The organism is Rhizobium sp. BK456 (assembly GCF_014194045.1).
In the GTDB taxonomy this organism is placed as follows: domain Bacteria; phylum Pseudomonadota; class Alphaproteobacteria; order Rhizobiales; family Rhizobiaceae; genus Rhizobium; species Rhizobium redzepovicii.
Genome location: NZ_JACIAO010000005.1, coordinates 459,117 through 516,156 on the forward strand (window position 1 = coordinate 459,117; position 57,040 = coordinate 516,156).

Sequence of the window (57,040 nt, forward strand, 5' to 3'; positions counted from 1 at the left end):
GGAACGAGCCACAACATTGACGCCGTGCCGATCGCGTAGGCGCCGAGCCGGCGGGTCGGCGCCAGCGGCAAGGCGACCAGAGCGGCTCCGATCCTGAACAGGACCAGGATCGCCGCAACGAAGATGAGCTGCCCCGCCTCAACGCCCAGATTGAACGTCAAGAGGCTCAGCGGCACGTCCGATTGCGGCAGGCCGGTTTCCTTCAATGCGCCGGCGAAGCCGAAGCCGTGCAGCAGTCCGAACGCGAAGGCCACGAGCCAGGGATAGCTCTCGGACAGCCGCCTCCCGCCCGGTTCCGTCTTGACCAGTTCGCGCGCCACAAACGCAATGCTGAGCGCGATCGTGGCTTCCACCGGCCTTTGGGGCAGGCTGAAATATCCAAGCGACGCTCCAGCCAGTGTGATGCTGTGGGCGATCGTAAACGCCGTGATGGTCTTGAGCAGCATCCAGCGGTTTCGGATTAGCAGGATGAGCGCAAGCACGAAGAGCAGGTGATCGAGGCCGGAGAGAATGTGGTCGACGCCGAACAGGAAGTAGGTTCGCGCCACTTCGATGCTCGTCTGCGTGCCGGCCGCCACGAAGCGCGGCCGATCGGGCAGGAGGCGCGCAAGCTCGGTATCTCCACTGGCATATTCAATGCGCACCAGCGCTTCGGTCAGCGTCGACTTGAGGCCGTCGATGTTGATCTCGCCGCCTTTCAGGCCACCCGCGCACGCGACGTTCCAGCGCTCGAAATAGGCGCCCTGCTCGATCGACCGAACCGGCTCGGAATTCTCCGCGCAGGCGGCCGGCAGCCGCGCATGAAGCCCGAGGCGCATCTCGCCTTGCGCCGGCACCTTCCAGACGACGGCGAACGTGCCGGTGGCGGTTTCGCGCATGTCGAGATAGGCCGGGCGGACCTCGTGCGCCCGGGCTGCCGCAGCAAGCAGCACAGCAAGCAGGAATGCGAATATTCTGCCGATCGGCTTCACCGGCCGGTCTCTTTGCCGACGAGGCTCTCGATCGTCACCGTATAACCCTTGAGAAGCTTCGCAAATTGCTGGTCTTCGAGTTCGCTGCGCCTGGCGTTCGTCCACTCCCGCGCGACGGCGTCACGCACTTCGCCGAGCGAGGGCGTACGGTCAGGCACACGCTCCGTCACCCGCACGAGGTGCAGTCCGAAACCGGACACGACCGGCCCGATCCATTGATCGACGGGTGCCTGGTCGAGCGCCTTGGCGAAATCGGCCCCAAAGGTCTGCGTGATCGAAGCGCTGTCGGAGAGCGCAGCCTCGGGCGGCAGCAGCGTGGCGTCGCCGAGCAGCGAGCGGTTCGCCTCCGGATCGGACAGCAGAATCTGGAGGATGGAGCCGGCCTCCTCTTTGGCCCGGCCGCCGTGCCGCTGCGGGCTCAGGAACACCTGCTCGAAGGCCAGCATGCCCTTGATCCTGAACGCGTCGGCGTTGCTGGTGAGATAGGCTTCGAGTTCCGCGTCGGTCGGCTCCAGCGCCTCGGCGTCCGCCGTGTTCAGGAACTCCATCTTCTGGCGAAGGCGCCGCCTGACCACCGCATCGTCCCTGTCGAGCCCGAGGGCGAGCGCCTGACGGACGAGGACTTCCTCCTTCACATAATCGTCGATCAGCCCCTTGAGCTCCGCCGCGCTCGGCGGACGCTGCCAGGTCTTGGTGAATAAGGTCGCCATCTGCTCGATCTTCGGCGCGGTAACGGCGATGCGTTCCTGCCTTTCGCCGGCGCCGACCAGCGCGTAGCCGGCGAAGATCGCGAGCGCGAGCGCCAGAAAATGCACGAGGGGTTCTTTGAGAACGCGCTTCAGCACCGGTTTCTCGTCGTGTCAGGGCGTATACCAGATCGGCGAGGTATAGGCGCGTTCGGTCACGGTCATCGATGTGCCCTCCAGCGGCTTGTTGCCAAACCGCTTGGCGTCATAAGCAGTCCATCGCGGCGTCGGGATCTCGATAACGCGCCCGTAATAGAAGGCCTTCAGCGTCGGATCGAAGTCCGGGTCCGTCCAGACGGCGATCAGTTCAGGAGCGCCGATCGTATTGGTCCAGGTGGCGTTCCCGATGTCGACCGTGCTGCCGACCGACGGCAGTTTTCCATCGGCGCCGGGCTTGCGGTCGCCGGCCCAGGCGACATCGTAAATCTGTTCATGGGTGTCGCCTTTGTCGTCCAACCACCCCTTGACGATCTGATAGCGATCGAGATTGGCCCCGATCGGATCCTTCAGCGCCGCGACGAGGAATGTCGGCACCTTGCCGTCAGGCGCCTTGGTCAGGTCGCCGCCCATCGGCACGCCCTTGTCGTAGCCGATCGCGCCGGGATTGCGGGTCTCGGCGTCGGCCGGCGCGAAATCCCAGCCGCCGAAGAAGCGCACCATCATGCGCGATCCCGTTGTGCCATAGGTCTCCTTGCGCTGCATCGCGTCCCAAATGGATTCACGCGTATTCTCCGTCGCCCAGACGGCGGCGTAACCTGACGCGCCGACCTCCCAGTCCATCACCGTGATCCCGGTCTTGTCGTCCTTGACGAAGGTCGCGGTCAGGCGCTCGGGGCTTGGCTCCTGCGGCGTCGTCTTGCCGAAGAAGTTTTCCTCTTCCATGGCCGCGAGGCCGGTATGGGCATCCGAACTGCCGACGAGGCCGAACTTGTAGGGGTTGGTGCCGAGCTGGGCTTCCAGCTTCAGGCCGTTGCGAAGGGCCGAGCGGGTATATTCGAACTCAAGCATGTCAGGCGTCTTTTTCACACTCGCGTCAAGATTGCCGAAATCCCAGATTTCGAAATCGGCGAACTCGTCATTCGGAGACAGCGCCGGATGGGCTTCCCCCGTCCCCTTCGTCTGGGTCGTCTCGTAGAGCCGTTCCCACCTTGCGCGCTCCTCCACATAGTCCTTGTCCACCGGCTTGTTGGTGAAGGATTCGATCAACGGAAACATGCGGCCGTTGGACAGGTTGCCATTATGTGCGATGGCCAGCACGTTGCCGCCGGTCTTGTCCTCATAGGCCTGCATCCACTTCCACAGGTCGCGGGGATTGTCGCTGCCGAGCGGCTTCAGCGTCGTGTAGGGCAGCACCTGCTCGGCCTTGTCGGCATTGTCGCGGAAAATGACATTGCGGTGCAGGTTGTTGCCTGCCGTGTTCGATGTCCACTCATAGCCGATGAAGGCCGTAAAACGGCCCGGATCATTATATTCCTCCGCCGCCTTGATCGTGTCCTGCCAGGCGTTCTTGTAGGGACGCGTTTCCGGCCCGTAGATCATCGACTGCGGCAACGTGCCCTTGCCGAAGGCGAAGATGATCTCCAGCGCAGCCTTGCCGCCTTGCCCGTTCTTGATTTCCTCGTACCAGGTCTTGGCCTGCGGATCGGCGATCACCTCCGGCTTGCCGGCGAAGAGGTCCGTGAACATCCCCATATTGTCCGAGTGGTCGGCGACCACCAGGAAATCGAGCGGACGGGACAGCTTTGCCGGCTGACCGCTCGAGGCCATGACCTCCTCTCCACGTGCGAAGCGGTAGGCGTCGCGCGGCGTCAACCGTGCGCCGAATGCGCCGGCGTCGAACGAAGCACCCGTGTGCAGGTGCGTATCGCCAAACAGCGGCCGAGTGGGGAAGTTGCGCCCGGCATAGGGCGAGTAGACCGGCTTGCCGGCGAACGCCTTGTCGGCCTTCTCAGGCGTCAGCGTGCCGATATCGCCGCCCTCTGCCGAATAGCCTGCCGGAGCAATGAACGACGCCGCAAGCGAAGCCGCTGCAATAGCCATGAAACGGGACTTCATCATATTTTCCTCCCCCGGAATTATGTAAAAGCCAAACATTTCTACGATTACATGGACTGGCGAGCCCTCTCGTGTCCTTGATACAAATCAAAGCTGGAACTCGGGCCTGTTGCCGTCGCAACGGCGCCAACCGTGCCCTTTGGTTGCCGGCCTCACCTGCTTCCTTCCAGCTATATTGTTAAGAAGCCGGGGGATAAGCTAGACGACAATTTTGATTAGAAAATTTTACCTGATGACACCGACTAATCCGCGGGAGGAATGCTATCCCTGCGAACATCGTTCCGATCCGATGTGCGTGTCTGCGATGACGCCGGCCACAGCCGGCGCCAGCGGAATGTGCGATCTGTCCCGCGAACGCTCCCAAGCCTATTTCACCCCTCCCAACCGATTGGCACTGAGCGCCGTTGCCATCTTTCCGGCCTCTGCCTATTGTCCGCAAGCATGTCGCGCGCGGTAGCGCCCATAAGACGGATGTGACGACGATGACGAAATCCCGGCTCATACCCCTGTCGATCGGCCTGCTGCTGGCGCTGCAGATGCCTCAGCTTGGCCATGCCGGCCCGGCCGAGGATGCGCTGGCGGCGCGCAACCCCGCGCTTGCGGCGCTGCGCCAGCATGACGAAAAGGCCTTTGCCGCAGCCACTGCGATCATCGCAGAACACGAAAGCGCCAAGGGGCTGACACCCGGTCAAGGCAAACTCCCGGACGCGACCTCGCCCGGCCGCGACATGGGCTCAGGCCCCGGGAAGGAATTCACGGTCGATAATCCGGATATTCTCTGGCTCTATAATTCCTCGCCCGAAGGGATGAGCGACCTGATCTCGATTTTGAAATCAGCCGGGCAGAAACCCAAGAACTAAACGCAGGTCCAAAGTCGAAAAGACGAGATCCGGCGGCTGATATTGCCGACCCAGAGTCTTTCGCACGTCTTTTCCGGGACGGTTTCTTCGCGGCTTCAAATAATTTGTAACCCTCCCTCAAGCAAGACAGGCAAAGCCATCCCAATTTCGCCGGTCGGTGCTATTCTCATCTTCAACACAGTGTGAGATTGTTCGAAGAGGAGGTTTTCCCATGTCGCACCGCAAAGCCATCCTAGCCGCAGCCACCTTCCTCTCGTTCTTTGCGGTGGTTCCCGCCGTCGAGGCGCAGAACGAACGCACACTGACCGAGGCGCCGGCACAGACCGGCCCTGTCAGCATCACCTTCGATCGCGCCGAGGCCAAATACGCCATCGGCGAAGTCGTCGGCCTGTTCATCCAGTCGACTGAGAACAGCTATGTCACGGTACTGAACGTCTCGCCGAACGGTTCCGTCATCAAGCTTTTCCCGAACAAATATCAGACCGATGCCCTCGTCGGCCCCGGCAAGCGCGTGCAGGTGCCGGATCCGGCCAGTGGCGCCCGGCTGCAGGTCTCCGGCCCCGTGGGTCAGGAGCAGATCAAGGTCTTCTATTCCTCCAAGCCGCTGACCATCTTCGCCGATCTCGGCGGCAGCGGCAGCGGCATGTTCCGCTCGGTCGACGGCGGCATGGATGCCGTGTCCCGCAGCCTGGAAGAGGCCCGCAGCCTCGGCACCAAGATCAGCAGCAAGACGCTGATGCTGACGACGGTCGACAGTCCGGCGGCGCTGCCGCCCGTGGCCGCCCCGCCCGTCGCAGCCGCCCCCGCAGCAAAACCGGTCGAACAGGCAGCCAAGCCGCCGAAACCGGCAGCCGCTCCGAAGCCGAAACCGGTGATCAAACAGGAAGCCGCCAAGAAGCCGGAAACGGTCGACAAACCGAAGGCAGCGCCAAAACCGGTCGCGCCGAAGCCTGTGGAGCAGGCCGCACAACAGCCGCCGAAGAAATACAAGATCGTCACCAATCTGGCGCCCGGCCAGGAGCTTGCCGCCGACGAGCTGCAGTTGATCGGCCCCGCCGACACCACCTCGTCCACCCGGCCAACGCAGTATAAGCAGCCAGCCCAGACGTCCCAGACGAAAATGCCGAAGCTGCCGATGCCGCAGCTGAAGATGCCGCAATTCAAACTTCCCGGCGGCTTCAGCATCAAGATGCCGCAGCTCAACCTCGGCCGCTCGGCCGAACCCAGCCAGGCCGGCGAGGATATCGAAGTGGCGAATGCCGATACACCTGCCTGCACCGCCCTTCTCGACAAGCTGAACACCGCCGTCGCCGCCAAGGATATCAATGCCGCCGCCTCCGAGGCCGATGCGATCGCCGTCAGCGCCGAATGCGGCCAGTTCCAGGTCAATGCCCAGCGCCGCGTTGCAGCCCTCAGGCTCGCCGCCGCCCAGGAGATGATGGCCGCCAACCAGCCGGTCGCCGATTACGAGCCGCTGCTGGTCGCCGCCGACAGTCCGCAGGTGCTCTGGCAGGCCTCCGCCACGCTCGGCGAGATCTATTTCTCCGCCCGCCGCTTTGCCGATGCCGCCGCCGATTACCAGCAGGCAATCGAGATCATCAAAAACGAGACCCGCACCCCCAAGGCGCCGCCGGCCGACACGATCTCCGACCTCATCCAGCGTGCCGCCCAGGCCCGCATCCTGGCCGCCAACCCGACGAGCGACAACCCTGAAGGCAGCTTCGTGCCGGCCGAGAAGGATCACCGCAGCGGCGTGCTCGGCGGCATCTATTCCGAAAATGTCCGCGGCATCGTGCCGGTGTCCATTCCCGTGCCGATCACCTTCGACTTCGACAAGTCGAGCTTCACCTCGATCGGCACCGAGGCCGCCGAGGAATTGCTGGAGGCGCTGAAGGAGCAGAAGCCCGGCCGCATCATCCTGATCGGCCACACCGACCGGCGCGGCGGCGACGACTATAATCAGAAGCTCTCCGAACGCCGCGCCCAGGCGGTGGCCGATTTCCTGAAGAGCCACGGCATCGATGCCTCGATCGACGCCGAAGGCCGGGGCGCCTCCGAGCCGGTGGATGTGACGGCAACGGCAAACCTCACCGAAGACGATGTCGACGCGCTGAACCGCCGCGTCGAATGGCGCCGCGAATAGCTGGGGCGAGGGGAGTTTGGCCATGTCCGCATCCGTTTCCATGGCCGCCGCATTCGCCCTCCTCAGTCTGGCGGCGACAGAGACCCTGGCAAAAACCATCGAGGCGCCGGAGCGCGGCGCCGTCCGGGCAGTCCTGATCGGCATAGACCTTTACCGCAACGTTCCGCCGCTGCACGGCGCAGTCGCCGATGCCGAGGACCTTTCCCTTTCCCTGCGTTCGGTCGGCGTCGAGGACATGACGCTGTTGAAAAACGGCGAGGCCGACCGCCAAGGCATCTTCCATGCGATCGAAGCCGTGACGGAACGGGCAGGGACCGGCGATCTTGTCGTTCTCGGCATCGCCGGTCACGGCTCGAGCGAGCCGGAGCGCGTCAAGGGCTCGAAACCGAGCGGCCGCGACGAGGTCTATGTGCTCGCCGGCTTCGATACCCGCCTGCCCGGATCGCGCGAGCGCATCTTCGGCGACGAGTTCAAGGTGCTGATCCACAAACTGGAGGCCAAGGGCGCCGATGTCGTCTTCATCGCCGATACCTGCCATGCCGGCGGCATGACCCGCGATGTCGATCCGCGCGGCGCCGAGATCACTTGGCGCCAGGCGCCGTCCTATACGATCGAGGAGGACGACCTCGCGCCGATCTCGACGACGGCGGATGCGCTCTCCACCGGCTTCGATTTCAAGCGGCTGACCTTCCTCGCCGCCGTTGACGACAACACCAAATCGCCCGAAATCTCCATTCCCGGCATCCCGCAGAAACGCGGCGCGCTGAGTTATGCCACCGCCCGCGCCTTCGAAGGGGCGGCCGACCGCAACGGCGACGGCGCCGTCAGCCGCCGCGAACTCTTCGAATATGTGCGCCAGGCGGTCTATCAGTTCACCGACCAGCGGCAGAATATCTTCACCCAAAGCCCGCCCGGAACCGATCTCGACCGCGCCGTCGTCTATGATTACCAGGGGGCAGGGGCGCAGGCGGCGGCGGAAAAATCGAACGCTCCGCCGCCCGTCGAGCCCGCGCCGATCAGCATTGCCGCCCTTGGGGCCGAAGCGGTGCTGCAGGGCATCGAGCCGGCCGTCACGCCGTTCAAGCTGACGGATGGCGTCCATGCCGAACTGGTCTTCGATCCCGAAAAGCACGAGGCGATTGCCGGCGGCGATGTCGTCGCCTCCGGCATCGGCGCCGGCGACATGCCTTTCGTCGTCGACCGGATGGCCGCGCTCGACACGCTGAAGCGGCTGTCGGAGGTCAATCCGCAGACCGTGCGCGTCACGCCGTCCGACACCGTCCACCGCGAGGGCGAGCGCGTCGGCGTCACGGTCTCCGATCTAGCCGGCCGCAAGCTGATGCTCTTCGACGTCACCGGCGATGGAACCGTGCAGTTCCTCTATCCCGGCGAGAAAGATGCCGAGGCTGAGATGCCTGCGAATTTCGACCTCGATCTGTCGGTCGTCGCCCCCTTCGGCACCGATCTGCTCGTCGCCGTCACCTCCGAAACCCCGATGCCCGAACTCGTCGAATTCCTGAAGCAGAACGACAGGCGCCGCACCGCCGGCAATATCGCCAGGCGGCTCGGCGATGTCCTGCCCGAGGGCGCCCGCGTCGGATTTTCCGTCCTCTATACCTCCGCCGGAGCCAAGCTATGAGCGCGTCGATCAGCAGCATCCTCAACGTTGCGGCCGTCATGCTTCTGCTGGCCTCACCGGTCCTTGCGCAGCAGGATACCGATTTTGCCGGCGAGGATGGCGGCCGCGTCATCGGCGGCCAGGCGGCAAAGAAGGGCCAATGGCCCTGGCAGGTAAAAATTCTGGCGCCCGATCCCGAACAGCGCGGCCGCTTCGGCGGCCACTGCGGCGGCTCGCTGATTGCGCCGCGCTGGATCCTGACCGCCGCCCACTGCGTCACCAGCGGCCGCTCCGGCAAGCAGGATCTCTTCGCCCGCGATCTGCTGATCGTCGAGGGCAAGTCGAAGATCGACAAGGTCATCTCGGTCGACGGGCCGGATAAACCCGGCCTTGCCGTCGAAGACGTCGTCATTCACGAGGATTTCGATCGCAAGGTCTTTGCCAACGATATCGCCCTGATCAAACTTGCCGAACCCGCCGTCTCCAGGCCGGCGGTCCTCGCCTCGGCCTCCGATGACGAGGTGGAGGCGGCCGGCCATAAGGCTGTCGTCACCGGCTGGGGCTACACCAAGGCCGATCACGGCTGGGACGACAAATACCTGCCGACCGAGTTGCAGGAAGTCGAGCTGCCGATCGTCCCGCGCGAGGATTGCCGTGCCGCCTATCGCGACAGCTCGATGCGGATGAACCCGATCGACGAACGCAATGTCTGCGCCGGTTATGCCGAAGGCGGCAAGGATGCCTGCCAGGGCGACAGCGGCGGGCCGTTGGTGGCCCAGCGCCCGGACAAGAGCTGGATCCAGCTCGGCATCGTCAGCTGGGGTGCCGGCTGCGCCGAGGCCGAGCACTACGGCGTCTATACCCGCGTCGCCGCCTTCCGCGACTGGATCGCCGCTAAGACCGATGGCGACGTGCCGAATGTCGAAACGCCGGCCGCCGATCAGGTCGCCTCGACCACCACCGGTCCCGGGAGCAAGCTCAGACAATCCGGCCAGAAACTGGCGAACCTCGCCATCACCACCCCGCCCGCCGGCGATACCGCTCCTGCCGCCACGAGCGAAACGCCCGCCGACAATACCGCGCCGACCACCAAGCCTGCCACCGAAGAACCCGCTGTCCAGCCACCTGTTGCCGAGGCACCCGCTCTCCAGGCACCCGGCATCCAAGGCTCCCCCGGCGACCGCGTGCTGCTGATCGGCATCGACGATTACGAGATGCGCGAGGCAAAACTCACCGGCTCCGCCAGCGACGTCAAGGCGATGCAGCTCTTCCTGGTGAAGACGCTCGCCTACCGCCCGGAACAGATTCACACGCTGACCAATCGCAAGGCCACCCGCGAGGCGATCCTTGCCGAAATCGACGACTGGCTGGTGCGCCAGTCGACGCCTGGAAGCCGGGTCTTCCTCTATTTCAGCGGCCAGGGCTCGGAGGAAATGGGCGCCGAGGAAACAACCAGCCCGACACTTGTCGCAGCCGACGCCAAGCTGGTGCGCGAGGCCGGCAAGGTGACCGTCACCAACCAGATCCGCGAAACGGAAATCGCCGCACGGCTGAACAGCCTCAAGGACCGCCGCGTCACGCTGTTGATCGACGCCTGCCATGTCGGGCCCGGCAGCCGCAGCGCGGTGGCCGCCCCCTCCGGCTCCGTGCGCTGCCTCGGCCCGGCGCTGGCTGAGCTCGAACCGCCGAACAAATCCGGCAAGGAGGCGAAATTCTCCTTCGGCGGCGAAAACGCCATGGTCTGGTCGGCGGTCAACTCAGGCCAATGGGCGCTCGTCGACCGCGAGGCCAGGCCGCCCGTCGGCGTCTTCACCCGCCGCTTCATCGAAGGTGTGCAGGATGGCGTGGCGCGGGCCGCCGACAAGCCGAATGTCAGCAACGCCGCCCTGCTCGATTATGTAAGGCGCAAATCCGACGAATATTGCCGGACGCATGCGCAGGATTGCCGCTTCACGCCGGTGCCGCAATTTTATGGCCAGCCGGATGCGCTCGGCCGCGATGTCATCACCGGCGAGGAGGCGAAAACCCCGGTCGCCGCCGTCGAGAATACGCTGAAGACGGACAATGAGGCGGGCGTCGCCGTCGACGTGCTGCCCGGCACCTCGGTCGGCATCGGCGACAAGGTGGCGATGCGCGTCTCCACGAAGAAGTCCGGTTACCTGATCCTCGTCGATATCGACGCCTCCGGCAAGCTGACCCAGCTTTACCCGAACAAGCGCTCGATGGGGCTGAAACCGACCGCCAAGAGCGGCGACAACCGGCTCGATCCGGCCCGTCCGGTCGTCGTGCCGGATGCGCGCAATCCCTATACCGGCTTCGAATATGTGGTGGAGGGGCCGGCCGGCGTCGGCATGGTCGTCGCCATTCTCAGCGACAAGCCGATCGAAGTGCTCGACCTGCCGGATGTGCCGACGCCGCTCGTCGGCCAGCGCGCCGCCTTCAACTATGTCTACGATCTCGCCCGAACATTGAGGATCGTCGGCGACGACGAGAGCGGCGCCCAGGGCAAGTGGTCGTTCGATTCCAAATTCTACCGCATCCGCTGAAGAGGAGGGAACCCATGCCGAAATCCACTCTGCTGGCGGGTCTTGCCGCTTCGCTGCTGACGCTTGCCCCAGCCCATGCCGACGACTCCGGCGACGGCAAGGCGATGCTCGCCGCGCAGGCGGGGCTTGCCGCCGAACTGATCGACCGCACGCTGGCAAGGGAGGGGGCCGCCAATATCATGGTGTCGCCGGCAAGCCTTGCCGCAGCCCTCGGCCTTGCCAGCCTCGGCGCCTCCGCCGAAGGCAAGGCCGCAATCGCCAAGGGCCTCGGCTTCGGCAGCGAGGTGAAGGGGCCGGAAACGGTGCTTGCCGCCATGAGCCCGGAGAAGCCGGCAGCCGCGGATGCGCCTCTGGCGACGGCGGTTGCCATCGTCTTCGACGACAAGCTGGCGCTCGCCCCCGACGCGCTTTCCATGCTCGCCACCCACCGGATCAAACCCTCGATCGAAGATCTCGACGGACCGGCCTCGGTCGAGCATATCAATGGCTGGGTCAAGGAGACGACGCGGGGCGCCATTCCCGCCATCCTCGACGCGCCGCCCGGCGGCGGCTTCGTCAGCCTGGGCGCACTCTCCTTCAAGGCGCGCTGGAAGACCTCCTTCGAGAAAGAAAGCCCGGCAAGCCCCTTTCAGCGGCCGGACGGTTCGACGATTTCGGTGCCGATGATGCATCTTACAGGCGATGGGCAGAAATTCCGCTTCGACGAGAAATTCGCCGCCGTCGATCTTGCCTATGCGGGCGAAAGCTACAGCATGGTCGTGGTGGCGGCGCGCTCCGGCAAGGGGGTCGGCGGCGCCGACCTGAAGGCCTTGACCTCCTGGCTGCAGGGGGAAAAATTCGAACCTGCCAAGGGTGAAATCTTCCTTCCCCGCTTTTCCCTGAGCGACGGGCGTGATTTGATGCCGGTGCTCAATCAGATGGGCCTGGCGGCCGGGAAGGCCAAGGATGCGGCTTTCCCGGGTTTCACCAAGGAAAACATTCGCTTGTCGCGCGTTCTTCAGAAGACGATGATCAAGCTCGACGAAAACGGCACGGAGGCGGCGGCAGCCACGGCAGCAATCACCGAACGCAGCATCAATCCGAAACTCGTTCGCGTCGTCGCCGATGCCCGTTTTGCCTTCGCGCTCAGGGATACAAGAACCGGCCTGGTGCTCGCCGCAGGTCTGATCGGCGATCCGCTTCTGGCAGGCGAATAGAATGCGGTTTCATGGAATGCCAATGATTGCAGGGGGACATGTGCATGAGAAGTGATCTGATCGCCCGCTACACGATCGGCGAGCCGGTCTATGAGAACGAGTTCATCGTCTATCCCGCCCAGGACAAGCGGATGGACCATGCGGTCTTCATCGTCGCCCCCGATGTGGCGCTGAAATTGGACAAGGCGCGTTTCGAGCGGGTCTGGACCTCCATCAACGAGGCGAAGTCCCTGACCGCACGGCGCTTCGTCGAAATCGAGGATCTGATCCCGCCGTCGCCGGAAGATGACAATTTTTATATCGTCGAGAAGCGGCCGTCGAAAACGCTGCACCAGTATCTCGACGAAACCGAGATGGTGGCCTATGAGCGCGCCGCCGAAATCGGCCGCCACATCCTCGAGGGCCTGGCGACGCTGCACGGCGCCGGTTACGCTCACAACGCCCTGACGGACCAGTGCATCTATGTTTCCGAGGACTATTCCGGCCTGTCGGTCCGGATCGGCAATCTGCACCTGATCTCGAAGATCGGCGAGCACATCATCCCGCCCTATGTGCCGGAGTTCGGCGCGCCGGAGATCTATGCCAGCGGCACCTTCTCGGCCTCCGCGGCCCTCGACATCTATGCAATGGGCATGATCGCCTACAAGCTCTTCCTGCCGCGCCAGACCTATAACAGCGTCTTCGACAGCGTCATGGTCTGGGAAGACGAGCACCAGCGCGAGCAGAGCTGGAAGAACATCCATCTCGATCCCTCCAACATCTTTCCCCGGCTCGACGTGCTGATCCCCGGCTTTCCCGAGGGTCTTGCAAGCCTGATCGAAAGGATGCTGAGCCGCGACCCGGCCCAGCGCCCGCGCACCGGCGCCGATGCGCTCGGCGAATACACGAGGGTGACGACAGGCATTCAGCCGATGTCCTGGGATCCGCGCGGCGGCATGCCGCAGCAGCCGGAGGTGCCGAAGCCGAAAAAATGGACGCCTGTCAAAATTTCGATGATCGCAGCGCTGCTGTTGATCTGCATCGGTGTCGGCGTCGTCACGATCCCGAAACTGCTCCGCCCGGATCCGAAACTCGTCGCTGATGTCGGCACCTGGAAGAAGGAAGCCGAAAGCCGCAAACAGAAGGCGATCGCCGCCAAGGCGCCGGAACGCCCGGCCAGCGACCAGGCCAAGCTTTCCTACGACACCGGTGCGGCGGCGCTGACCTCCGCCGATGCGCTGCTCAAGGACGAAGACTATGAAAAGGCCCTTCCGGGCTATCAGTCTGCCGCCATCAATCTCGGCAATGCGCTGATCGCCATTTCGAAGGAGAATGCCGAGAAGGCGAAAGCGTCAGCCTCGGCTGCCGGCGGCGACAAGGCGCCGAGCTTCGCCGAGGCCGACGCCAAGCTGAAGGCTGCCGCCGAGAGTGCCGCCGCCAAGCAGATGCACGGCGCCATCGACAATTACGACGCCTCGAAAGCGGCTTTCGACGATCTCGCCAAGGCGCTGACCGCGCTGGCAGCGGTCGAAAAGAACGCGGCGGCAAAGCGCGAAACCGTCAATCGCATCGGCGCCGGCGATAGCCCCGACGTTGCCAAGGCGAGCGGCCTGATGACCGATGCCAAGGCCAAGGCCGAGCAATGGCAGATGCCGGCGGCGACCTCGGGCTATGGCGACGCCGCCAAACTTTTCGACGCCCTCATCGCCGACGTCATGGCGGCAAAGGACGAGGCGACGGCGCTGAAGCTGAAGGTCGCCGATCTCAACGCCTCGATCGCCACCCGCGCCGGCGCGGCCGATCCAACGCTTGCCGCACTCGCGCCGAAAATCGGCGAGGCCGATGGCCGCTATAGCGCGGAGGCCTATAAGCTCGCCGTCGTCGCGTACAAACCGATCCTTGCCGATCTCGAGGCGCTGTCGGCGCGCGGCTTCTGCCCGGTTTCGCCGACCCTTGCCTTCGAGCAAGTGCCGGCGGGAAGTTATTCGCTGGAGAATGTCCGGCTGATGACCGCCTCGATGAAGGAGCTCGGCGGCATGCTCGGCGTCGCCAATGGCGCCGTGAAGGTCGAAAAATCCTTCTGCATGCAGGCAAAGGCCGTCACCCGCGCCGAGATGGCGGCCTATTACACCGCCAACTCCGATCCCGCCTCGGCACAGGCCTATGCCGACAACCCCGAGCAGCCGGCTGACGACGTGCCGCTTGCCGTGGCGCAGAACTATACCGCCTGGCTGTCGAAACAGCTGAACGCCCCCGTTCACCTGCCGTCGGCAACCGAATGGATGGCCAGTGCGACAAAGATGGAAACGGAAAAACTGCCCGACAATGGCGACATCCTCCTGCAATGGAGCGCCACCCCCTGCGAAGCCGGCGGCAACGTCGCCTTCATGGCGCAGGAAGGGTCGACCTTTGTCGTCTGCTCCGACGCATCGGCCGGCGGCATCTTCCGGGTCACCGCCGAATTGCGGTGACTGAACCGACGGGTGGAGATCGAAAGGGAAGAAATCCCGCATGCCTCAATCGGTGCAACACGTGTCGACGCAGCGTTTGAAAATGAGGTTGCAGGGCGCCCTTTTTCCTCATTCGGCAGCCTCGCGCTCAAGCGGTACGCTTCACGAAATTTCAATTCCAACTTTCATAAAATGCGCGTATATAAAAAGTGGGGATTGCAGTATTCCCGCCTTGAGGGGTCGAGGATAATGTGCTGGAACACATCAGCAGCATTCACGCCGGTCGGTTTTGCTTTGCGAGGTCGGGCATCTCGCAAGATCGTATGGACGCTTGGAGACGCGGCGCGTCTCCTGATGAACGACTGGCCTTTCGATGACGGCGAAGAATATGTGGCTGCCGTGAAAGCCTGCGTCGACGCCATCAGCGGCAAAATTGCCCCGGAACAATTCCGCGAAGCGCTTCTGCGCGCGGCCGAAGAGGCCGGTATCGCCGCTCTCTGTCTGGTACCGCAGGGCGTGGCAGCGCGACGACCGGACCTGCCGTCGAAGGCGCAAAGATAGCCCCGATTGGGACCTCACGTTTGCGCCAGCAGCCGACATCCAAGGATGGATTCATCACCGCTGTCGCCGTGCCCGTAGGGCGGATGAGGGGGCCACACGGCACGACTTTCATGATCTCCAGCGATTTTAGCGACACCAAGGCCATATCCCTTACTGATCGGCCGGGGCTTCGCGGATCTGCATGATCTTGTCGATCAAGCCCCATTCCAATGCTTCTTGCGACGTCATGAAGCGGTCGCGGTCCATGGCGCGTTCAAAATCCTCATAGGAGCGCCCGCAATGTTCGGCGTAAAGCCGCGTCATACGCTGCTTTGTTTTCAGGATTTCCTCGGCGTGAATTTGCATATCGGTCGCCTGCCCCTGAAAGCCGCCTGATGGCTGGTGGATCAGGATGCTTGCATTTGGCAGGGCGGCCCGCTCGCCCGGCTCGCCCGCCATCAGGAGAAACGATCCCATGGAGCGAGCCGTGCCCATGCAGAGCGTGTGAACCGGCGCGCGGATGTAGCGCATGGTGTCGTACATGGCGAGGCCGCTGGTCACGACGCCGCCCGGCGAATTGATATAGAGGTAGATCGGCTTTTTGGGGTTTTCTGCTTCCAGAAACAGGAGCTGTGCGCAGACGAGGGCCGAAACGGTGTCGTTCACCTCGCCATTGAGGAAGACAATCCGCTCGCGCAGAAGCCGGGAATAAATATCGAATGATCGTTCTCCCCGGCTGGACTGTTCTACGACCATAGGGACGAGCTGCATCGCTTCGCGCATCGGCGACCTCCACTTCCAGATTTTTAGGGTGAGGCTCGCCGCGTCAGGCGGCGAGCATGAGGGGCGGACTGTTGCTGTTCGCCGGCGCTCTTGTCATTCCATCGAGTCTTGCATCCGTCAGTACGTGGACGATCCGAAGGCAGGTTCCGCCCGTGGCATTCGGGGTGATCGTGAACGTCACGGTGCTTTCAAGGAATGGTGGGCTGTCGTCGCGCAGCTTGTAGCGGACTTCTTGGCCGGGGGTGACGGCGATCGCATCGGAATCGGCCAATGCCTCCTTTGGCAACCACCGTTCCCGAAATTCGGGAATACTGAGCGCGCGCCAGACCTTGTGCGGCGGATCGCCCAAGTCAAATTCCAGCTCGACGCCGCTATCCTGCTCCTCGATCTTTTGTTCGTTCATTGATCCATGTCCTTCAGCAAGACCTTAAGAGCTGCGATGCGGTCGGGCCAATAGGCGCGATACTTCGCCAGCCATTGAGCGATCAGAGCCAGCCCCTCCGGATCGACTTCGTAGTTCACGAAACGCCCCTGCCGTTGTTCCCTCACGAGCTTTGCACTCCGCAGAACCGCAAGGTGTTGCGACATTGCCGGCTGGCTGATCTCCATGCCGTTGCGCAAGGCGCTGGCGTTCATGCTCCCTGCCGCCAGCTTCTCAAAGATCGCGCGGCGGGTCGGGTCTGCCAAAGCCCGAAAAAAGTCATTCTCGATCATGCTGACACATAAGCATACACTTATCTGATTTGCAAGCTTCTTTTCGTGGCGGCTTTCTGGTGTCGCTGCGAAGATAGCTCGTCAGTCGAGGGGCAAACCCGCCTTGGACATCACGTTTGCGCCCACAGCGGACGTCAGTTCATAAGCGACGTATGTCCGAGTTGGGGCCGAAGGAGACTGGCCGCGTCTGGAGAGCTAGCCAGAAATGCAGGCTTAGCGCAGTGCAGTTCGGGTCTCCCCGGTGCCATTTCGCGAACAGAACTGGGCACTTCCGCCGAAGCCCCGCTCGACCCCCATCACCAGACATTCAAGAACCGTCTGCTTTCCGTGGTACAGATTTCCGTGTCGTCCACCTCGACGCCGCCAGTCACAAAGAAGGCTGCCGAGTCAATGGAGGTAGAGACCGCTTGGACATTACCTCTTGCGGCTTGTTGACTCACCCGCAGTTGAACAATAACTTGCTAATTTGGTCGTTGGGCTTGTCCTCACATGACGGATCAATTTCTTCAGCGTCGTCTCGCTGCCATCGTCGTTGCCGATGTGGTGGGATATTCACGCCTGATGGAGGCTGATGAAGTCGCAACGCTGGCGAACCTCAGGGAACTCCGTTCTGGCGTTATCGAGCCGGCTGTGACGCGCCACAACGGTCGCATCTTCAAGGTCATGGGCGACGGCTTCCTGATCGAATTCGGCAGCGCGGTGGACGCGGTCGAAGCAGCGCTGGAAATGCAGCGGGCCATCACGACTGTCGGGGCTTCCGGAGATCGACGACTACTTTTACGTGTAGGCGTCAATCTGGGAGATGTCATTGACGATGGTTCAGACGTCCTCGGCGACGGGGTAAATGTCGCGGCGCGCTTGGAGACGCAGGCCGCGCCGGGAGGTATCTGCATTTCAGCCGGCGTTCACGACGAGATCGTCGGCAAGATCGGCGACCGGTTCTTCGACGCAGGCGAACGCTACCTGAAGAACCTGACTCGCCCCGTCCACGTGTGGCATTGGCCGGATGCGCTGGAAAGCATATTGCCGCTGCCCGACTGTCCGTCGATCGCTGTATTGCCGTTCACGAACATGAGTGGGAATGAAGCCGACGCGCCTTTCGTCGACGGCTTGACTGAAGACCTGATCACCGACCTTTCCCGTACGGCCGGCCTGTTCGTCATCGCGCGCAATTCCGTCTACGGCTACAAGGGCAAGCCGGTCAACGTCAAGCTGGTCGCCCAAGAACTCGGCGTCCGCTACGTCCTGGAGGGGAGCGCCAGACGCGCAATGGGCCGTGTCCGCATCAACGCCCAACTGGTCGACACGGCTGACGGCGGGCACTTGTGGGCCGAGAGGTTCGACAGGACGGTGGAAGATGTTTTCGAATTGCAGGATGAAGTCAACGCCAAGATTGTCGAAGCCCTCGTCGGCCGGCTGACCATCCCGACGCCGCGCAATCGGCCGAAGAACTTTGAGGCCTACGACCTGTGTGTGCGCGCCCGCCTCCTGACGGAAGAGTCGCCGCAAACCGAGCGTGAGGCCTATATGCTGCTCCAGCGCGCGGTCAAGCTCGAGCCATCCTATGCCGAGGCGCTCGGTCTGCTCGCCTATAACCGTTGGCTTGCCTGGACTCATTTCGGCGAGCCCGAAGATCCTAACCGTGAGATGGCGACGACATCGGCGCAGAAGGCGGTCGAGCTGGATCCAAACGATGCCGGCTGCCGTTACGTTCTGGGGACCATTCTGGCCTATGAGCGGCGATGGGTGGAATCGGAGGCCGCCTTCGCAAAGGCCCTGGAGCTGGACCCCAACCACGCCGACACCTGGGCCGCCATGTCTGATATCTCAGTGCTGGACGGCAGGGTTGCCGACGGACTGGCGCAGATCGAAAAAGCTCTGCGGCTCAATCCCTACCCACCCTGCTGGTATCTTTGCCATCTTGGGCAGGCGCAATACGCCGCGCGTGACTATGAGGCGGCAACCGCTACGCTCCGCAGGAAAGACACGTATCGTACCAACTCACGCAAATTCCTGGCTGCTGCGCTTGCGCAGTTGGGCCACGGTGAGGAGGCGCGGCGAGAAGCAGAATTGTTCCTGATCGCCCACCCTCATTTCACGATCGGCCATTGGCTCAGCTCCCAGCCGCTGCGCGATGCATCTGTACGAGACCACTTTGTCGACGGCTTCCGAAAGGCCGGCCTGCCTGAGTGATGCGGGACGTCTCTCAGCCCTCGGATTTTGTGGAGCCTACGGAAGCTGTGGGACGACTGCCTGCGATGGAATGCAATCACTCGGTGAGGCCAGCTTTGCGCAGTCCATCCACAATGCGCTCGAAATCGGCGGGGTTCTTGTAGGGCAGCACTTTGCGCCTGTGCTCCAGGGAATAATCGGGATTGATCCGGAACACTTCCTCCCACTGCCCGCGAGCCTCCGCCAAGCAGCCCAAGTGACCATAGCTCGCCGCCAGCAACACACGTGAGATGTCGGTGGCTGGATTGCGGACTAGTCGTCGCTTCAGGAAGACAACAGCCTCCTCGTACCTGCCCAACTGGAACATCGCCTGCGCATGGAAGTGCAGAAAAATGTCTGGATAATATGGATTCAGGGCGATCGCCCGCTCGAAGCAGACGAGGGCCTCGTCGGATCTGCCCGCATAGTGCAGCGCGTTTCCGAGGCTCTCGTGGCCCTCGACAAGATTGGGAGCAAGCGCAATCGCGCGTTCAGCCTCGCGGATGGCCACGTCAAGTCGTCGCAGGTACAAGTTGACGACGGCCAGCGCCCAATGTGCGTACGGATACCGATCGTCGAGCGCCACCGCCAGCGTCGCAGCCTCGGTCGCCTGTTCCAGCGATTTCGACGGCGATCGGCTCCACTGGTTAACGTAGGCCAGCCCGTGCGTGACGGCGAGGAACGCGTGCGCCGGGGCGAATTTCGGGTCCAGATCGACGGCGCGCTGCAGCAATTGCCGGCCCTGAATGTTCTGCTCTCTCGTCAGCTGCCACATGTGTTCACGGCCCCGCAGGAAGCAGTCATAGGCTTCCAGATTTTGCGTCTGCTCGGTCGCGAGCCGCAGGTGGTCCCCGGCCGTCAGCTTGAGTTCCAGAGCGCCGACGATCTGCTGCGTGACGTCATCCTGCACTGCGAAGATATCGGTCAGGTCGCGATCGAAACGCTCCGCCCACTGATGCCCGCCGGTGGTGGCATCAATCAGCTGCGCGGTGATCCTCACCTTGTTGCCGGATTTGCGAACGCTTCCTTCCAGCACGTAGCGCACTTTGAGACTGTCGCCCACTTCCTGCACGTTCACATTCCGGCCCTTGAAGGTAAACGACGAGTTGCGAGCGATGACAAACAGCTGCGACAGCTTCGATAGAGCTGTGATGATGTCTTCCGAGATGCCGTCAGCGAAGTACTCCTGCTCGGCATCGCCGCTCATGTTGACGAATGGCAGCACGGCAATCGAGAGGTCCAACGGCAATGCGGCCGGCGCACGAGCAACGGCGGCGGCGGGCACTCCTGGCTTTACCTCCGCGGCGGTGCCGACCTGGAGCGAATAGATCCGGATCGGCTCGGCAATGTTCTTGAGTTGCGTGTTGCCGAGATCGCTGACGGAGAGATCGAGTCTCGCCCTGACTTGGCGATAGGCGTCCTCGGACAGGCAAATAGCGCCGGGGGCCGCGATACCCTCGAGACGCGAGGCGATGTTGACGCCGTCGCCCATCAGGTCGCCATCGAATTCCTCTACGACGTCCCCCAGATGGATGCCGATCCGGAACTCGATGCGCCGATCCTGCTGAACGCCGGCGTTGCGCTCGACCATGCCGTTCTGCACCTCGATGGCGCAGCGCACGGCATCGACAACGCTGCGGAATTCGACCAGCGCTCCGTCACCAGTGCGCTTGATGACACGGCCGTTGTGCACTGCGATGGTTGGATCGATCAGGTCGCTGCGCAGTGCCCGCAACCTTGCCAGGGTGCGATCTTCGTCCTCGCTGGCGAGCCGGCTGTATCCGACTACGTCCGCGGCCAGAATTGCGGCCAGCTTGCGATTCTCGCTCATAGAGCCGTCCCCCATCTCCACGATAGCAGGAAGACAGAGACAGGGGAACTTCTGCCCAGAGCGATCTCGGCTGAGATCAAGTTCTCTGGTGCATTTCCGACCTACAGCGTGTTCGTCGACGATGTCTGCTTTCGGGCCGGGAGCGGTCAACTGTCGCTGTCGCCTTGCCACTGATGTCGCAAATGTCGCGCCTCGACCCGAAGCGGCCCCTAACGCCCATCTAGGTAGCCGAAATTTTTTACGTCAGATTCTGGGGCATGTGGCGTCATTGCTGCTTCCTTGACGATTTACCTTCCATTAACATCCCTTCCGCACACAGAGGAGTTCCGCCATGAGCGAAGACGCCTTCAACATGTCGATCCGCAAGTTCCTGAAGGAAGTCGGCGTCACCTCGCAGCGCAAGATCGAGGAGACGGTGCGCAAGGGGCAGTTCGATGGCAAGACGTTGAAAGTCCGCATGACGCTAACGGCGGAAGGCACCGGCCTCAACCACGTGGTGGACGGCGAAATTGAACTTCCGTAGGCCGGGCGAAGCGATCGTGCGAACCGTCCGGCTGCCCCAAGTTCATGGTCCACGCCCGCGCGCAATCGAAGCATGGCCGCTCTGGACCGACTGCGGTTTTCCCCTTCGCGCCACAAGCGGCCAGAACTGGTCATACAAACAAGTGGTGAGCATTACTGATGCTCCGTTCAGCTCGGAAGATATTCCCGGCTCCAGCTCTCGCTGACGTCCCCGCTTGCGAACAACTGGCCAATGTCTGATTCGCTATAGCCCAGTGCCAACAATATCTGTCGCGTCGACCCTCCGTACTTTTCTGCTGGCGGCAACGCAAAGACTTTTGCATCCGCCGGTCTGACACCATAGGGATCGAGATACGTGACCACATGACCGCTTGGATGGTCTTTGTAGGTCGAGAAGGAGTAAGTGCCGCGATCAATTCCCGGCTGACCGTCAGCTGACCGGGTCGACGAGGCGCGAATTGTCTCAATGTTATTACAGATCGACGCGCCGATATCTGCGGCATGGAAGCGCTCGATCCATATGGCCGCAGAAACGGTCGGAATGACGGTCTCAAGCGTTCGTTCCCATTCGCCGCTCGGCAGGCCAGGTAGCATTTCGAGCCCGGCCACATGCTTAAAACGGGTCAGGTCTTTCCGTGAGGCGGCAATCACGATCCAGGCATCCTTTGCCTGGTAGAGCTGATGCAAGGCATCATAGCCGCGTGCTGCAGGTCCGGACGGTTCGTTGAACTCCGCTCGTCCGGCATAATCGTAACAAAACGGCATCTGGGCGAGAGCGCTGAGTGCGGAGAGCGACGTCCGCGCTCGTCCAGCCTTCCCGGACTTGCGCTTCTGGTAGAGGGCCGCAGCAACCGCGAGCGCCGCACCGAAACCACACATCACGTCGATTGTGCCGACATGGGCATGTTCTTCCGGCGTCTGCATCGAGCCGCCGAAACGCAACATGATGCCCGTTGCCGCCTGCACGAGATCGTCATAGCCGAGGTAATCGGTGCGCGGCCCGCGACGCACGCCGCCAAAGCAATCAAGCTGGCAAAAAATGGCATCGGGGTTGAGACTGCGGAGGCCTTCGGCGTCCAGTCCCATGGACTTTACCTGCCGGTCTGTCGCGTTCCACACGATGATGTCCACGGACCGGACAAGCGCTTCGAATACCTTGCGGCCGTCGGCTGAGCCTATATCCAGAAGAACCGATTGCTTTCCCCGCATGTGGGTCATGCCGAAGATCACCGTGTTCCAGCAATCGAAGAACGGCGTAGCGGGATCGATCTTGATGACGTCGGCACCAAAACGCGAGAGATAGGAGACCGAGTGCGGCCCTGCAATCACGTTGCAAAGGTCGAGTACCCTGACACCTTCCAGCCAGCCCGCTTTATCAGCAGGTACTGGCATTGGGTCCGGATGGGTCGGCTCGATGTCCCTCAATGCCGCCAGCGCCGCAGGAAACGCAACATCCCGGCGCGGGGACGGTGTCAGCATCGCTTCACCGCTTTCCTCAAGCCACGCCATCGGCCCCGGCTGCGTCATGCGGCCATAGACCGGGTCGTCGACTTCGATCATCAGTCCGGCCGCTTTGGCATGCTCATCGCCGATCCACTCTTTAAGCCATCGATGCGGTGCGCCCGGAAACTGGCCCTCGCCAAATATTTTTTCCCATTCCGCCGCCGTCCGCGTCACGAAGACGCCCTTCATTCTAGCCGTGATCTTGTCGGCCCAGTATTTCGGTAGGGGATACACGCCCAGCGACACGTCTGAAGTCCATTCGTCAACTGGCAGATAGGTGTCCGGTTCTTCCCGTAGACCTTCGGCGATTAGTTCGTCATAGATGCCGAGGGTTTTGAGACAGCGTTTGGCATGCTGCTTGTGGCTCGGGCAGACGACGTAGAAGCTTCGACCGTCCTTGCATGGGTAGCTCCGGTAAAACGGATCGAGAAAGGCCTGGAGATCGTCATACGACACATCCATCGCCAGCCCAGCAGCCCGGCGGCGTTCGATCTCCTGCTCGCGCTGCGTTTGGTAGCGGAGTGGATAGTCCTCGATCTTGATGGAGTTGTAGGTTAGCCCCTCCATCACGGCGCTCGCCAGCGGGACTTCAATATGGTCGCCTCTGCCGGTACCCTGTCGGGCCTGCAGCGCCATGGCGACTGCCGAAACAGCGATCATCGTTCCGTAGGCCGATGAGAGCGGGAGGGGAGAGAACGACGGGTTCACGCCCATAAGTACGCGGTTCAGCCCCATGTCGGTAAAGACGCCGGATGAGGCTGCAATGACCGCCTCGAACGCACGCCAGTCGCGCCGCAGCTCGTCGTCGGATGCGAACCCTGGGATCGACACGGTGATCAGATCGGGTCTCGCCGCACGCAAGGCGGTGAAGTCGATTCCGAGCCGCTTCATCACGCCGGGCCTGAAATTTTCGATGACCACATCGGCCTCAGCCACCAGCGCCAGCGCCTGCTGACGGCCCTCATCGGACTTGAGGTCGAGCTTCACGAGAAGCTTGTTTCGGTTCAATGTCGCGTTCGCCGGATTGTCCCACAGCGGACCGGACAGTGGATCGACGTGAACGACCGTCGCGCCGAAATCGCCAAAAATCATGGCAACGGCGGGACCTGCAATATACTGGCCGAAATCGACGACCTTGATGCCGTGGAAGGGCAGCGCTTGACGGTTCATGGTTTTGTCTCGCTTCATTATGCAAACAGGGCCGAGTTTCAGGACGCCACCACTTTGCGGGCGTCCTCCAGGATCATGGATGCCGCCTTCTCGGCGATCATCAGTGTCGGCGAATTGGTGTTGCCACTGACGATGGTGGGCATGACGCTGGCATCGACCACGCGTAGTCCGTCGATACCGCGTACCTTCAGACGGTTGTCCACGACGGCCATCGGATCGCTGTCCGAGCCCATTTTCGCCGTACCCACAGGGTGGAAGATCGTGTTGGCAATGTCACCCGCGAGCTTGACCAGTTCGTCATAATCCTGGAATTGCGGTCCGGGCTTCCATTCCTGCGGCCTATATTTTTGTAGTGCTGGCATGCTGGCGATGACGCGAACCTGTCTCAGGCTGTCCACGGCCACCTTCCGGTCCTCTGCCGTCGCCAGATAATTGGGCGCGATCTCCGGAGCGTCTTCCATCCGTGCTGAGGTGATCCGAACGCTGCCGCGGCTCGTGGGATTGAGATTGCAGACACTGGCGGTCAGGGCCGGAAATCCATGCAACGGTTCTCCAAAGGCATCGAGGCTCAATGGCTGCACATGGTATTCCACATTAGCATGCGCTTGAGACGGATCGGACCGGGTAAAGGCACCCAGCTGCGACGGCGACATGCTCATCGGTCCCGTTCTCTTCAGTGCATATTCGAGCCCGATCATCGCCTTGCCCACTATGGAATTTGCCAGCGTGTTCAGCGTCCGTGCGCCGGTGAGCTTGTAGACGGCGCGAATCTGAAGGTGATCCTGAAGGTTCTCTCCAACTCCCGGCAACTCGATAGCGACATCGATGCCGTGCTTGCGCAGCAGCGCACCCGGCCCGATGCCGGACAGTTGCAGGATTTGTGGAGAGCCGACGGCTCCCGCCGAGAGGATGACGTCACGGCGGGACGCATACTCGACCTTTTGCCCGCGATGACGAACCGTCACACCTTTGCAGACCTTCCTTCCGGCTGCCTTGGCATCGATCACAAGGCGTTCGACATGCGCCTCGGTCAGGATCGTCAGATTGGCCTGTTTGCGTACGGGGCGGAGGAAAGCCTTGGAGGCATTCCAGCGCCAGCCGGATCGCTGATTGACTTCGAAATATCCGACACCCTCGTTGTCGCCGCTGTTGAAATCGTCGGTTCTTGGAAACCCTGCTTCACCTGCAGCATCGGCAAAGGCCTCCAGCACATCCCAGCGAAGGCGCTGCATTTCGATCCGCCATTCACCACCGTGACCATGCGTGTCGGAAAATCGGCTGTTGCCGCCCGTTTTGGGGTCCGCGCCGCCATCCATGCGGTAATGGTCTTCATGGGCCTTGAAATAGGGCAGAACCTGATCCCATGACCAGCTGGCGTCTCCAGTTTCTGCAGCCCAGGCATCGTAGTCCCGTGCCTGTCCCCGCATATAGATCATTCCATTGATCGATGAGCTTCCACCAAGCGTCTTGCCTCTGGGATAGCGCAGTGAACGGCCGTTCAGACCCGGATCGGGAGCCGTTTTGTAGAGCCAGTCGGTGCGCGGATTGCCGATGCAATAAAGATAGCCGACGGGGATGTGTATCCAGGGATAGTTGTCCTTCTTGCCTGCTTCCAGAAGGAGGACGCGGCGCGACGGATCGCGGCTCAAGCGGTTGGCGAGCAGGCATCCGGCAGTGCCGCCGCCAATGACGATGTAATCGAAAGTCCGGTCGTCCATTCTTCCCATCCTGCCGTCGCAAACGCGTCTCTCCATGCGCTCTGGATCGCACGAAACGGCCACCTCCGAAAAGGCCGGAAAGTTTCATGGGGTCATTACTTTTTTCGATGAGTTTGTTAAAGTAGCCGGTCCCCGGATTGGAGCATAAACAATGCGAGACCTCCCGCCTCTAAAAGCGCTCCGAGTGTTCGAAAGCTGCGTGCGCCTGCGCAGCTTCACGAAGGCTGCCAGCGAAATGAATGTTGGCCAACCGGCAGTCAGCCATCAGATTCAGACATTGGAGAAAGATATCGGTCTAAGGCTGTTCGACCGCAATGCCACGGTTGCGACCCCGACGCCTGAGGGTATGGCGTATTACAACCGAATATCCGTTGCACTAGAGGATATCTCTCGTGCTACGGGTGCCTTGCGGCAGAAAGCCCGCAAACCCGGCCTTACTCTCTCGACCTATCCCGGTATCGCAATGTTCTGGCTGATGCCCAGGCTCTCGAAGTTGAAGCAGAGCGAACCCGACCTTGCTGTCAGGGTGACGACGGCGGAACGCGACAGCGACATTCCCCTCAATGATGTCGATTGTGCCATTCTCTTTGGTGATGGACACTGGGCGGGCCAGACAAGTCACCTGCTCATGCCGGAAGTGGTAGTGCCAGTCGCCGCGCCGTCACTCGCCTGTCGACTGCTGGACCAGCCACGATCAGCGCTACTTGAGAATGGTCCGCTTATTCACTTGGAGGACCGCGATCAAAGGTGGTTCAGCTGGCAGGACTGGCGCGAGGCGCGTGCTCCGGGCTCCGCCGTCATCGACGGTGGAATTGAGGTGACAAATCACGGCATCGCAATCCACGAGACGCTCATGGGCCACGGCATAGCGCTCGGATGGAAGGGTGTCATCGATGAGTTGCTCGCCAATGGACTGTTAGTCACACTGGACGACGAACCTCTCGTCTCTGACAGGGGCTATTACCTCGTAGGACCGGCCGCCTTCTTCAACTCGCGCATTGGTGCCAGGCTGCTGGCGGCACTGACAGCGGGCTTGACATATCACTTCAAGCGACCGTAGCTAAATGTCCGCTTAGGGGATAACTCCGCCATGGCTCAGATGCGCCGAAAGCCTAAGTCCGGGCGAAGCCAGGTGCCCCCAGCTTGCGGGCGGTGGATTCGCAGCAGCCAGTAGGTCAACCGGTCGCCCGACGCGGTCAACACGGAAGCCGCGTGCCGGCTCCCTGTCCAATAGCGTGGTGGCGTCCCGCAGCTCGAGCCTTCGATGCTGCGGGTCGTCAATCAGGCCTCGGATTTCAGCTTGCCGCCGACCGCCCAGGAATCCTTGGCGATCTCCGTTATCAGGATTTCCACCGATTCCGGCGGGCATGCCAGCGTTTCGACGGCGGCCTTGGTCGCTTCGCGGGCGAAGGCGCGTTTCTGATCGTCGGTGCGGCCGGGATGCATCTGCAGGTGAAGAATAGGCATGTTTTCTCCTTGGTCATGTCGGCAATGTCCATCGCCTTGGCTCGGACGTGACCACTATGTTGCAAATGCTGAGGTTGATAAATAAGCTCTGGGTATCGTCATTCGAAACCTACAGGTATGCAATCATGGACAAGCTGGCCGGCATGGCGATGTTCGTCCGGGTCATCGACAACGGCAGTTTCGCGGCGGCCGCGGAGGTCGCGCAAGTGTCGCCTGCCATGGTCGCCAAGCACATCAAGACCATCGAGACCCGGCTGGGGTCGAAGCTGATCCATCGCACCACGCGACGCCATCAGCTCACAGAGGTCGGCCAGCTCTATTACGAGCGCTGCAAGCGCGCCCTTTCCGAAGTGGCGCTGGCCGAGGCTTCGGCGAGCGAGCTGCAATCGGCGCCGCGTGGACGGCTTCGCGTGGTTGCGCCGGTCAGCTTCGGGACGCAGATCCTGGTGCCGGCGCTGGTCGATTACCAGAACGCCTATCCCGACGTCAGCATCGAGCTGTCGCTCGACAACAATGTCCATGACCTCGTCGGCGAGGGGTTCGAGCTCGGCATCCACATCGGCCCGCTCTCCGACGACAGCCTGGTCGCCCGCCCGCTGACGCCCTACCGGCGGATTCTCGCTGCCTCGCCGGATTATCTCGCCCGCCATGGCCGGCCGGCCTCGCCGGAGGCTCTAACGAACCATCTCTGCCTCGGCCACTCCTATTGGCGCATGCAGAATCGCTGGCACCTGGTCGGGCCGGGAGGCGAAATGCGCGATGTGTTGATTTCCGGAAAATTCTCCACCAACCAGGGGGCAGCCCTTCGCATGGCCGCACTCAGCGGTGCGGGAATTGTGCTCCAGCCGGAACTGCTGCTCGCCGCCGATATCGCTGAAGGCCGGCTTGAGCAGGTGCTGCCGGAATGGTCCTACAAGCCTGTTCCGATGTCCCTCGTCTACGCGCCGAACCGCCGGCCGACAGCGATGCTGCGGACGGTGATCGATTTCCTGGTGGAACGGTTTGGCTAGTGAAGCTCGGTCGAGGCCGACGGCCGTTACAGTGCGGAGGCCTATAAGCTCGCGCTCTCAGCCTACAAGCCGATCTTTGCTGATCTCGAGGCGCTGTCGGCGCACGGCTTCGTGGACACTTGCCTTCGAGACAGTGCCGGCAGGAAGTTATTCGCTGGAGCACGTCCGGCGGCGGCATCTTCCGGATTACCGCCGAATTGCGTGAACGATCCGAAGGGTTGAGAGCGGAACGGGAAAGCGGAATGCCGCATACACCGGGGCGGCATCATTCCGAGATTCGGGATCAAGTGGCATTGCGGGGCTATGGCCACTACACGCCACAGGCGGCTGCGGGCAATTTCCGCTTTACGCGCCAGAAGCGGATGTGGCTCTCGCTCGAGGGGTGACCGATTTGTGGCCGAAGAATGAACCCGCTGCGCGCGGGAGGGCGTCTTGCAGTGTGCTGCGGCGCAGGGGCGAGTGGTGGCGAGATCGGTGATGTAACCAGGCGGCTCTCCAGAATAGCTGGTGCTCATACCGTCGGTCGTCTTCCCGGTCGGGAAGTTTAGCAACAAACGAGCGTTCTCTCACCGAACGGCAAGACCGCTATCGGCGGATACGTCTATCTATCGGGCGTTCATTAGCGAATCCTGATGTTTGCCCTCGCCACGAACGCACATAAGGCGTACGTTTGCAGGTCGCTGGCTGGGACCTGATGGAGCCAGCGACTGAGAGCGGGAGGCGCCGCCTTAAGACATGGCGTGCTTCTAACTCGCCTCGTTCCGAGCGCTCTCAAGACTGCCCGCCTCGGCCGGCCTCTCCTTTGTGCGATTCCGGCCGCTGTGACTTTTATGCCTGGAGGAGAAATCAGCCTTTCACACTGGAGGAGAAACCATCATGTATGATCTTGCACGCCGCGAATTCATCGTTCAAGGCAGCGCAGCCGTCGCCGCACTGGCGGTCTTCACTTCACAGTTTGCCCAAGCCTTTCCAAGCCGGGCGGGTGAGACCGTGATCCCGTGGCTAGACCAGCCGCAGCCCAATCCCGTTCCGGCGGTCATCCAGAGCCAGCTTGTCTGGGAGGATATGGATTCATGGGTGACACCAAATGAGAAGTTCTTCAGCATCGCCCATTTTGATCGGCCAACCATTGATGCGAATGCCTGGAAACTGGAAATCGATGGGTTAGTGAAGAAGCCTCTAAGCCTGTCGCTTGCCGACCTCAAGGCACGGCCGCGCCAGGAGGTGGTTTTCACGGTGGAATGTTCGGGCAATCACGGTTTTCCATTTTTTATCGGCGGCATTGGCAATGCCCGCTGGGCTGGCACACCGCTCGCCGCCATACTTGAAGAGGCAGGCGTGAAGGAAAACGGCATCGAAGTTGTTTTTTGGGGCACTGATGTCGGCGACATCGCTCTCAAGGACGATAATCGCGACGTCAAGATGCATCAGAATTTCGCCCGCAGCATGTCGCTCGCCGATGCGATGAGCCCCAATAACATCCTCTGCTACGAGATGAATGGGGTCGCCCTGCCGCCACCCAACGGTTCCCCGGTGCGGCTCATCGCACCCGGCTGGTATGGCATAGCCAACGTCAAGTGGCTCAAGCGCATCGAGATACGCAACACGCGCTTCATGAGTCTGTTGATGGGACGAGACTATGTCACCATCCGCGAAGAAGAGCACAATGGTGAGACCGTGTGGGCCGAGACCTCGGTCGGCCGTGCATTGCTGAAGTCCGCGCCTGCCAGAGTGACGCGTAGCGATGCCGGATACAGGATCAGCGGTGCAGCGTGGGGCGCTCCAATCGCCAAGGTCGAAGTGAAGGTTGATGATGGCCCATGGCTTGAAGCGACGATCGACCATGGTGAAGAAGCTGAATTCGCTTGGAAGGTGTGGTATCTCGACTGGAAAGACCCATCAAAGGGCGAGCACACGGTCACCTCGCGCGCCACTGACATGGCGGGACAAATCCAGCCTGCCATGGATGATCCCTGGATTACCAAGAAACATACTTACTGGGAAAGCAACGGCCAGGTCACGCGCCGCATCGGCATTGCTTGAGAAGGTCTACGAGCCGGCCATACACCTCAAGGAGGACCGATTTGACCTCATGCCGAACAGGGGGTCATTTCGTCATTGCTGTCGAGCAAGCGTATTTCGCGTGCGCGGGACGAATTTCCGCTTTTAGGCGCGAAGCAGTCTTTAAGTGATCCAACCTTGGATGGCTTCCTTGGGCCGAAAGCGACGAATTGCCTCGGCGGAAAGTGCCCGAAGCGGGCACACCCATTGTTCTCCAGGTCATACCGATAGAAATCGCGGATAGCCATCGCATTTGCCGGTGATGGAAGGTGATCCCAATCTGGGAAATTGTCGTTATCGTCCGGATAAGACTTGCACCACAGCAGCCTCGGCCTCAGGCGACGGACCATCCACCGTCCACCAGCAGGTTGGCGCCGGTAATCAGGCTCGCAGCCGGCGATGCCAGGAAGACGACGGCACCCACCACATCATCGGTTTCACCGATCCGGCCGAGTGGAATGTGATCGAGCGTCGCTTTGCGATTGTCGGCATCGGAGAGAAAAGGTGCTGTACCATCGGTGTGGATGAAGGTCGGCGATACGGTGTTCACGGTGACATTATAGGCTGCCCATTCGGCGGCAAGGCAGCGCGTCAGGTGATTGATTGCCGCCTTGCTCATGCAATAGATGGCCTCGCCGCGCAGCGCCACGGTGCCGGCCTGTGAGCTGATGTTGATGATCCGGCCGCCATTGCGCTTGATCATCTGACGCCCCACTGCCTGCGTCATCAGAAAGGTGCCCTTGATGTTGACATCGAGGATCTCGTCAAGGTCCTTCTCCTCAACGAGTTCCGCAAGATTGCCGGGAGCCACACCGACATTGTTGATGAGGACGTCGATCCGGCCGAATGTACCAAGCGCTGCATCGACGGCTTGGGCGATATGGGCCTTGTTGGGAATATCCAGTTCAACAGCGAGAATTTTTCGTCCCAGCCCCTCGAGTTCGGCAACCAGTCCCGCCGACGCCGCGACATCGCGGACCCCCAGAACAATATCGGAGCCCGCTGCGGCACAGGCAAGCGCGCAAGCTCGACCGATCCCACGGCTCGCTCCCGTCACCAAAGTCACCTTGCCCTCAAGGCTGAAGTCCGGCGCATTCTTCTGCATCATCCTGCCTCCCTCGATGACATCAATTTATGACAGGGTCGCAGCGCGGATGCCAGATGTTCCACAAATTACGGGGGTGGGAAACGCAGCGCCGGCCTCCACGAGAGCCTCATCCTTGTACGTTGCCGTTGCTGTATAATGCGGCTGTGCGGCGGGGATGCGTGTCATCCTAGGGTTTTGAACTCGCGCCTCAGCGAGCATCTCCGTCGCCATGTCTTCGCTCGAACGGTTGGTTGGGCCTTGAGCCCGCGTTGCAAGGAGGAGCACCCCATGCATGCCCCCAAAACTTTCATGGTCGGTATCGATGTTTCGAAGGCCCATCTCGACGTTGCTGTCGAAGGCAAACGCACCGTTGTCCGCTTCGACAACGATGCAGCAGGCCGGGCCGCGCTCGCGACGGCGATAGCCGGCGCAGAGCTTGTCGTCGTCGAAGCCACCGGCGGTTACGAGATGGCGACCGTCAGGGCGCTGATGGCCGCCGATATTCCTGTCGCCGTCGTCAATCCCCGCCAGATCCGCGATTTCGCCAGGGCCAGCGGCCGTCTGGCCAAGAGGTCGATGCCCGCGTCATTCTCCACTTCGCCAGAGCGATGCGGCCGGCACAGATCCCCCATATCGACGACGGCCGCGCGCCACTCCAAGAGAGCCCCATCCTGAGGTGTCCCGCAGGGCCTCGAATGGAGGGCGGGTCAGGCGTTGATACACGCAAGAAGCAGCGTTGCTGCTTGCTTCGAGGCTTCGCCCTTTCGGGCTGCGCATCTCAAGCATGAGGGACGTTGGAGGATGCCGCGCCCCAATAATCGCCGAGCCTGACTTACTCCAGGCCCGCCAGTCGCAAGCCCTCGATGTATCTGGCGCGGTCCTCCGCTCGGATTAGCGGGTGGTATTTCTCGACCCAGGCGATGCTGAGGTTTGGCTGCAGGCGCTTGCACTCGGCGAGACCCTGTCGTGCAACTTCCAAATCACCAGTGAGGCCCGCGGCTGCCGTCAGCGTCCGCCAGGCAGTACCGAAGTCGGGCCGTAGTTGAACAGCACGCCGCTCGGCAGTAACCGCGTCGGCGTAGCGGCCCGCGATCAGATGGCATAGGCCTTCGATCGATAAATTCGCGGGCTGCGCGAAGTCGCGGGGGCTCAGTCGACTCGCGATTTCCAGCTGGCGATAACCCTCTTCCGCAAGCCCTGCATAAGCGTAGGTGACGGCCAAAATGACGCGCGCCAGTGCGAAGCACGGGTTGCGTTGCAAAGATTCATTGAGTTCTTCAACTGCTGGGCCGAAGCGCCGCGTAAAGGTAAAGATATAGGCGGCGGCCAGATGTCCCCAGGGATCGTCTGGATCGAGGTCGATCGCCCGTTGGGCAAGAATCAATCCGTCAGATACGCCGCGCTCGAAATCCATATTGCCGAGTGCAACCCGCGTGGCGAAAATCCAAGCGAGCAGACTACGCGCCCGCGCATAACCGGGGTCAAGTTCGATAGCCCGCTTCAGCAGTGCTATCCCCGTGTCGTCTTTTTGCGAAACCCATGTCCAGATATAGGGCATTGCTCGCACGACACAGCCCCAGGCGTCGAGGCTCTCCGGCGGCTTGCTCTGCAGGCGAAGGTTCTCGGCGGCGTAGAGCTGTGGCTCAATCGCTGCGGCAACATTGGCGGTGATCTCGTCCTGCAGCGCAAAGATGTCGGAGATAGGCCGATCGTAGTGCTCCGCCCAAATGTGGTTGTCGCTGGTCGCGTCAGCAAGGTGACCAGTGACCCGTAGGCGATCCCCTGCCTTGCGAACGCTGCCTCCCAGGACGTAGCGAACGCCAAGTTCACGAGCGACCTGACGGCTGCTCACTGCCTTGCCCTTGAAAGCGAAGGTCGAATTGCGCGCGATGACGAGGACGCCTCGCGCCTTCGACAAGGCGGTGATGATGTCTTCGGTTATGCCATCACCAAAATACTCCTGTTCCGGGTCGCCGCTCATGTTCTGGAATGGCAGAACAGCAATCGACGGTTTGCCGAGTGACGTGGCCTGCCCGGATGGGCCGACTGTGGGAGGGTTCACAACCCGCACCCTGAAAGCGCGGACCGGATGCTCGATGTTCTTCAGTGCCTGCTCACCCATATCGTCGAAGGCATAGTCAACTTTCCCCGCCGCATCGTCCCGCACGCGGGCCGAAACGCAGATACCGCCGGGTTCGGCTATGCCTTCGAGCCGTGCGGTGATGTTGACGCCGTCACCGAAAATGTCACCATCTTGCTCCAGGATATCTCCCACATTGATGCCGATACGGAAATCCATGCGCATACCCTCGGCCTCGCTGGCGTTGCGACTGGCCATAAGAGTTTGCACTTCGACCGCGCATCGAACTGCATCAATGACGCTCGCGAACTGTGCGAGCAATCCATCACCAGTGGTTTTGACAATACCGCCGCCATTCCTCAGGATAACCGGATCAAGAACGTCGCGGCGATGCATGGTCAGCCGGGAAAGGGTGCCCTCCTCATCAATACCCACAAGGCGGCTATAGCCAGCCACATCGGCGGCGAAAATAGCGCAAAGCCTGCGTTTGGCCTGACCCGTTGGCACCCCCCATCTCCCTTCGGCGGAGATCATACACTGACTCCAAACGGTGTGCGAGCATGCCGCGTTTTTCACTTGCGCCGAGGTCAAGCTCTACCGCTTGGGATTTGGTGGCAACATCTGCTTAGGCCGACAGTGGTCAGCGGCGCGCGAGGTTCCTAGCAGCGACACGGGACCGGCTGTCAACGCTTGGCAGGCGGCTTCACAGCCGCCCGCCGCTGCAGCGCAAAGCGCGCCGCCGGGCATGTCGAGAACCAGATCATAGGTCTGCTGGTAAAGCGTCTGCGCCAGCGTTTGTTGCCGCGGTTTTCCGAGGCGAGTGCTGCAAGTGCGGTGCGTTTGTACGCCTCGACGATCGGTTCGAGGGCCTTTGCCAGCGCGGCGTCGTCCGACGGCTCGGCCGCCACACAGGCTGCATCGCCATCGAGCGCAACCGCTTGATAGAGACAATGCCGCTCGCCGGCTTCCCAGCATGCACCAAGCCCTAAGCGCTGGCAAACCAAACCTGTGCGACTGCCGCAATGCGTGGCGGGGGAAACGAGGCCTCTCGGCCAGCCATACAACAGCCCGGCAACGCACCGCGCCCCGGTGCCGGCGAGCGGCACTCCGTAGCGACTGCTTTTCTCCCCGTGAACTTGCCGGCTTAGTCGCCGGATCTTCCGACAACGGCGGCCTAGCCGCAGCAGGCGCTTTGTGCCGTTGACGGGCCACAGCAGGCAGATGACTTGCGGTTTTCTTCTTTCAGCCATCGGTCGCGGGGTTTGCAGCTTGCCGGACGCGGCGTCAGCTCGACATGCAGAGCACCGCCCTGCACGGTCGGCATCGAGGCACAATAAAGCTGCATCGGCCGGATGCCGTCGCTGACTTCGAAGGTCAGCTTGGCAGAACCATCGAGCAGTACGTGCTCCGACACCTTGCGAATGATCGCCGCAAACTTGCCGGCCGCCATGTGCGTACGATTTTCCTCGTCGACATCCCAAAGCTGCACGAAGATTTCCGACCAGGCTTCGGGGTTGGCACCGCAGTCAAGCGCGGCGAACTGCCCGGCCTTGACCTCAGTGACATGGTAACCGGATTTCACCGGTCGGCCGTCATAGGAGAAGATCAGCGGCAGTTCACGGACGCCGTCGATCGTCTCAAGGAGGTGACCCAGGCTGATGTCGGTCTCGAGAAGGGGCTTGTCGAGCGCATTCATTTCGGCTACTCCTGTTTCAATATTTCAAGGATTGTAGAAATATGGAAGAACGTCAAGCCCTCATGTCATTTGCGGCACTGTCGCAGGAAACCCGGCTGCACATCGTCCGCATGCTTGTCGTCGCCGGGCCGAATGGGATGCCTGCCGGCGCCGTCGCTGAGAAGGCGGAGGTTTCCGCCTCCAACGTCTCGTTCCATCTGAAGGAACTGGAGCGAGCAGGACTTATCAACCAACAGCGGGAATCCCGCTCGATCATCTACACCGCCAACTACGAAGGCCTCGGCGCGCTCATCCGCTTCTTGATGGAAGACTGCTGCGGCGGCCATCCCGAGATCTGCGCGCCGGTCGCCGAAGTCGCCGCTTGCTGCGCCCCAGCTCCGAAAGAAAACCTGCTATGACCGCCGATCGCGTTTATAACGTCCTTTTCCTCTGCACGGGCAATTCCGCCCGCTCGATCCTGGCCGAATCCATCCTCAACCGCGAAGGCAAGGGTCGCTTCAACGCCTACTCGGCGGGAAGCCGGCCCAAAGGTGAAGTCCACCCGTTGGCGCTGGATACGCTGCGCGCCCTTGGCTACGAAAGCACCGGGTTCAGCTCGAAGAGCTGGGACGAGTTTGCCGAAGCCGGCGCGCCGCAGATGGATTTCATCTTCACCGTCTGCGACAACGCCGCGGGCGAGGCATGCCCCGTGTGGATCGGCCACCCGATGACGGCGCACTGGGGTATCGAGGATCCGGCGGCCGTCGAAGGTACGCTGATCGAGAAAGGCCAGGCCTTCTCACAAGCCGCGCGTTTCCTCAAGAACCGCATTGTCGCATTCGTGAGCCTTCCGCTCGCATCAATTGACAAGCTGGCGCTTGAAACACAGCTGCGCGCCATCGGCACGATGGAGGGCACGACCAGTAGCCGGGGCGACGTCGCATGAGCTGGGAGCTGGATCGAAGACCGGTGAGCGGCGCAGATGAGGATCTGCGGACGGCCCTGCAGGCTGCCAAACTTCCAATCGATGACCTCGACGAAGACGGCCGCAGCTTCTTCCGGTTCACGGATCGGAACGCGACCGTCGGCTATGGGGGCCTGGAAGACTACGGCAGCTGCGCGCTCCTGCGTTCGCTGGTGGTCCTGCCACAGCAGCGCGGGCACGGTTATGGCGAAGCCATCACCCGGCAGTTGCTTACCCAGGCTGCGCGTGGCGGTGCCAACACGGTCTATTTGCTGACGGATTCGGCAACCTCGTTTTTCGAGCGCTTCGGTTTCGCCAAGGTGGATCGTGCGACGGCTCCTGCGGCGATCCTGCAAACCCGCCAGGCTGCAAGCCTGTGCCCGGCTTCGGCGGCGCTGCTGGCCAAGATAGTCCAAGGGTAAAATCCATGTCTAGTTTTGAACGTTACCTCACGATCTGGGTCTTCCTGTGCATTGTCGTCGGCGTCGCTCTCGGTCATGTCCTGCCCAGCGTCTTCCAGGCGATCGGCGCAGCCGAAGTCGCCAAGGTCAATCTGCCGGTCGCAGTGCTGATCTGGCTGATGATCATTCCAATGCTGCTGAAAATCGACTTTGCTTCGCTCAGCCAGGTCGGGCGCCATTGGCGCGGGATCGGCGTCACGCTCTTCATCAACTGGGCCGTCAAGCCGTTCTCGATGGCGCTGCTCGGCTGGCTGTTCGTCGGCTATCTGTTTCGGCCTTACCTGCCGGCTGACCAGATCGATAGCTACATTGCCGGGCTGATCATTCTTGCGGCCGCGCCGTGCACCGCGATGGTCTTCGTGTGGTCGAACCTGACCAAAGGCGAGCCGCACTTCACGCTCTCTCAGGTCGCGCTGAACGACACCATCATGGTCGTTGCCTTCGCACCGATCGTTGGCCTGTTGCTCGGTCTATCCGCCATTACGGTGCCGTGGGACACGCTGATCCTGTCGGTCCTGCTCTACATCGTCCTGCCGGTGATCGTCGCGCAGATGCTGCGCCGTGTGACCGACGCCGACCGTCTCGGCGCCAAGCTGCAGCCGGTGTCCCTTTTGGCACTTCTCGCAACCCTGGTTCTGCTGTTCGGCTTCCAGGGCGAACAGATCATCGCACAGCCGGCGGTCATTGCGCTGCTGGCCGTGCCGATCCTGATCCAGGTCTACTTCAATTCGGGCCTCGCCTACCTGCTCAACCGCATGAGCGGGGAGGAGCACTGTGTTGCCGGGCCTTCGGCGCTGATCGGCGCCTCCAACTTTTTCGAACTGGCGGTGGCTGCGGCCATCAGCCTGTTCGGCTTCAACTCCGGGGCGGCGCTTGCCACCGTTGTCGGCGTCCTCATCGAGGTGCCGGTGATGCTGTCGGTCGTCTGGATCGTCAACCGCAGCAAGGGCTGGTATGAGCGCGGCGCCGCCGTCCAGACCAGCGCCACCACCATCAAAAGGGTCTAACATCATGGACGTCACAATTTATCACAACCCCGACTGCGGCACGTCGCGCAACACGCTTGAGATGATCCGCAATGCCGGCATTCAGCCCACAGTCATCGAGTACGTGAAGGCACCGCCCAGCCGCGACCAGCTCGTCAGAATGATTGCGGATGCCGGCCTTACCGTGCGTGAGGCGATCCGCGAGAAGGGCACGCCTTATGCGGAACTTGGCCTCGATGATCCGAAGCTGACCGACGATCAGCTGCTTGATGCCATGCTTGAAAACCCGATCCTGATCAACCGGCCTTTCGTGATCACACCCATCGGCACGCGGCTGTCGCGTCCCTCCGAACTGGTGCTCGACATTCTGCCGGCCACCCACAAGGGGGCGTTCACCAAGGAAGATGGCGAGCAAGTTCTCGATGCCGAGGGCAGGCGCATTGTCTGACTTGCCTGGCGCATCCCTCGATCATCTGCGCCAGCCGAATCTCGACGCATTGCGTCCGGCGTTTTCTAGCCACAAGCCGCGCATTCTGATCCTCTACGGCTCGCTGCGGGCTGTATCATATAGCCGCCTGCTGGCTCATGAAGCCGCCCGGCTACTGAAGCATTTCGGGTGCGAAGTGAAGATTTTCGATCCCGCTGGCCTGCCACTTCCAGACGCGGAACCGGTCAACCATCCCAAAGTACAGGAATTGCGTGATCTCTCTGCCTGGTCGGAAGGCCAGGTCTGGGTCAGTCCGGAACGGCACGGCGCCATGACGGGCATCATGAAGGCACAGATCGACTGGATCCCGCTTTCGGTCGGATCGGTGCGGCCGACCCAGGGCAAGACGCTGGCGGTGATGCAGGTGTCGGGCGGCTCGCAGTCGTTCAACGCGATCAACCAGCTTCGTGTCCTCGGCCGTTGGATGCGCATGATTACCATCCCCAATCAGTCCTCGGTGGCGAAAGCCTTTCAGGAATTCGATACGGACGGCCGCATGAAGCCCTCGTCATATTACGATCGCGTCGTGGACGTCTGCGAGGAGCTGGTAAAATTCACCCTGCTGACCCGGGACGCCTCTGCCTATCTCACGGATCGCTACAGCGAGCGCAAGGAAGAAGCGGAAAAGCTGGAGCAGCGCACGAGACTGAAATCCATATGAGCGGGCGGATCCCAGTCACTGCCATCGTTGCCCTCGGCATCACGCAAAATATCGGCTACGGCACGCTCTACTACAGCTTCAGTATTCTGGCGCCTGATATGGCGGCCCATTTCGCGTGGTCGACCGAATGGATCTTCGGCGCCCTCTCGGTCGCGCTGCTGATCGGCGGGCTGACGGCGCCGTGGCTTGGCGGCCTTTTTGATCGCATTGGTGCCGGGCGGGTGATGACCATAGGCTCGGCCGTCGCCGCCGCAGCCTTGCTCGCCTGCGCCTACGCGCCGGGGAGGACGTCCTATGTCGCCGCCCTGATCGCGATCGAGGTCGCGGCCAATCTGGTGCAATACGGCGCGGCGTTTGCGTTTCTCGTGCAGCTCCGGCCGGAAGTGGCATCGCGCAGCATCGCCTACCTCACGCTGATTGCGGGTTTCGCCTCGACAATGTTCTGGCCGATCACGGCAGTGCTGCAGGCGCAGATGTCCTGGCAGAATGTGTATGTGATATTTGCCGCCCTCAACCTGTTCATCTGCCTGCCGATCCATGCGTGGCTTTCTCACGGCGCAGCAGTGCAACGGAAAACAGCAAAAATTGCCTCGCCGCGCGTCGAGGGTATCCTGCCATCAGAGCGTCGTCGCCTGGGGTTCCTGTTGATGGTAGCGGGGTTCTCGCTGATGTCGCTTTCCAGCTCGGCGGTGCTGGTTCATATGGTGCCACTGCTGTCTGGCCTCGGCCTCGGCACCACGGCTGCCTTGGTCGGGACGCTGTTCGGGCCCTCCCAGGTCGCCAGCCGTCTCATCAACATGATCTTCGGCAAGAATCTTGCGGCGCTGCATCTGGCCTTGTTCGCGGCTCTTCTAATACCCGGCGGCATGCTAATCCTGCTGCTTCTGGCACCGTCCGTGCCCGGCGCCATGATATTCGCGATGATCTTTGGCATGGGTAACGGCTTGCTGAGCATCGTCACCGGTACGCTGCCGTTGCATTTGTTCGGCAGTGACGGCTATGGCAAGCGGCAGGGTCAGATGATGGCGGCCCGCTTGATCCTGTCCGCGATTGCGCCGTTCGTCCTGGCGCTGGCAATGGCTCAGATCGGCATTCCGGCATCGCTGGCTATCTGTGCAACGCTAAGCTGCCTGGCGATCGTCATGTTCGGATTGATCCTGGTCATGCAGCGGACGGCCGCCCGCCGCTGCAGCGCAAACCTCGCCAAACCGGTGCGGCTGCCGGAATGCGAGGCGGAAAAGGCCAATCCCCTCGGGCAGCCATAGAACAGCCCTGTGCAACATGCGCCGCTGATCACCCCGGCACCGGCGAGCATTGCTTGAGACAGGCCGGCGCTCAGCGGCGGGCGGGCGGTTTCGTGGCGGCGCGGCGCTGCAGCGCGAAACGCGCGGCCGAGCAGTTGACGTCGGGGACGAGGTCCTAGGTCTGCTGGTAGAGGCTCGTTATCAGCGGAAGCGACTAGCCCTGCTGTCGCAGGCGTTTTTGCCCGCTTTTCCCTGGTGTTGTAAGAATAGACATCGCGGAGACCGGAACGGAATTGCGCGGGCTGTTGATGGTCCAGCCACCGCCGGGTTCACGAGGCGCTGCCTCGTAAGCCCGTGATCTCCTTCTTCGACATCTAGTCCAATCAACACTTCATCATCCACGGATATTCCGCGGCTGTCCGTTTGCTGCGCAATTCCCAAGCCCAGGCGCGACGCTCGAACCTCGTGATCGCTGCTAAGAAGTGAGACAATTTGCCCACTTAACCATTACTCAAAAGTAATACATCCTCCAATTGACTTTTCAGAATCGCGGCTGTAATTGCTGTTCGAGTTTTGAAAATACAAGTTGAGTATATGCATCACCTCGGCGAAGTTGTAATACGACGACAAAAAGAAAAGTTGATTGAAATCGTAAGGAAATTTGTAAGCCGGGGACAGCCTTACGTTTTAATGAACTTTCCATCAAATAAAGATCCTGGCCATCATGCGAGTTGGCTTGGATTGTCGATGGTATTGCGCGAAGTAACAGGGCGCCTCCCGGTGCTGACTGGCAGTACCGCTCAAAGTATAGATGAGATAAAAACAACACCAGGCAACGCTCCAATATTCATTTGCGGTTGGACCGACTTTGGAGACGCGCGGACGGGCAGGGATGATGTTCGCTACCGTTTGATGTGGAAATATCCGGATCGAACGATCATTCAGATGCCGCAAACGATTCATTTCGCGAACGAGTCCCTCAAGGAATACGCGAAACGTACGATTGGGAGGCATCGCAATTTTTTTTGCATGACGCGCGATGGTCAGAGTTTCGAGTTAGCGAAAGCCAACTTCGATTGTGATGTCGAGGCTGGCCCGGACACGGCATTCGGCATGGGAATGCTGAAACCGTTCGAAGCCGATCCTCTCAGGGTATTATATGTCATGCAGCCTCTTGGAGAGGACGAGGTTGATATAGCGAAAGCGCGAGCGAACGTTGATGGACCTCTTACCAACTGGATCAACGGTCCAAATAGTTTGTCGCGCATGCGCAAGTCGAGCGTCGTCAAGTCGGCGTTGCGGCATGGCTTTAGCCGCACAGAGATGATCGCCCAACATCGTGAGGATGTCGCGGCTCGATATGTCGATTACGGCGTGAAGATCCTGTCCGGCGCGCAACGGATCATCACCAACCATCTACACGGTCATATTCTCTGTCTTTTGCTGAATAAGCCGCATATCGCGGTTGCGAGGGACGGAAGCAATCTACACGACGTCATCGGTAGCCAGACTGGCGATAGCCCTCTGGTGGAGAAAGCGACAAATGCCGGTGAGCTTTTAGCAGCAATGTCTCGCTTGCCGTATGAGATGGGAGGAACTTGGTACAAGTCGAGTAAACCCATGAATCCAAGCCCCGCTATTCCCGCCCCCGATCTAATACCTCAACCCTCCATAGTCTGATTCCCGGTAGGAGCTCACTTTGTCGGTTTTACAAGACGACGATATTCTATTCAGCCATGTCAGTGAGAACCGATCCGCCGCAGCCGTAACCGGTGCCTTCTGGTCGGCGCTGAGCACGCTTATTCCGACAGTTCTGACCTTCGCTGTTTTTGTGGTGACGTCTCGCGTTCTCCAGCCCCAGGATTTCGGTCTTGTCGCGCTGGCATTCAGCATTGTGTCGTTTGCGGGCAGCTTTGGACCAACGGCATTTGGCGAAGCGATTATACAAAAAGCCGAAATCAGGCGCAGCCATCTGGATACGATATTCCTGCTTTCGCTCGCTTTTTCATTTTTGATCTATGGCGCTTTGTGCATAGCCGCTTCGTCAATCGCGGCCTATGTGGGGCATGAGCAAATCACACCCCTGATTTACATCATGGGATTGAAGGTCTTCTTCGACTTCACGGCCGTCGTTCCGAATGCAATTGTCAATAGGAAGATGTCGTTTCATCTGGTAGCCGTCCGCACTGTGATTGCTACCATCACTTCTGCCTGCATTTGCCTTGTTTTGGTTCTCGCGGGTTTCGGCTTGTGGGGGCTTGCGATTGCACAGATCGCGGCCACAGCGGCATCATGCGGCGCCGCTTTCTGGGGCGCCGGGTGGCGGCCCGGGCTTTACCTGAAGCGAGCAAGCCTCAACGAGCTCCTTCACTATGGGTTCTTTGCATCCGGCACTCGGTTTTTACAGACGATGAGCTTGGACAACTTGCTCATTGGGGTGCTCTTGAGCCCGGCAGCGCTCGGGATCTATAACTTTTCCAAGCGTCTGTTTGATATGATCAACAACGTCATCGCCGGTGGCTTAACATCTGTCACGCACGTCTTGCTTTCTTCATTGCGAGCCGATCCGAAGAAAGTGCGAGAAGCATTTCTCATGGCAACGTTTGGCTGCGCTCTGGTGTCCTACCCCGTATTCATTGGCCTTGCCGCCGTTGCCGATGATGCGATCACGACAATTTTCGGTGCACATTGGATCGCGGCCGTTTGGCCGGTTCGGTTCTACTGCGTCATCGGATTGATGGCTGGGATCGGCTACGTGCAGGCATCCTTGATCAAGAGCCAAGGAGAGATGGATTGGTGGTTTTACTACCAGCTGGCACGAAACCTCCTCACACTCCTGACGATCGCAATTCTCTATCCTTATGGCGTCACGACGATTGTTTTCGGCATAATGATCGAAGTTTTGTTGTTTTGGCCGATCACCAGTTGGAAGGTTTCGCAGCATATAGAACTGAGTATCCCGGCATACCTGGCGCAATTCCTGCGGCCTACCATTGCCTCTGCAGGAATGGTTGCAGTCGTTTTCTTCCTCCACGAATTGCTCATTCATTGGTCCCCGTATCCACGCTTGGCCGTGGAAATCCTTGCAGGCGGCATGGTTTACTGCGGCCTGATATTCGTTCTGTGCAGAGCTCGTTTAAATATCTTGATCGGCAGTATAAAGCAGGCACGGCAGCGCAAAAGTAACAGGGGTGCGGTTGCCAACCCTGCATGATTTCCAGACCCCACCCGCATAAACCTGTGCTGCGATTTAAAGGATCTGGTGCTCAAGCCGTCATCTGAAATTATCAGAACGTCGCTTCGGTGACGTTCTCATCCACCGCATCCAAACGCCCCTCAGACACAACGCGTAATAGGATAATCCATAAGATGAGTAGCCTCGACCGCGGTTATTCGCCATTGGCGATGGACGATGTAGGAGCCTCGGTTGCCGACCGCAACCGTTACTATACGCTCGATGCAATGCGCGGATGTGCCGCTATTGGTGTTGTCGCTACACATTTCCGGGAGAGCTATGCGCCATCGGCCTATCTAGCAGTCGACTTTTTCTTCGTTCTCAGCGGATTTATAATCGCCGAAATTTATGGAAAACGACTCTCGCGCGGTCTGCTGTTCCAGTCGTTTATGGCGGCCCGCATCAAGCGCCTTTATCCGCTCTATTTGATCGGAATTTTGGTCGGCCTCATCCAGATCATTCTGTTAACAAGCTGGGGGCTGAGAAATCAAAGTGTCATCGACCTGCTGGTGTCGACGACTGCGAACACGTTCTTTCTGCCCAGTCCAATGTATTTCCTTCAAGCGAACCCGATGCAAGGAATGTTTCCAATCAACGGTCCAGCATGGTCGATGTTCTGGGAACTGTTGGTGAATATAGTCTTCGCCCTGTGGCTTTTTCGGCTCTCTATCCGCGTCCTCTGCGGGGTTGCATTGGTCTCGGCTGCATTTTTGGTTTTTGTCGGTTTTAAATACGGTATGTTGAATATTGGCTGGGAGTGGCCCTCAGCGGTAGGTGGCCTGCCAAGGGTGATGTTTTCATTTACCGCAGGGGTCGTGATAAGCCGTCTATTCGGCGGCATGCCCGCTTGGAGGAAGGGCTGGGCCGCCATTGTGCCATGCCTTCTTCTGACGATTTGCATTGCGGCGCCGGTTCCTGTCGTGCTGCGGCCTTACTACGACCTGATGTTCGCGATGGCCTTGGCTCCGCTCATCGTAATGCTTGGCCTCTTTTTGGAGATGCCTGCAAAAGCAGAGGCGTTGGCAACATGGATTGGGTATATCTCCTACCCAATCTACATCCTACATCGAGGCGCGATCGGCGTTTTCAAGCCAGTTGCGGCGTCGATTGGATTGAATAGCCCTCTCGCATTCTCAGTGTTTCTCAGCGCGGTCGTATGTTTCGCTTATGTGACCGCCCGTCTCGTTGACAAAACTATGGCTACGCGGACCCGTCGAACTCGATAACTTGTGCGTCGGCGTTCCCAGGTGTACGCACTTAAATACATGGGATGTGCTGGGAATGGTCGGTCAACTGCTCGTCGTGAAGTTGATATTTTTTACCTGCTTCGGTGCATTTGCCGTGAGCTTCGCCGTCGCTTTCTGGGTGATAATCAGGGTGCTCTATAAGACGGACTGCCTGGTAGATAAGTCGGAAGATCAGTGCCTCAGCTGGCGGGAACGGCAAGCGCGCAAGCGCAGCCGCTTCGACAGGTACTACGTCGCCGAGGAGTTTCGTTCATTGCGCAAGGCGGCCACCATCGCCCAGACAGGTTGCGCTTTATCCTTCGGCTCCCTTCTGTTGCTGGGCTTATTGTTTGGCGAAAGAGCGTCTCACTAGGTTCGAACCACTCCTTCCGGTCAAATGCCCATCAAACCTGCGATCAGCGCCGCGTCGGCGGCTTCGTGGCGGCGCGGCGCTGCAGCGCGAAACGCGCGGCCGAGCAGTTGATGTCGGGGACGAGATCGTAGGTCTGCTGGTAGAGGCTCTGCGCCAGCGTATTGTTGCCGCGATTTTCCGAGGCGAGGGCTGCAAGTGCCGTACGCTTGTAGGCCTCGACGATCGGCTCGGCGGCCTTTGCCAGCGCCGCGTCGTCAGACGGTTCGGCTGCAAGCGAAAGGGCGGCATAGGTTGCGTCGCCATCCCTGCCGACGCGGCCGCCGACAGCGCCGTTAAAGCTTTGCTCGGAAACTTGGCGCATGCGTCGGGCATTCTTGATGCATGTCGGAATGCGGCCGGCTTCCGCATTGATGCGCTCTGCCGTTGGGCCACTTTCCGCGCTGCCGCTGTCGGACAGGATGACGTAGCCGATGACGCCGACAATGGCGAGATAGGCGAGACCCATGCCGGCGAGGAAGGCCGGCTGCTTGAAGAGCGGCTTCTTCGGCTTGTCGTCACCAGTCTTGGCCGCCTCCTTCTTCGGCGCCTCCTTGGCGGGCGCCTTCTCCAGAAACTGGAATTCGACATCCTTGCCGAGACGAAAGCTGTCGCCGGATTTCAGCGAGGCCGTCTGCAGCAGCGCCTCGCCGCGCAGCATGATCGGGTTCAGCCCCATGCGGCGGATGATGAAGCCGCCGTCGGTCTGCTTTTCGATGCGCGCATGGATAGGCGCCAAGAAGGGATCGTCGACGACGATATCGGCGTTCGAAGCCCGGCCGATCGACATTTCGGGCCGGTCGAGCGCATGGCTGCGGCTCTGGCCGCCGGGGCCGGTCTGCAGCAGGCTTGGTTTGTTTCCGCGGAAGAAGGAAAAGGCCATGATCAAAACATCCCACTCGACATCATCTCGACAATTGCCGGCGCCAGCACCAGAAGCAGGATCGACACGACGATCATCATCGCCGGCATGACGATCTTGGCTTTCAGCTTTTCACTGGCCCTGTCGGCTTTTTCCCAGCGGCGGAAACGAAGGTCGCGCGCGTGTTCGCGCAGCAGCTCGACACGGTTGCTGCCCTCGACCTCGCCCTGGATCACCGCGCGGATGACGCGGACGACCTCCTCGGCGGTCATCCTTCGCTCCAGGCGCTGCAGCGCCTCGACCATGCCGGTGCCGAGCGCCACGTCCTTCAGCGTCTGGTCGATCTCTTCGCTCATCACCGTGCCGGGTGCAGCCTCGGCATAAAGCCTCAGGCTTTCCGGCAGGGTCGCCTGCGCCTGCTGGGTCATGACGACGAGATCGAGGAAATAGGGAAATTCGCGCGAAATGCGCTCCTTGCGGTCCTGCATCTTGTCGTCGGCGACTACCCAGAAATAGATGGCGGGGATCAGCCCGAGGATCAGCCCGGCGACCAGCCCGCCGATGATGCTGCCGCTGGCAATGCCGAACAGCACCCCGAGCAGGATGAAGCCGAAGAGGCTCATGACGACGAGCAGCGCGATATATTCCCGCCCGGTGACGCCGCCGAAGGGCCGGCCGCCATAGATCAGCTTTTGCTCCAGCTGGGCGCCGTAGTCGGCCAGCCACGGCTCGAAATGCAGCAGCACGAATTCGACCGGCGTGCGCATGCCGACGCTGTCGACGATATTGGGCGGCGGGCCGTCGCCGCCGCGGGAGCGGCGCACCACCTGGATGCTACCGAGCAGATCGCCGATCCACCAGACGAAGAGGGCGGCGGCGATGCCGGCAAAGACGATGGCAAGGGGGCCAAGAGGGATCGCCGACATCAGACCGACACCTTCATCATCGAGCGCATCCAGAAGAAACCGGTGGCATAGAGAATGGCGCCGACGATGGCGATGACGATGCCGATGGCGTTGCCGAACACCTTGTCGATCAGCTCCGGCTGGCCGAAGAAGATCATCAGGATCATGAACAGCGCGCCGCCGTTGACGACGCGGAAGTTCATGCGCGCCTGCGACGACGAGGTGGTGATCTTCTGATCGAGCTTCCAGATCTCCTTGAAGGATTTCGACATCTCGGTCAGCGGCTCGGAAATATCGCCGCCCTGGCGGGCAAAGAGGCCGAGGGCCGCATCGACCATCTTGAAGTGCAGGCTCGGCACGGTGCGGCCGTGGCGGTCGAGCGCCTCGACCAGGCCGATGCCGAGCTTCTGTTCGCGGGCGATGCGCTCGAACTCGCGCGAGGCCGGCATCTGGCCGGTGTCGGCCACCGCATTGACGGCGACGGCGAGCGGCTTGCCGGTGCGCACCGCCGAGACGATCTGGTCGACGGCATAGGGAAGCTGCGATTCGATCTGCAGCCAGCGCCGCTGCAGGAAATAGCGGATGACCGCCTTCGGCAGGAAGAAGGCGACGGGAATGGCGATGACGATGCCGAAGATCGGCCCGAAGATCAGCGAGATCAACAGGAAGACGACGATTGCCGTGATGCCGTAGGCGAGGATCATCGTATAGGGCGGCACGGCATCGCGGCCAAAGACCTGCGCCGCCTCGCTGGCGAGCGCGATATCGCGTTCGGTGGCGCGCAAAAGCGGTGCGGGCCAGCGCACCGGCGCGCCCCAGACGAGCAACCCCGCCGTCACCGCCCCGAGGGCGACCGTAAAAATCTGCAGAATGCTGATATCCATGGCTTTTCTCTCAGACGAACATATCGAGTTTTTCGATTTCACCGTCTTCGCCGAACTCGACGAGTTCGGCGACGAAGCTCGGCAGATAGCCGGTGAAGGCATGCACCGCCTGGCCGCCGGCGCGGCCGACGAGATGGAAGATCGGCTCGACGATGACGAGGCCGGTATCCGGATCGATGCCGATCACCTCGGATATTTCGGTCACCGCGCGCCGCCCGCTTTCCAGGCGGTTCAGCTGCACGACGAGCTCGACGGCGGCGACGATCTGCTGGCGGATCGCCATCACCGGCAGCGAGCTCTGGCCCTGCAGCACCATCACCTCCAGGCGGGTCATCATGTCCTGCGGCGTATTGGCATGCGCCGTCGTCATCGAGCCGGCATGGCCGGTGTTCATCGCCTGCAGCATGTCGATCGCCTCGGCGCCGCGGCACTCGCCGACGATGATGCGGTCGGGGCGCATGCGCAGCGCGTTGCGCACCAGATCGCGGATGGTGACGCTGGTTTCGGACTCTGCCGTTTTCGGCCGCGATTGCAGATAGACCACATGGATGCCGTCGAGCTGCAGTTCCGACGTATCCTCGACCGCAACGACGCGCTCGCCGATCGGGATGAACTGCGACAGGCTGTTCAAGAGCGTCGTCTTGCCGGAGCCGGTGCCGCCGGAAACGACGATGTTCTTGCGGGCCCGCACCGCCGCCTCGAGGAAGGCGCGCATCGGCTCGCTGAGCGCGCCGGCCGTCACCAGCTTGGAGATGTCGAGCCGAGATTTGCCGCCAAATTTGCGGATGGTCAGGCAAGCGCCCTTGACCGCCAGCGGCGGAATGACGGCGTTGACGCGCGAACCGTCGGGCATGCGGAAGTCGGCCATCGCCTCGCTCTCGTTGATCGAGCGGTTGGAATCGACGGCGATGCGCTCGATCACCTTCATCAGCTGCCGCTCATTGGCGAAGGCGAAGGGATAGCGTTCCAGCAGGCCGAATTTTTCGACATAGATCTCGTCGTAGCGCGTCACCATGATTTCCGAGATGACGTCGAGATCCATCAGCTCCGAGATCGTGCCCCAGCGATACATCAACTCCTCGATGTTGGAGCGCAGGTGCATATGGGCGATCTCGTAGCGGTCGCCGGCATTGAACAGCGCCTGGCGGGACTGGAAGGCGGCGCTGAAGCGCGTGTCGAGCTGGGCGAAGTCGGCGCGGGTGGATTCGAAGTTCAGCTTCAGCTGCAGTGCCGAAATCAGCGCCTTGCCGACATCGAACAGGCGGCGGTTGTCCTGCTCCTCGCGCGACAGGCTGGCGGCCGTCGACGAGGCATCGCGCCGCCCGGTGCGGGCAATGCGTTTTGCCAGCCAGCGGTAGACAGCGTTCTTGATGACCAGGATGACCAGATCCTGCGGGGCGGCGTCGAGGGCCTCCTTGATGAACATGTCGAGCCGTTCGCGGATGCGGTTGCGCGTGTCCTCGCGGCCGAAATCGGAGGATTTGACCAGACGGTCATATTGCGTGTCCTTTAGCAGTCGCTCATGTATCTCCATCTGCAGCGCCAGCACCCGCTCCTGGTCCGGAAACTGCGTCACCGCCTCGGCCGCCGCGGCCGGTTCGACCAGTTCGATCGTGACGTTCGGCACCCAGATCGACATGCCGGCCGAGACCGCAACCGGCGTACCGGCCCGCAGCGGCTGATCGTCGACCCGCGTCGGGTTGCGGCCATGATGCTGCACCGACCAGCCCTGGCCGGATTTGCGCAGCACGAATTGCGGCGAGGAGACGTGGCTGCCGCGCAGCCGCACAACCCCGGCGCCAGCCGGCAGCGTCAGCGTACTGCTTTCGCCGACGAAATAGGTCTCGTTTGCCGAGAGCGGGATCACCTCCCGGCCGCTGCCGTCCTCATAGGAAATCTTCAACAGCATGGCTTATTCCCCCGCAACGCTCACATACGCGTCCAGTTGATGCTCGGCAGTTCCTCGACGGTATTGTCGGCCGGATTGCGCAGCACGAGGTTCAGGCTGCCGTTCGACTGGCCCATGGCAAAAATCAGCATCTCCGCTTCCGCCGGCGTCACTTCGACGGTGACGTTGTTATAGGTGCTGTTGGCCTTGGTGACCGCGCCTTCCGCCGTCGTCGCGGCGCCGACGGCCAGCACTTTGACATTCTGCAGGAAGGTGCGGGTGACGACGCGGGTGCGCGAACTGATGCCGAGCTTATAATCCTGCGCCTGCTTGCGGTAGGCGTTGACATCATTCTCGTCGGCGCCCGGATATTGGGTGAGGTAATTCTTCAGCATCTGCTCGACCGGCGAGTGCGGCTGGGCCGGAGCCTGCGGCTGCCCGGTTGCAACAGGCGCCTGTCCGGGAACGGCCGGAGCCTGGCCGGGGGTTCCCGGTTGGGTCGCGGCGGCCGGTGCGACAGGTTCGACCGGCTCATCGACCGTGCCGAGAATATCGACATAGCTGCCCGGCTCGACGAAATGGCCGACGGCCGCGGCCGCGTTGACGGGAAGGGTGAGCGCCCGTTTGCCGGGCGCAATCATCGTCGTCAGGCGTCCGCCGTCATTATCGTCGAAGTACTGGAAAAGCAGCACCGAGCCGGCCGGAATGTCGGCGGCGGCCGTCCTGTCCTTCAGCCATTCCTGGTAAGCGCTGGCAGCAGGAACGGCAAGCTTGGCAAGCGCCCCGAAACTTTCCGGCAGCATGACCGGTTCGGCGAGCATGTCGGGCGTGATCGCCTGACCTCGCGTCACCTTCCGGTCCGGCTGGAGCCGCATGAAGGCATAGGCTACCTGCTCATTCTTGACGCTCTCGGTCCAGAAGTAGAGCAGAACGCCGGTGATGAGCCCGACGATGACGGCCGCGATGAGCTTCCAGTTCATGGTGTTGTTCCTTCGACGAAGGGTTGCCTGATTTGGATGACCTCGACGGTCCGGCCGTCGCTCTTGCTGCTGGTGTAGAGAACATTGGCCTCGACGCTGCCGCGCCGGCCATAGAGAGCCGTGACCCCGCCGCGCTCAGCCGCTTGCGTCTCGATGGTGAAGCCGTCACGGGTGAGAAGCTCGGCGCGCGCATCGGCCCAGCGCGCCGCGGACAGCGAGCCTTTCGAGACGACCGTGCGCGACGTATGGCCCTTGTCGCGGTCGCCGATATCGCTCAGCACCTCGACGCCGGCCGGCGGACGCAGCGACGGCGGCAGCTTGCCGGCATCGGCGGGTGCTGCAAAGGCCGGCAGCGACGACGCCACGTCCTCGAAGCGGGTCATCAGCACCTCGGTCACCGGCGCACCGGCGGGGCGGCGGATCATGATCGACACACCGGGGATCGGCGCCCTTGCCGAAGGATTGGCCGGGTCCTGCCGTCGGAGATAATCGAGCGCTGCCTCACCGTCGCCGTCGAAGAAGCGGACCACCACGGCGAGATCGTCGCGGATGCGGCTGGTCTTCGGGACGATGAGCATATTGGCGGCGATGACGGCCGTCAGCTCTTCCCTGTCGTTGCTTTTCGGCAGGGCAGGGCGGGTATTGACGGCCAGCACCCGCAGCCATTCGTCGGTGATCTCGGAAATGCTGCGATCGCTCTGGTAGGGCGTGAATTCGAGCGGTTGGCCGTTGATGACCAGATCGCGCGGCGCCCGCTCCGGCGCGCCGAGAATGCCCGCCAGCGTCGAATTCACCGTCGCCCGGAAATCCTTGTAGACCTCGGCGCGGCCCGGCGGGACCGCGACCATGGCGACAAGCCCGATACCGAAAGCGGTGGCCAACAGATGAACGGGGATGCGCGCGCCCTGTCTCATCTTATTTCGCTCCCGGAAAGACGCCGTCGAACAGATCGCCGGAATCGTCGGCCACATCGCGGATTTCCCGGCGCAGCGTCGGGTCGTAGCCGCGACGGGTCGTATCGTTGTTGTGCGAGGCAAACAGCGTTGCATCGTCCACGGTGAACGCATCCTTCCAGCGGATGCTCCTGATCGTATCGAGGTCGTCGGAATCCCTGAATTTGTAGACGCGGTCGGCCGTCGCAGTGACGAGCTGCGGTTTTTCATTGGCGAGGTCGCCGACCATATCGCCGAAGTCGCGGCCGTCGCTCTTCAGCGTGTTCTGGACGTCGTCCCAGACGAAGGTACGCTGCGGGTCGCCGTCGCCCTCATGCGAGGGCGTGCGCGAGCAGCTCATGGCGTCGCGTCCGGGCAGCGCCGGCAGAGAGGGGAGTGGAAAGACGTTCGAGAAATCCGAGGTGCAGTCCAGCCCGTTCGCCTCGGCGAAGGCGGCGTTGCGCATCGCCAGCATGGTGCCCACCTTCTTGGTGGAGATCCTGTTGGCATGGATCATGAAGATCACGATCAGCAGGATGACCGGTGCGGCGAGCACGAATTCGATCGAGGCCAGGCCGCGGCTGTCGCGGTGCAGCCGCATCATCAGGCCACCGGCCGGAGCGCCGCCGGTCGTCTCAATGTGTGTTGACGGCAGCCCAGGCATTGGCTCCTCCCTGGTCGAAGACGCGGGTCAGGCCGGTGAAACTATCGGCGGCCGGGCTCTGCTTGATGGTGTTCGAAACCTCGCCGGTATTGTCGGCGAGCGTGGCGGGCGCCAGCGATGCAAGCCAGTCCTGCGTATAGAGATCGAAGGCCGTGTAATTATGAACCCAGCTCTGCGCGAGCGCATAGGCGGACGGCGTCTTGTCCTTGAAGATGCGGATCTGCAGCCGGGCTCGCGGGGCACGCGAAACGATCGCCAGCGTCTGGTAGTCGTCGAGCTGCTCGCCGCCGAAGGGCGTGAAGTTGAAGGGGATGCGGCCCTTCAGCCAGTAAGGCTTGGGGAAGGAGATGACCGGCAGGGCGGCACCCGCCACAGAGATCGCCCCACCGGCCGGCCCGCAGACCTGGTTCCAGATCATGTCGAACTTGCGGGTGAAATCGTTCTCGTCTTTTGTCTGTGAGTCCGAATAGCGCGGCGGCACGTCGATCGGCAGCTGGAAGGGGTTGGTGACGCCGAAGCCGACACCGAAGACCTTATCCGCCAGCCAGAAGCTGACATCGAGCGCTGCTTCTTCCAGCCAGCTGAGATCGCCGGCATATTGTTCGACGATCGCCTTGAACGGCACCTTGCTCAGATAGGCCGGGCCGAAGGCTTCGTAAAAGATGTAGAAATTCACCAGCGTGCTGTCGATGCCGCTTTCGTGGTTGACAAAGTCGCGGATATGGCTGCCGTCGACGCCGCCTGCGGTCAGCGGACCCTTGCCGTTGGGGAAGCCGCGATTGGCGAATTCGCCGCGCATCAGGAACGGGTCCTGCCCCTCCGTACCCCTGCTCATCGCAAGGCACATTTCAGCATAGGCCGCGGCAGGATTGACGCCGTCGCGATCGACCGGAAGGTTGCCGCCGGCACCTTCTCCGGCGTCGTTGCAGGATTCGCACGGCGGATGGAAGACGACATGATCCGACTTGTTCAGGCGCACCAGATGCAGGGCTTCGTTGCCGACGCGCTGCGGAAAGCTCTCGACGAGGTAGTCGTTGAGGTCGTTCATGCCGTCGATGATGTCGCTGGACTTGTTGATCAGGCCCCAGGGATCATAATCGATCTGTGCTTTCACCGTATATGCGATGGCGATGGTGGCTTCCGTCGCCCGGAACCCCTGAAACGCCAGGCAAGCGCCGTAAATGATGCCGCCGACGATCGGGACCTTCTGCCAACCAGGGCAATAGGGCATCGGCGGCATCGGCGGCAGAAGGGACGCCGGGCCGAAGCCCTCGGTGAAGGAGTATTCGGCGAGTTTCGCCAGAATGGCGGTCGAGCGCAGGGCCAGTTCCGCCGTGGTCAGCTGAAAGGCAACCGAGGTCGCCATGACGACGGTGGCCTGCGAGGAGGCGACGTTGTTCATCGCCATGATGTTGAGATAGCGGGCTTCCCAATCGGCATGGACGAGCGCGGCGGCGTCGGCCGTGTCCTGGGTGCGCTGCTTGTCGTAGATCATCTGTCCCGTGTTCAGGATCCAGACGATCATCAACGCGAGCGCGATCGTCATGTAGAGAATGATCGGCGACAGGAAGCCGCGTTCGTCGCGGTGCAGGCGCTTGATGAGGGTCGGTGTCATAGCAGGTTCACCTCCGCCTTCGAGATCGTGTAGTAGCGGCCGTCTTTCCTCTGGCCGCGGGCAAAGACCCAGCCGGCATATTCGAGCAGCAGGAAGCGCGCTTCGACCTTGGCGGTCACCGGCACATGCGGCGAACGGTTGATGGCGGCATAGAGCGCCATCGGCGCGCGATCGACCGTCACGGTGACGTTTTGCGGGTCGAACATGTAGCGGGCCTGGTTGCGCATCGCCCGCCAGTTCTTCGAAAGACCGGAGGCATCGGCAAGGCTTTTCAGCGCCTCTTCCGGCGGCTGGCAGGCGCCGACGCATTTCAGCTGGTCGTAGGGGGCAGCCGGGATCAGCGCCAGGCGGGCGGCAAGATCGGCTTTCCCTGGCGCGGCATCGTCATCGCAGGTCTTGACGTCAATGAAGCTCCGGATGGTGATCGGCAGGGCCGGGCAGAAATAAACGCGGGCGCTGCGGGCTGCCGCATAGGCGGCATAATGGGTGAAGAGGTGGTTTTTCGCCAGGATCGCGAACTGAAAGACCACGAACATGAAGAAGACGAAGACCGGCGTGACGAGCACGAAATCCATCATCGTCGTGCTGCCGGAGATATCGCCATGCAGCTCCGATATGCGGCGCCGGCGGGCGGAAAGCCGCGGCAGCAGCAGCATCGAGGCAAGCAGGATCATCGCGATCGCAAAGGTGCCGAAGAGCGCGCCGTGATCCTCAGGGATCCAGAAGGTCCGCGAGTGCAGGATCGAACTCCAGAAGGCACCGTCGAAGAGGGGGCGTTCGAGTTCCGCGCGCATTGCCGTTACCTCACGAGTGAAAGAGGGGTGAAATCGGGCATGAACAGGCACCAGAAAAGTCCGAGAGCGGCGGCAACGCCGAAGCGGACGGTATGATGTGTCTCGCGCGGCTTCAGCACCGAAGCGGCATCGCGGAAACCGGCAGGCAGAAGCAAAGCGAACAGTCCGACGTTCCTAGCCAGCACGCTCCACTGAACACGCCGCGCCATTGAGAACAGGGCGATCACGCCGCCGACCATCAGCGCTGCGAGCGTCACATCGATGGCGGGCCAGAGGCCGAGAATGGCGCCGAGCGCCGCCATCAGCTTGACATCGCCGCCGCCGCAGCTGCCGGCTGCGAAGGCGATGATGAAGATCATGCCGGCTGCAATGAGGCCGGCAAAGGCAAGGCCGATCCCTGCGAGACCTCCGCCGGCTGCCGCCAGCATGAAGCCGGCAAGCAGGCAGGGATAGGTCACGGCGTTCGGGATGTGACCCTGGCGGTGATCGAGCACCGCCGCGGTCGTGGCGCAGGCGACGGCAAGAGCCGCCGCCGCAGGCATCAGGGTCAGATCATAGGTCGTATCCATGATCCCGGCCCGCTTATTGACCCGGCTCGGGAATTCTCTCGGCATCCGAGAGCGCCGTGTTCTTTTCGTTGAACCATTCGCCGATCTGTTTGCCGAATGCGAGCAGAAGCAGCATCAGCGGAATGACGATCAGGGCGACGGCGAGGACGATCTGGGCCATGTCGCCGCGCTCGTCCTGGTGAAGTGCAATTGCGAGAGTCTTGAGTTTTCCAAACATCTGCGTATTCCTCGTTCCTAGGTTTGTTTCGGATCGAAGACCTGAGAGAAGATTACCAAGCATACGGCATCGATCCGAACCAGCACGTTGCTCGTTCCAATGATATGTTCTGCTTCAGCTTTTCTTCCCCGGCGGCCAACGCTTGTTGAGCAACACCATTAAGACCCAAGAGTGCGCCCAAGGCCAGCCCTCCGTCAAGCAAACGGAACGAAGGGTTCCAATTGTCTTGGAGGCGTCTCTTGATGAAACGGAGTTGACGGCGGTAATTTTAAACTAACCGACTGAAGACGTTATAGTTTTACCCCGAAGAAGCAACTTGGCGGCGGCTTTGCCAACTGTCTCCGACTGCCCCATAATTGGTCAATTCTTTCAAGGCGATAGAATAGACGACACGGCGCACGTCCTATCGGCCGCTCGCGCGGGACGCGACCATGGCGTTGCTTGGCGATCTGGATTAAGCTTCACCGACATTATGGGCCTCGCCCTTCAGTCGTTCCGGAGAAACGAACCATGGAAACGATGAGCAGCATCCTGATACTTGCATTGGTCCTCATTCCATTGATGATGTTCTTTCCAACCGCAGTTCAAATGATGGCGACATTGTTCGGCATGAGCACGGTTCTGGTGGGGATGCCGCTCTGATGAAGGCCGTTTCCGACGACGCCGCCGAACAGGCGACCTTCCAGGTCCTGACCCGGGCGCTGGACAAGCTCTTGGGTCCGATCCGCTTCCTGCTCGACGATCCGAGCGTTTCCGAAATCCTGATCAACGGGACATCCGATATCTTCGTCGAACGGCGCGGCAAGCTCGAACGCGCCGACACGCGGTTCGCCAGCCGCGAGGATCTGGAATCGGCCGCGCGCAGCATCGCGCAATTCTCCGGCAAACGGCTGACGCCGGAGGAGCCGAGCGTCGAGGCGCGCCTGCCGGATGGTTCGCGCGTGCAGATGATCCAGCCGCCGGCTGCCCGCACCGGGCTCTGCATCTCCATCCGCCGCTTTTTGAAGGAACATCGCAGCATTCGCGATCTCGTCACCCAGGGCAGTCTGACCGAGCAGTCGCTGACGCTGCTGCAGGCGGCCGTCGGGCTGCAGAAGAACGTCATCATCTCCGGCGGCACCGGCACCGGCAAGACGACGATGCTGAACGCGCTGTCGGAAGCCTTTGCCGATCACGAGCGCATCATCGTCATCGAGGACACCTCGGAACTGCAGATCCGTAAGGAACACGTGGTCTATCTCGAAGTCACGAAGCCCGACCGTTTCGGCCGCGGCGGCGCCAGCATCCGCGACCTGTTCCGCTCGTCGCTGCGCATGCGGCCCGACCGCATCATCGTCGGCGAGTGCCGCGGCGGCGAGGCGCTCGATATGATCCAGGCGATGACCTCGGGCCATAGCGGCAGCCTGTCGACGGTGCATGCCAACACGCCCTACGACGCCCTGCACCGGCTGGAAACGCTGGCGCTGATGTCGGATATCGACATGCCGCTCCGACCGCTGCGCGCCCAGATCGCCTCTGCCGTCGACGTCGTCGTGCAAATCGCCCGTTTCAAGCGCACCGGACGACGCCGGGTGATCGAGATTTCCGAGATCAAGGGCCTCAACGAGGACGGCCAGTATATCGTCGAGAGCATCTACAAGCTCGAGGGCGACGGACATTCCAATCCCGATGGCGCACTGCTGTGGACCGGTGTCGTGCCGAGCTTTGCCGCCGATGCGGTGGAAGAGCTGCAAGGTGCAGAGCGCGCCGAATGGATGACGCCTGCCGCGCGGGAAACGGCTTGAAGCCTATTGGCAGACGTTCGGAATCTGGTGCCTTCGAGGGAAGGGAAGGCAAGCGTGTTTGCCTTCCCCGGTTGTTTACCGGCGCTTTTTACGCCAGGGCGCATTCTGCTGCCAGTCGCTGGCCATGATGCCCCCGTAGGGGATCACCTCGTCGACCACTTCGGCGAGACCGTAGTGCTCGATCTGCGCCCGCACGTTCGCAGCGCTCTTGTAGGCACTCGGCAGTTCCGACACATCGGCCGGCCCTGCGCGAGCGCAAGGAGGACATAGAGCCCAATCTCGACTTCGAGCTCAGGCGCTATCTGGAACGAGAAGGCGAAAATGTTACGTTCAACAA

At 61.5% G+C, this 57,040-nt stretch carries 47 protein-coding genes and 6 pseudogenes (2 of these 53 only partly in view); 26 read left to right on the forward strand and 27 right to left on the reverse strand.

Going from position 1 to position 57,040, the window contains the following annotated elements; translation table 11 throughout:
* The 3 genes in view from FHX03_RS17530 to FHX03_RS17540 are tightly spaced (at most 15 nt apart) and all read right to left on the reverse strand, a layout consistent with a single transcriptional unit that may run on beyond the window.
* A protein-coding gene (locus FHX03_RS17530) for a HupE/UreJ family protein (protein WP_312865340.1) crosses the window boundary here: on the reverse strand, positions 1-971 show its 5' portion. The gene continues 25 nt to the left of window position 1, outside the view; 971 of the gene's 996 nt are visible here — the first part of the coding sequence; the start codon lies at positions 969-971; its stop codon lies beyond the left edge, outside the window.
* Positions 968-1,816 (reverse strand): peptidyl-prolyl cis-trans isomerase, encoded by an 849-nt coding sequence (locus FHX03_RS17535; RefSeq protein ID WP_097625701.1) that lies wholly within the window; start codon positions 1,814-1,816, stop codon positions 968-970. The genes FHX03_RS17530 and FHX03_RS17535 overlap by 4 nt, the downstream gene beginning before the upstream one ends.
* 15 nt (positions 1,817-1,831) lie before the next feature.
* Complete coding sequence (locus FHX03_RS17540; RefSeq protein ID WP_375166336.1) at positions 1,832-3,757, reverse strand: DUF3604 domain-containing protein; 1,926 nt, start codon at positions 3,755-3,757, stop codon at positions 1,832-1,834.
* Between the two features lie 497 nt (positions 3,758-4,254).
* On the opposite strand from FHX03_RS17540, the gene FHX03_RS17545 reads away from it, so the two are divergent.
* The 7 genes from FHX03_RS17545 to FHX03_RS17575 all read left to right on the forward strand — a co-directional run bounded on the left by FHX03_RS17545 (position 4,255) and on the right by FHX03_RS17575 (position 15,125).
* Positions 4,255-4,632: a hypothetical protein gene (locus tag FHX03_RS17545; protein ID WP_097625702.1), complete on the forward strand. Its 378-nt coding sequence runs from the start codon at positions 4,255-4,257 to the stop codon at positions 4,630-4,632.
* Positions 4,633-4,843: 211 nt separating this feature from the next.
* The gene (locus FHX03_RS17550) at positions 4,844-6,775 is read left to right on the forward strand and encodes a DUF4384 domain-containing protein (protein ID WP_183854750.1); all 1,932 of its coding nucleotides are present in this window, start codon (positions 4,844-4,846) and stop codon (positions 6,773-6,775) included.
* Positions 6,776-6,797: 22 nt separating this feature from the next.
* Positions 6,798-8,414, forward strand: a complete 1,617-nt coding sequence (locus FHX03_RS17555; protein WP_183854751.1) for a caspase family protein — start codon at positions 6,798-6,800, stop codon at positions 8,412-8,414.
* Positions 8,411-10,939: a trypsin-like serine protease gene (locus FHX03_RS17560; protein WP_183777823.1), complete on the forward strand. Its 2,529-nt coding sequence runs from the start codon at positions 8,411-8,413 to the stop codon at positions 10,937-10,939. The genes FHX03_RS17555 and FHX03_RS17560 overlap by 4 nt, the downstream gene beginning before the upstream one ends.
* 14 nt (positions 10,940-10,953) lie before the next feature.
* Complete coding sequence (locus tag FHX03_RS17565; protein ID WP_183854753.1) at positions 10,954-12,135, forward strand: serpin family protein; 1,182 nt, start codon at positions 10,954-10,956, stop codon at positions 12,133-12,135.
* 44 nt (positions 12,136-12,179) lie between these two features.
* Positions 12,180-14,585 carry a protein kinase domain-containing protein gene (locus FHX03_RS17570; protein WP_183854755.1) on the forward strand — a complete coding sequence of 802 codons (2,406 nt, stop codon included), beginning with the start codon at positions 12,180-12,182 and terminating at the stop codon, positions 14,583-14,585.
* A gap of 228 nt (positions 14,586-14,813) precedes the next feature.
* Positions 14,814-15,125 carry a DUF982 domain-containing protein gene (locus FHX03_RS17575; protein ID WP_097625707.1) on the forward strand — a complete coding sequence of 104 codons (312 nt, stop codon included), beginning with the start codon at positions 14,814-14,816 and terminating at the stop codon, positions 15,123-15,125.
* A gap of 150 nt (positions 15,126-15,275) precedes the next feature.
* On the opposite strand, the gene FHX03_RS17580 is transcribed toward FHX03_RS17575, so the two are convergent.
* The 3 genes from FHX03_RS17580 to FHX03_RS17590 are packed head-to-tail and all read right to left on the reverse strand — an operon-like array spanning position 15,276 to position 16,601.
* Entirely contained in the window at positions 15,276-15,887 is a 612-nt protein-coding gene (locus tag FHX03_RS17580; RefSeq protein ID WP_088940766.1) for an ATP-dependent Clp protease proteolytic subunit, read from the reverse strand.
* 43 nt (positions 15,888-15,930) lie between these two features.
* Complete coding sequence (locus FHX03_RS17585; RefSeq protein ID WP_131710754.1) at positions 15,931-16,290, reverse strand: SRPBCC domain-containing protein; 360 nt, start codon at positions 16,288-16,290, stop codon at positions 15,931-15,933.
* On the reverse strand, positions 16,287-16,601 hold the full coding sequence (locus FHX03_RS17590) for an ArsR/SmtB family transcription factor (RefSeq protein WP_012555415.1): 315 nt from the start codon (positions 16,599-16,601) through the stop codon (positions 16,287-16,289). The genes FHX03_RS17585 and FHX03_RS17590 overlap by 4 nt, the downstream gene beginning before the upstream one ends.
* A gap of 489 nt (positions 16,602-17,090) precedes the next feature.
* Here FHX03_RS17590 and FHX03_RS17595 point away from each other — a divergent pair, with 489 nt between their 5' ends.
* A complete protein-coding gene (locus FHX03_RS17595; RefSeq protein WP_183854757.1) occupies positions 17,091-18,794 on the forward strand; it encodes an adenylate/guanylate cyclase domain-containing protein in 1,704 nt (567 codons plus the stop codon).
* Between the two features lie 76 nt (positions 18,795-18,870).
* Here the strand turns inward: FHX03_RS17595 and FHX03_RS17600 are convergent, their stop codons facing one another.
* On the reverse strand, positions 18,871-20,643 hold the full coding sequence (locus FHX03_RS17600; RefSeq protein WP_183777818.1) for an adenylate/guanylate cyclase domain-containing protein: 1,773 nt from the start codon (positions 20,641-20,643) through the stop codon (positions 18,871-18,873).
* Between the two features lie 331 nt (positions 20,644-20,974).
* On the opposite strand from FHX03_RS17600, the gene FHX03_RS17605 reads away from it, so the two are divergent.
* Complete coding sequence (locus FHX03_RS17605; protein WP_097625710.1) at positions 20,975-21,166, forward strand: DUF6494 family protein; 192 nt, start codon at positions 20,975-20,977, stop codon at positions 21,164-21,166.
* A gap of 167 nt (positions 21,167-21,333) precedes the next feature.
* Here FHX03_RS17605 and FHX03_RS17610 read toward each other — a convergent pair whose 3' ends face one another.
* A complete protein-coding gene (locus FHX03_RS17610) occupies positions 21,334-23,838 on the reverse strand; it encodes a CoA transferase (RefSeq protein WP_246699261.1) in 2,505 nt (834 codons plus the stop codon).
* 38 nt (positions 23,839-23,876) lie between these two features.
* Positions 23,877-25,556: a GMC family oxidoreductase gene (locus FHX03_RS17615; RefSeq protein ID WP_183854761.1), complete on the reverse strand. Its 1,680-nt coding sequence runs from the start codon at positions 25,554-25,556 to the stop codon at positions 23,877-23,879.
* A 151-nt stretch (positions 25,557-25,707) separates the two neighbouring features.
* Between FHX03_RS17615 and FHX03_RS17620 the strand changes: the two genes are divergently transcribed.
* Positions 25,708-26,616 (forward strand): LysR family transcriptional regulator, encoded by a 909-nt coding sequence (locus FHX03_RS17620; protein ID WP_183854762.1) that lies wholly within the window; start codon positions 25,708-25,710, stop codon positions 26,614-26,616.
* Between the two features lie 221 nt (positions 26,617-26,837).
* Here FHX03_RS17620 and FHX03_RS17625 read toward each other — a convergent pair whose 3' ends face one another.
* Complete coding sequence (locus FHX03_RS17625; protein ID WP_003594927.1) at positions 26,838-27,023, reverse strand: 4-oxalocrotonate tautomerase; 186 nt, start codon at positions 27,021-27,023, stop codon at positions 26,838-26,840.
* A gap of 125 nt (positions 27,024-27,148) precedes the next feature.
* On the opposite strand from FHX03_RS17625, the gene FHX03_RS17630 reads away from it, so the two are divergent.
* Together FHX03_RS17630 and FHX03_RS17635 are read left to right on the forward strand one after the other, a co-directional pair.
* Positions 27,149-28,033 carry a LysR family transcriptional regulator gene (locus tag FHX03_RS17630; protein WP_183854764.1) on the forward strand — a complete coding sequence of 295 codons (885 nt, stop codon included), beginning with the start codon at positions 27,149-27,151 and terminating at the stop codon, positions 28,031-28,033.
* Positions 28,034-28,909: 876 nt separating this feature from the next.
* The gene (locus FHX03_RS17635) at positions 28,910-30,076 is read left to right on the forward strand and encodes a sulfite oxidase (RefSeq protein WP_183854766.1); all 1,167 of its coding nucleotides are present in this window, start codon (positions 28,910-28,912) and stop codon (positions 30,074-30,076) included.
* 352 nt (positions 30,077-30,428) lie between these two features.
* Here FHX03_RS17635 and FHX03_RS17640 read toward each other — a convergent pair whose 3' ends face one another.
* Positions 30,429-31,199: an SDR family NAD(P)-dependent oxidoreductase gene (locus FHX03_RS17640; protein WP_183854768.1), complete on the reverse strand. Its 771-nt coding sequence runs from the start codon at positions 31,197-31,199 to the stop codon at positions 30,429-30,431.
* Positions 31,200-31,469: 270 nt separating this feature from the next.
* Here FHX03_RS17640 and FHX03_RS17645 point away from each other — a divergent pair.
* Positions 31,470-31,801 (forward strand): annotated as a pseudogene (locus tag FHX03_RS17645) (transposase); the annotation flags it as partial.
* A 212-nt stretch (positions 31,802-32,013) separates the two neighbouring features.
* On the opposite strand, the gene FHX03_RS17650 reads toward FHX03_RS17645, so the two are convergent.
* The 3 genes and pseudogenes from FHX03_RS17650 to FHX03_RS17660 all read right to left on the reverse strand — a co-directional run bounded on the left by FHX03_RS17650 (position 32,014) and on the right by FHX03_RS17660 (position 34,957).
* Complete coding sequence (locus FHX03_RS17650; protein WP_097625717.1) at positions 32,014-33,795, reverse strand: adenylate/guanylate cyclase domain-containing protein; 1,782 nt, start codon at positions 33,793-33,795, stop codon at positions 32,014-32,016.
* A gap of 149 nt (positions 33,796-33,944) precedes the next feature.
* Positions 33,945-34,196, reverse strand: a pseudogene (locus FHX03_RS17655) (FHA domain-containing protein); the annotation flags it as partial.
* Positions 34,197-34,435: 239 nt separating this feature from the next.
* Positions 34,436-34,957, reverse strand: coding sequence for a DUF6428 family protein (locus FHX03_RS17660; RefSeq protein WP_183854770.1), 522 nt, complete (start codon positions 34,955-34,957; stop codon positions 34,436-34,438).
* A gap of 41 nt (positions 34,958-34,998) precedes the next feature.
* Between FHX03_RS17660 and FHX03_RS17665 the strand changes: the two genes are divergently transcribed.
* From FHX03_RS17665 to arsK, 7 genes are read left to right on the forward strand one after another with little or no spacing between them, the layout of a single operon-like run.
* The gene (locus tag FHX03_RS17665) at positions 34,999-35,355 is read left to right on the forward strand and encodes an ArsR/SmtB family transcription factor (RefSeq protein WP_131710759.1); all 357 of its coding nucleotides are present in this window, start codon (positions 34,999-35,001) and stop codon (positions 35,353-35,355) included.
* Complete coding sequence (locus FHX03_RS17670; protein WP_183777808.1) at positions 35,352-35,882, forward strand: arsenate reductase ArsC; 531 nt, start codon at positions 35,352-35,354, stop codon at positions 35,880-35,882. The genes FHX03_RS17665 and FHX03_RS17670 overlap by 4 nt, the downstream gene beginning before the upstream one ends.
* Entirely contained in the window at positions 35,879-36,322 is a 444-nt protein-coding gene (arsN2, locus tag FHX03_RS17675; RefSeq protein ID WP_131710761.1) for an arsenic resistance N-acetyltransferase ArsN2, read from the forward strand. The genes FHX03_RS17670 and arsN2 overlap by 4 nt, the downstream gene beginning before the upstream one ends.
* 5 nt (positions 36,323-36,327) lie before the next feature.
* Positions 36,328-37,368 (forward strand): ACR3 family arsenite efflux transporter, encoded by a 1,041-nt coding sequence (arsB, locus tag FHX03_RS17680; protein WP_183854772.1) that lies wholly within the window; start codon positions 36,328-36,330, stop codon positions 37,366-37,368.
* A gap of 4 nt (positions 37,369-37,372) precedes the next feature.
* Positions 37,373-37,795, forward strand: coding sequence for an arsenate reductase (glutaredoxin) (gene arsC / locus FHX03_RS17685; RefSeq protein ID WP_097625723.1), 423 nt, complete (start codon positions 37,373-37,375; stop codon positions 37,793-37,795).
* Complete coding sequence (gene arsH, locus FHX03_RS17690) at positions 37,770-38,495, forward strand: arsenical resistance protein ArsH (RefSeq protein WP_165503883.1); 726 nt, start codon at positions 37,770-37,772, stop codon at positions 38,493-38,495. The genes arsC and arsH overlap by 26 nt, the downstream gene beginning before the upstream one ends.
* Entirely contained in the window at positions 38,492-39,760 is a 1,269-nt protein-coding gene (gene arsK, locus FHX03_RS17695) for an arsenite efflux MFS transporter ArsK (RefSeq protein WP_143541918.1), read from the forward strand. The genes arsH and arsK overlap by 4 nt, the downstream gene beginning before the upstream one ends.
* Before the next feature lie 70 nt (positions 39,761-39,830).
* On the opposite strand, the pseudogene FHX03_RS17700 reads toward arsK, so the two are convergent.
* Positions 39,831-39,944, reverse strand: a pseudogene (locus FHX03_RS17700) (FHA domain-containing protein); the annotation flags it as partial.
* 389 nt (positions 39,945-40,333) lie between these two features.
* Between FHX03_RS17700 and FHX03_RS17705 the strand changes: the two are divergent.
* The 4 genes from FHX03_RS17705 (at position 40,334) to FHX03_RS17720 (ending at position 44,573) form a co-directional block, all read left to right on the forward strand.
* Positions 40,334-41,419, forward strand: coding sequence for a polysaccharide pyruvyl transferase family protein (locus FHX03_RS17705; protein WP_131710764.1), 1,086 nt, complete (start codon positions 40,334-40,336; stop codon positions 41,417-41,419).
* 19 nt (positions 41,420-41,438) lie between these two features.
* Positions 41,439-42,953, forward strand: a complete 1,515-nt coding sequence (locus FHX03_RS17710; RefSeq protein WP_183854774.1) for a lipopolysaccharide biosynthesis protein — start codon at positions 41,439-41,441, stop codon at positions 42,951-42,953.
* A 155-nt stretch (positions 42,954-43,108) separates the two neighbouring features.
* Positions 43,109-44,200 carry an acyltransferase family protein gene (locus tag FHX03_RS17715; protein ID WP_131710766.1) on the forward strand — a complete coding sequence of 364 codons (1,092 nt, stop codon included), beginning with the start codon at positions 43,109-43,111 and terminating at the stop codon, positions 44,198-44,200.
* A gap of 55 nt (positions 44,201-44,255) precedes the next feature.
* Positions 44,256-44,573, forward strand: coding sequence for a hypothetical protein (locus tag FHX03_RS17720; protein WP_131710767.1), 318 nt, complete (start codon positions 44,256-44,258; stop codon positions 44,571-44,573).
* Positions 44,574-44,616: 43 nt separating this feature from the next.
* Here the strand turns inward: FHX03_RS17720 and FHX03_RS17725 are convergent, their stop codons facing one another.
* From FHX03_RS17725 to FHX03_RS17775, 11 genes are read right to left on the reverse strand one after another with little or no spacing between them, the layout of a single operon-like run.
* Positions 44,617-45,492, reverse strand: a complete 876-nt coding sequence (locus FHX03_RS17725; protein ID WP_131710768.1) for an FHA domain-containing protein — start codon at positions 45,490-45,492, stop codon at positions 44,617-44,619.
* Between the two features lie 2 nt (positions 45,493-45,494).
* A complete protein-coding gene (locus tag FHX03_RS17730) occupies positions 45,495-46,397 on the reverse strand; it encodes a type II secretion system F family protein (protein ID WP_183854776.1) in 903 nt (300 codons plus the stop codon).
* Positions 46,397-47,260, reverse strand: coding sequence for a type II secretion system F family protein (locus FHX03_RS17735; RefSeq protein ID WP_049735009.1), 864 nt, complete (start codon positions 47,258-47,260; stop codon positions 46,397-46,399). The genes FHX03_RS17730 and FHX03_RS17735 overlap by 1 nt, the downstream gene beginning before the upstream one ends.
* Positions 47,261-47,270: 10 nt before the next feature.
* On the reverse strand, positions 47,271-49,169 hold the full coding sequence (locus tag FHX03_RS17740; RefSeq protein ID WP_097625730.1) for an ATPase, T2SS/T4P/T4SS family: 1,899 nt from the start codon (positions 49,167-49,169) through the stop codon (positions 47,271-47,273).
* Positions 49,170-49,189: 20 nt separating this feature from the next.
* Positions 49,190-50,128 carry a Flp pilus assembly protein CpaB gene (locus FHX03_RS17745; RefSeq protein WP_183854778.1) on the reverse strand — a complete coding sequence of 313 codons (939 nt, stop codon included), beginning with the start codon at positions 50,126-50,128 and terminating at the stop codon, positions 49,190-49,192.
* Entirely contained in the window at positions 50,125-51,042 is a 918-nt protein-coding gene (locus FHX03_RS17750) for a hypothetical protein (protein WP_183854780.1), read from the reverse strand. Before FHX03_RS17750 ends, FHX03_RS17745 begins: the two co-directional genes overlap by 4 nt.
* Position 51,043: 1 nt before the next feature.
* On the reverse strand, positions 51,044-51,724 hold the full coding sequence (locus FHX03_RS17755; protein ID WP_183854782.1) for a TadE/TadG family type IV pilus assembly protein: 681 nt from the start codon (positions 51,722-51,724) through the stop codon (positions 51,044-51,046).
* Entirely contained in the window at positions 51,696-53,339 is a 1,644-nt protein-coding gene (locus FHX03_RS17760) for a TadE/TadG family type IV pilus assembly protein (RefSeq protein WP_131710773.1), read from the reverse strand. Before FHX03_RS17760 ends, FHX03_RS17755 begins: the two co-directional genes overlap by 29 nt.
* Positions 53,336-54,133, reverse strand: a complete 798-nt coding sequence (locus FHX03_RS17765) for a TadE/TadG family type IV pilus assembly protein (protein WP_097625735.1) — start codon at positions 54,131-54,133, stop codon at positions 53,336-53,338. The genes FHX03_RS17760 and FHX03_RS17765 overlap by 4 nt, the downstream gene beginning before the upstream one ends.
* Before the next feature lie 5 nt (positions 54,134-54,138).
* Complete coding sequence (locus FHX03_RS17770; RefSeq protein ID WP_097625736.1) at positions 54,139-54,702, reverse strand: prepilin peptidase; 564 nt, start codon at positions 54,700-54,702, stop codon at positions 54,139-54,141.
* 13 nt (positions 54,703-54,715) lie between these two features.
* Complete coding sequence (locus FHX03_RS17775; RefSeq protein WP_003563674.1) at positions 54,716-54,919, reverse strand: hypothetical protein; 204 nt, start codon at positions 54,917-54,919, stop codon at positions 54,716-54,718.
* A gap of 472 nt (positions 54,920-55,391) precedes the next feature.
* On the opposite strand from FHX03_RS17775, the pseudogene FHX03_RS17780 reads away from it, so the two are divergent.
* Positions 55,392-56,703: pseudogene (locus tag FHX03_RS17780) on the forward strand (CpaF family protein).
* A gap of 75 nt (positions 56,704-56,778) precedes the next feature.
* Here the strand turns inward: FHX03_RS17780 and FHX03_RS17785 are convergent.
* A pseudogene (locus FHX03_RS17785) lies at positions 56,779-56,952 on the reverse strand (RNA-splicing ligase RtcB); the annotation flags it as partial.
* Between FHX03_RS17785 and FHX03_RS17790 the strand changes: the two are divergent.
* Positions 56,943-57,040: pseudogene (locus FHX03_RS17790) on the forward strand (sigma 54-dependent transcriptional regulator) (its annotated part continues 436 nt past the right edge of the window); the annotation flags it as partial. The pseudogenes FHX03_RS17785 and FHX03_RS17790 overlap by 10 nt on opposite strands.

Bases quoted from the DNA above. Each gene is read 5' to 3' on its own strand.
- FHX03_RS17755 (WP_183854782.1), bottom strand. From the start codon at position 51,724: ATGCCTGGGCTGCCGTCAACACACATTGAGACGACCGGCGGCGCTCCG.
- FHX03_RS17745 (WP_183854778.1), bottom strand. From the start codon at position 50,128: ATGAACTGGAAGCTCATCGCGGCCGTCATCGTCGGGCTCATCACCGGC.
- arsK (WP_143541918.1), top strand. From the start codon at position 38,492: ATGAGCGGGCGGATCCCAGTCACTGCCATCGTTGCCCTCGGCATCACG.
- FHX03_RS17610 (WP_246699261.1), bottom strand. From the start codon at position 23,838: ATGAACCGTCAAGCGCTGCCCTTCCACGGCATCAAGGTCGTCGATTTC.
- arsB (WP_183854772.1), top strand. From the start codon at position 36,328: ATGTCTAGTTTTGAACGTTACCTCACGATCTGGGTCTTCCTGTGCATT.
- FHX03_RS17720 (WP_131710767.1), top strand. From the start codon at position 44,256: ATGGTCGGTCAACTGCTCGTCGTGAAGTTGATATTTTTTACCTGCTTC.
- FHX03_RS17775 (WP_003563674.1), bottom strand. From the start codon at position 54,919: ATGTTTGGAAAACTCAAGACTCTCGCAATTGCACTTCACCAGGACGAG.
- FHX03_RS17640 (WP_183854768.1), bottom strand. From the start codon at position 31,199: ATGCAGAAGAATGCGCCGGACTTCAGCCTTGAGGGCAAGGTGACTTTG.
- FHX03_RS17650 (WP_097625717.1), bottom strand. From the start codon at position 33,795: ATGATCTCCGCCGAAGGGAGATGGGGGGTGCCAACGGGTCAGGCCAAA.
- FHX03_RS17550 (WP_183854750.1), top strand. From the start codon at position 4,844: ATGTCGCACCGCAAAGCCATCCTAGCCGCAGCCACCTTCCTCTCGTTC.
- FHX03_RS17560 (WP_183777823.1), top strand. From the start codon at position 8,411: ATGAGCGCGTCGATCAGCAGCATCCTCAACGTTGCGGCCGTCATGCTT.
- FHX03_RS17760 (WP_131710773.1), bottom strand. From the start codon at position 53,339: ATGACACCGACCCTCATCAAGCGCCTGCACCGCGACGAACGCGGCTTC.
- FHX03_RS17705 (WP_131710764.1), top strand. From the start codon at position 40,334: ATGCATCACCTCGGCGAAGTTGTAATACGACGACAAAAAGAAAAGTTG.
- FHX03_RS17540 (WP_375166336.1), bottom strand. From the start codon at position 3,757: ATGGCTATTGCAGCGGCTTCGCTTGCGGCGTCGTTCATTGCTCCGGCA.
- FHX03_RS17555 (WP_183854751.1), top strand. From the start codon at position 6,798: ATGTCCGCATCCGTTTCCATGGCCGCCGCATTCGCCCTCCTCAGTCTG.
- FHX03_RS17765 (WP_097625735.1), bottom strand. From the start codon at position 54,133: ATGCGCGCGGAACTCGAACGCCCCCTCTTCGACGGTGCCTTCTGGAGT.
- FHX03_RS17730 (WP_183854776.1), bottom strand. From the start codon at position 46,397: ATGTCGGCGATCCCTCTTGGCCCCCTTGCCATCGTCTTTGCCGGCATC.
- FHX03_RS17770 (WP_097625736.1), bottom strand. From the start codon at position 54,702: ATGGATACGACCTATGATCTGACCCTGATGCCTGCGGCGGCGGCTCTT.
- FHX03_RS17740 (WP_097625730.1), bottom strand. From the start codon at position 49,169: ATGCTGTTGAAGATTTCCTATGAGGACGGCAGCGGCCGGGAGGTGATC.
- FHX03_RS17580 (WP_088940766.1), bottom strand. From the start codon at position 15,887: ATGCGCGAAGCGATGCAGCTCGTCCCTATGGTCGTAGAACAGTCCAGC.
- FHX03_RS17725 (WP_131710768.1), bottom strand. From the start codon at position 45,492: ATGGCCTTTTCCTTCTTCCGCGGAAACAAACCAAGCCTGCTGCAGACC.
- FHX03_RS17670 (WP_183777808.1), top strand. From the start codon at position 35,352: ATGACCGCCGATCGCGTTTATAACGTCCTTTTCCTCTGCACGGGCAAT.
- FHX03_RS17750 (WP_183854780.1), bottom strand. From the start codon at position 51,042: ATGAGACAGGGCGCGCGCATCCCCGTTCATCTGTTGGCCACCGCTTTC.
- FHX03_RS17665 (WP_131710759.1), top strand. From the start codon at position 34,999: ATGGAAGAACGTCAAGCCCTCATGTCATTTGCGGCACTGTCGCAGGAA.
- FHX03_RS17625 (WP_003594927.1), bottom strand. From the start codon at position 27,023: ATGCCTATTCTTCACCTGCAGATGCATCCCGGCCGCACCGACGATCAG.
- FHX03_RS17585 (WP_131710754.1), bottom strand. From the start codon at position 16,290: ATGAACGAACAAAAGATCGAGGAGCAGGATAGCGGCGTCGAGCTGGAA.
- FHX03_RS17660 (WP_183854770.1), bottom strand. From the start codon at position 34,957: ATGAATGCGCTCGACAAGCCCCTTCTCGAGACCGACATCAGCCTGGGT.
- FHX03_RS17570 (WP_183854755.1), top strand. From the start codon at position 12,180: ATGAGAAGTGATCTGATCGCCCGCTACACGATCGGCGAGCCGGTCTAT.
- FHX03_RS17620 (WP_183854762.1), top strand. From the start codon at position 25,708: ATGCGAGACCTCCCGCCTCTAAAAGCGCTCCGAGTGTTCGAAAGCTGC.
- FHX03_RS17565 (WP_183854753.1), top strand. From the start codon at position 10,954: ATGCCGAAATCCACTCTGCTGGCGGGTCTTGCCGCTTCGCTGCTGACG.
- FHX03_RS17575 (WP_097625707.1), top strand. From the start codon at position 14,814: ATGTGCTGGAACACATCAGCAGCATTCACGCCGGTCGGTTTTGCTTTG.
- arsN2 (WP_131710761.1), top strand. From the start codon at position 35,879: ATGAGCTGGGAGCTGGATCGAAGACCGGTGAGCGGCGCAGATGAGGAT.
- FHX03_RS17545 (WP_097625702.1), top strand. From the start codon at position 4,255: ATGACGAAATCCCGGCTCATACCCCTGTCGATCGGCCTGCTGCTGGCG.
- FHX03_RS17635 (WP_183854766.1), top strand. From the start codon at position 28,910: ATGTATGATCTTGCACGCCGCGAATTCATCGTTCAAGGCAGCGCAGCC.
- FHX03_RS17595 (WP_183854757.1), top strand. From the start codon at position 17,091: ATGACGGATCAATTTCTTCAGCGTCGTCTCGCTGCCATCGTCGTTGCC.
- arsH (WP_165503883.1), top strand. From the start codon at position 37,770: ATGCCGAGGGCAGGCGCATTGTCTGACTTGCCTGGCGCATCCCTCGAT.
- FHX03_RS17590 (WP_012555415.1), bottom strand. From the start codon at position 16,601: ATGATCGAGAATGACTTTTTTCGGGCTTTGGCAGACCCGACCCGCCGC.
- FHX03_RS17630 (WP_183854764.1), top strand. From the start codon at position 27,149: ATGGACAAGCTGGCCGGCATGGCGATGTTCGTCCGGGTCATCGACAAC.
- FHX03_RS17600 (WP_183777818.1), bottom strand. From the start codon at position 20,643: ATGAGCGAGAATCGCAAGCTGGCCGCAATTCTGGCCGCGGACGTAGTC.
- FHX03_RS17615 (WP_183854761.1), bottom strand. From the start codon at position 25,556: ATGGACGACCGGACTTTCGATTACATCGTCATTGGCGGCGGCACTGCC.
- arsC (WP_097625723.1), top strand. From the start codon at position 37,373: ATGGACGTCACAATTTATCACAACCCCGACTGCGGCACGTCGCGCAAC.
- FHX03_RS17605 (WP_097625710.1), top strand. From the start codon at position 20,975: ATGAGCGAAGACGCCTTCAACATGTCGATCCGCAAGTTCCTGAAGGAA.
- FHX03_RS17735 (WP_049735009.1), bottom strand. From the start codon at position 47,260: ATGGATATCAGCATTCTGCAGATTTTTACGGTCGCCCTCGGGGCGGTG.
- FHX03_RS17715 (WP_131710766.1), top strand. From the start codon at position 43,109: ATGAGTAGCCTCGACCGCGGTTATTCGCCATTGGCGATGGACGATGTA.